We start from the raw sequence: 57,671 nt of genomic DNA, 5'->3' as shown, positions 1-57,671 counted from the left end.
ATGGCGCTGCGCAGCTCGGGCAGCCGTCGCACGTCGCGGGTGCCGGTGGCGTGGTCGACGACGCCGACCATCATGAACAGCCCCGACTTGAACAGCGCGTGGGCGATGACGTGCAGGACGGCGGCGGCCAGGGCGTACTCGGTCCCGACGCCGATCGCGGCGACGATGAGCCCCAGCTGGCTCACGGTGGAGTAGGCCATGAGCTTCTTCAGGTCGGTCTTCTGCAGCGCGAACCAGCCGCCGAGGGCGCAGGTGAGCAGGCCGACCGTGATGAGCGTGACGTTCCACACGGGCACGTCGTGGAAGGCCGGCGAGAAGCGCATCAGCAGGAAGATGCCGGCCTTGACCACGGCGGCGGCGTGCAGGTAGGCGCTGACCGGGGTGGCCGCTGCCATGGCGTCGGGCAGCCACACGTGGAAGGGGAACTGCGCCGACTTGGTGAAGGCCGAGAGCAGGACGAGCAGCGCCACCCCCGTGGTCAGCGCCGGCTGCTCGTCCCAGACGGGGTGGGCCAGCGCCTCCTGCAGCCCGGTGGTGCCGGTCGCGGCGACCATGACCACGACCGCGGCCAGCAGCGTCAGGCCGCCGAGGAAAGTCACGAGCAGGGTCCGCATCGAGGCGGCCTCGCCGGCGTGCCCGGAGCGGGCGATGAGCAGGAAGCTGGCCAGGGAGGTCAGCTCCCAGCACAGGAAGAGCAGGATCAGGTCGTCGGCGAGGACCAGGCCGACCATGGCCAGGGTGAAGAAGGCCATGAAGAGGTAGAAGCTGAGGTTGCGGCCCGGGGACAGGTAGGCCGTGGAGTAGGCCAGCACCACGGCGCCGATGACCAGCGCGATCATCGTGAAGACCAGGCCGAGGCCGTCGGCGCGCAGCGACACCTCCAGCCCGAGCTCGGGCACCCACGGCACGCTCCAGGTCACGACCTCGCCGTCGAGAACACGCGTGGCGGCCGGCCAGAAGGCGGCGACCCCGGCGAGGTAGACCGCGGCCAGGGGCCAGCCGGCGTGGCGTCCGAGCGCCCGGGTGAGGGGGAAGCTGGCGACGACGGCCAGGAGACAGACTCCCAGCGTCCACACCAGCGTCACGGGCTGGTCCTGTCGTCGCGGACCTGTGCGGTCGGCCAGGACGGTCGACGGCGGGACATGGGCCGAGTTTAGACGTTCGGACCCCCGTCGGCCCGAGGGGGGATCCGGCGGACGGTCGAGGGGCGCCGGACCCGCAGGTCCGACGCCCCTCGCGTCACGGTGCGTGCCCGGTCAGGAGGCGACGATGAGCCCGTTGGTGGCCGATCGCGCGGTCTCCAGGCGCCGGCTGACGTCGGCCCAGTTGACGACGTTCCACCAGGCGCTGACGTAGTCGGCCTTGACGTTCTTGTACTGCAGGTAGAAGGCGTGCTCCCACATGTCGAGCATCAGCAGCGGGGTCTGGCCGATCGGCACGTTGCCCTGCTGGTCCCACAGCTGGAAGACCAGCGGCTGCTGGGCGATGGAGTCCCAGGACAGCACGGCCCAGCCGGAGCCCTGGATGGTGGTGCCGGCCGCCTCGAACTGGCCCTTGAAGCCGTCGAAGGAGCCGAAGTGCTCGTCGATCATGGCGGCGACCTCACCGTCGGGGCGCCCGCCGCCCTCCGGCGACATGTTCTGCCAGAAGACCGAGTGGTTGGTGTGCCCGCCCAGGTTGAAGGCGAGGTTCTTCTCGAGCATCGGCACGGTGGCGAAGTCGCCGGACTGGCGCGCGGCGGCCAGCTTCTCCAGGGCCTGGTTGGCGCCGTCGACGTAGGCCTTGTGGTGCTTGCTGTGGTGCAGCTCCATGATCTGGCCGCTGATGTGCGGCTCGAGGGCGCCGTAGTCGTAGGACAGGTCCGGAAGGGTGTAGGTGCTCACTGCAATTCTCTCCTCATGATGTGGCGGATTGCGGGCTCCTTGCACTATAGACGCGGGTGTATGGCCTCGCCCGGCGGCCCGGGGGCCTCTCCGCTGCGGTCGCGCAGGTCAGGGGCGCCCTCTAGCCTGAGCGACGTGCGCGCGCGGGACCGGGACGGCGAGGAGTGATCGGGGTCGACCCGTGGGCGCCGGGCGAGGTCCCGCTGCCCGTGTCCCTGACCGGGCTGCTCGCGGACGCGGCCGACGCCGCGGGGGACGCCACCCGCGCCCTGGGCCTGGCCGGGCGGGCGATGTCCGCGCTGCCGCTGCCGGGGGAGGGACGCACCGACGAGCTGTGGCGTGCGCTCGCCGAGATGGGTGCGGCCGACCTGACCGTCGCCCGGGCCCTGGAGCCGCACCTCGACGCCGGAGCGGTGCTGGCCCAGGCGCGGGCCGCCGGTCATCCCGTGCCGGCGCACGAGGGGACGTGGGGCGTCTTCGCGGCCGAGGGGCCCGGGACCCGGCTGGGGCTGGCCGACGGGCGGCTCACCGGCACGAAGCCGTGGTGCTCCCTGGCCGGCGAGCTCGACCGGGCCCTGGTCACCGCCTGGGTGTCCGACGACGAGCGCGCCCTGGTGGCGGTCGACCTGCGGCACCCGGGCGTCACCGAGCTGCCCGGGGAGTGGGTCCCCCGCGGGCTGAGCACGGTGCGCTCCACGGGTCTGCGGTTCGCCGACGTGCCGGCCGTGCCCGTGGGCCCGTCCGGGTGGTACCTGTCCCGTCCCGGCTTCGCCTGGGGCGGCATGGGCGTCGCCGCCGTGTGGCTCGGCGGCGCCGTCGGCCTGGCGCGACGGCTGCGGCGGTCGGCACGCGAGCGGGAGCCGGACCAGGTCGGCCAGGCGCTGCTCGGGGAGGTCGACGCCCGCCTCGTCGCGGCCGCCGCGGTGCTCACGGAGGCGGCCCGGGCCGTCGACGCCGGCCGTGCCGCGGGCCCGGACGCCTGGCCCCGCGCCGTACGGGTCCGGCACGTGGTGCACGACGCCTGCGAGGCGGTGCTGTCGGCGGTCGCCCACGGCCTGGGCCCCGGACCGCTCGTCACCGAGGAGGGCCACGCCGCCCGCGTCGCCGACCTCCAGGTCTACCTGCGCCAGCACCGCGGCGTGCGGGACGCCGCCGTCGTGGGTGCTGCGGTGGCCGGCGGGATGGCGACACCGTGGTGAGCGCGCCCCTGGACGGCGTTCTTCACGTCGTGGTCGTGGCGGCCCACCCCGACGACGAGACGCTCGGGGTCGGTGGCCTGCTCGCCGACCTCGGCCCCGACGTCACCGTCGACGTGGTGGTGGCCACCGACGGCGAGGCCTCCCACCCCCGCTCGCCCACCCACACCCCCGAGCAGCTGGCGGCCCGGCGCCGCGCCGAGGTGGACGACGCGGTCCGGCTCCTCGCGCCGCACGCCCTGCTGCACCTGCTGGGCCTGCCCGACGGGGGGCTGGCGGAACCCGAGGTGCGGGCCCGGCTCGTGGCCTCGCTGGTGCGGCTCGTCGGGCCGGACGGCACCCGCACCGCGCTGCTGTCCACCTACCGGCACGACGGCCATCCGGACCACGAGGAGGCCGCCCGGGCGGCGGCCTCGGCGGCCTGGCGCACCGACGCCCGGCTCCTGCAGTACCCCGTCTGGTGGTGGCCGTGGCGCCCCGGCGAGCCGCTGCCCGAGGAGCGCGTGCACCGCATACCCCTCTCCGGGGCCGCCCGGGCCCGCAAGGCGAGGGCGCTGGCCGGGCACGTCTCCCAGGTGGAGCCGCTGTCCGACCAACCCGGGGACGAGGTGCTGCTGCCGCAGGACGTCCTGGCCCACTTCCGCGGCCCCCACGAGGTCGTCGTGGAGGTCGCGCCCGGTGAGGAGAGCCCGTTCGACGGGCTGCACCGGGACGACGCGGACCCCTGGGACGTGCGCGGCGCGTGGTACGAGCGCCGCAAGCGTGCCCTGACGCTCGCGGCCCTGCCGCACGAGAGGTATGGGGTCGCCCTCGAGGTCGGGTGCTCGGTGGGGGCGCTGGCCGCGGACCTGGCGGCGCGCTGCGACCGCCTCGTCGCCGTCGACGAGGCCGCCGAGGCCCTGCGCCGGGCGCGGGAGGCGGCCGGTGTCCCTGGTCGCGGCCCGGGGGGCGGCGGGCGCGGCCAGGTCGAGCTGACCCGGGCGCGGCTGCCCGAGGAGTGGCACGTCGTGCCCGAGGACGTCGAGCTGGTCGTCGTCTCCGAGGTCGGCTACTTCCTCTCCCCTAACCGCCTGCGCACCCTGGCCCGCAGGGTGCGAGGGACCCTCGAGGGCAGGTCGCGCGCGACGGTGCTCGCCTGCCACTGGCGGCACGAGATCGTCGGCTGGCCGCTGCGGGGCGACGACGTGCACGCCCTGCTCGAGGAGGAGCTCGGGCTGCCCCGGCGCAGCTGCCTGGTCGAGGACGACGTCGTGCTGACGGTGTGGTCCCGGTGAGGCCCCGGGACGAGGCCGTGCAGCGGCCGCCGCTGCGCGGGACCCTCGTGGTCGTGCCTGCCCGCGACGAGGAGGACGAGATCGGGGGCGCCCTCCGGGCCCTCGCAACCGCCGTGCGGGAGGCGTCGCCGGCGCTGCCGGTGGTGGTCGCCGTCGTGCTGCACCGGTGCGGGGACCGGACGGGTGAGCGGGCCGCGGAGGTCGCCGTAGCCACCCAGGACGGGCGGCTGCGGTGGTGCCTCGTGGAGAGCGAGGCAGGGAGCCTCGGCGAGGCGCGTGCCGAGGGGGTGGCGGCGGCCCGGGAGGCGTGGGCGCAGCACCACGGGGACGGTGCCCCCGTCGACGCGGCGGGCCTGTGGCTGGCCAGCACGGACGCCGACTCCCGGGTGCCGGCCGACTGGCTGTCGGTGCAGCACGAGCTCGCGGCCCACGGGCTGGACCTCGTGCTGGGCACGGTGGTGCCGGCGGAGGACCGTTCCCACCCCGCCGCGGACCGGCTCTGGCACCTGCAGCACCACCTCGCCGAGGGGCACACCGCGGTCCACGCCGCCAACCTGGGGGTCCGGCTCTCCGCCTACGACGAGGCCGGCGGCTTCGCAGCGCTCGACCGCAGCGAGGACGCCGAGCTCGTGCACCGGGTGCGGGTCGTCCTGGGGGTGCCCTGGGCGAGCACCGACCGGACCCGGGTGGTCACCTCGTCGCGCCGGGAGGGCCGGGCGCGGGGTGGGTTCGCCCGGTTCCTGCGCGCGCTGGACGACGCCATGGAGACCTGGGGCGACCCCGACACCCTCGAGCGCCTGCTGCGCGGGCACCTGCTGCGGATCGCCCACGAGCGGGGACCCGGCAGGACGCTGTGCCCCTCGGAGGCCGCCGCCGCGGTCGACCCCGCACGACGGCGGGCGCTGACCCCGGTCGCCCGCGCCGTCGCGTGCATGCTGGCCGACGAGGGGCTGGTGGCGGTCACCCGGCGCGGCGTGGTGGTGGACGGGCGCACCACCCCCGGTCCGGTCCGGGTGCGGCTGGTCGGGGCGCCCGGCGCCGTCACGGTCCCGGACCGGGCCACGGATCCCGCGCCGTCCACCGCCGCGGGGCGCCTCTGACGAGCGCTGCGGCGCGCAGCGCCCTAGCATCCGAGGGACAGGGCCCCCGCCCGCGCAGGGGCTGGACATGGGGCTCGCGCGGAGACGGAGGTCAGCAGTGCACGTCGTGATCGTGGCGCACACCCGCCACCCGGTGCGGCAGCCGTTCGCCGGTGGGCTGGAGTCGGTCAGCTGGCACCTGACCCGTGGGCTGGCCGAGCGGGGACACCGGGTCAGCGTGTTCGCCGCGCGCGGCAGCGACCGCATCCCCGGCGTGGAGCACCTCTGGCCCGACGAGCTGCCGCTGTCCGACGCGGCGCGCGCGGACGTCTCCATGCCGGACGAGGGATGGCTGCGTCGCCACCACGCCTACCTGTCCCTCATGCTGCAGCTGGCGCGGCGGGACGACATCGACCTCGTCCACACCCACGCGCTGCACCACCTGCCGACCGCCATGGCGCCGACGCTGCCCGTGCCCACCCTGCTGAGCCTGCACACCCCGCCCACGCCCTGGCTGGAGTCGGCGATCCGCATCGCCCTGGCCGGTGACCGTGCCCCGTCGCTGCACGCCACGGCCGTGAGCGCGCACACCGCCCGGGCGTGGGAGCACGTGGTCCGGGCCCAGGTCGTGCGCAACGGGGTCGACACCGAGGTATGGCGCGCCGGTGACGGTGGCGGCCCGCTCGTCTGGTCGGGCCGGATCGTGCCCGAGAAGGCGCCCCACGTGGCGGTGCGGATCGCCCGCGAGGCCGGGCTGCCGCTCGTGCTGGCCGGGCCCGTCGCCGACGAGGACTACGCCCGCAGCGTCCTGTGGCCCCTGTGCGACGACGACGCCGTCACCTACGCCGGCCACCTGTCGGACACCGCGCTGGCGGCGCTGGTCGGTGCCGCCTCGGCGGCGCTGGTCACCCCGGCCTGGGACGAACCCTTCGGGCTGGTCGCCGCGGAGGCGCTCGCCTGCGGCACACCGGTGCTCGGCCTGCGCCGCGGCGGGCTGCCCGAGGTCGTGGGGCCGGAGGTGGGTCGGCTGGTCAGCCCCGAGGGCGGCGAGGACGAGGTCGTCGCGCGGGGCGCGGCCGCCCTGCCGGAGGTGCTCGGGCTCTCGCGCGCCGCCTGCCGTGCCGTGGCCGAGAGCGAGCACTCCATGGACCGGATGGTCGACGGCTACCTGGCGGTCTACGGCTCGATCGTCCCCGAGCGGTCGAGCTCCCTCGCGCCCCTCCCTGCTCCGGGCGCTGCGCGGCCCGACCCGCTCTCGAGCCTGCGACGGCCCGTCGGGCCGGCCCGTCCCGGCACGCCGGCCGCGAGCCCGGCCCGCGCCCACGGCCGCGCCGCCGCCCCGGCCGTGGACCTGGGGACGGGCACCCCGTGATCGGCTACTACCTCCACCACCAGGGCGAGGGACACCGACGTCGCGGCCTGGCCGTGGCGCGCGAGCTGCGCCACCACGTCACGGGACTGGGGTCGGGGCCCGTGCCCGAGGCCTGGCCCGGGGACTGGGTGCGGCTGGAGCGCGACGACGACCCCGGCGTGACCGACCCGGGTGCGGCCGACACGACGGCCCACGGGACCCTGCACTGGGTGCCGCGGCACCACCCGGGCCTGCTCGCCCGCCACCGGCAGCTGGTCGACTGGCTCGCCCGGACCCGCCCCGCGCTCCTGGTCGTCGACGTGTCGGTCGAGGTCTGCCTCGTGGCGCGGCTGTGCGGGGTGCCCGTGGTGGTCGCGGCGATGCCGGGCGACCGGCTGGACCGCCCTCACCGCACCGCCTACGACCTCGCCGAGGCGCTGCTGGCGCCGTGGCCCCCCGGCGCGCACCCGGACGCCGGCTGGCCGCAGGAGTGGCGCGAGAAGGTCTGGGAGGTCGGCGGCATCAGCGCGCTGCCGGTGGGGTCACCGGCGCCGGACCGGGCGCCGCACCTCGACCAGGGTGACGTCGACGACAGGGGCTCCGGACGCCGGGTGCTCCTCCTGTGGGGCCGTGGCGGAGCGGACCTCGACCCCGGTGCCGTCCGCGAGGCGCAGGCGGCGACGCCCGGATGGCGGTGGACCGTCCGCGGCGGGGGAGCACCGGCCAGCCCGGACCTGCTCGCCGAGCTGGCGGAGGCTGACGTCGTCGTCTGCCACGCGGGGCAGAACGCCGTCGCCGACGTCGCGCTGACCCGTCGTCCGGCGGTGGTGCTCGGTCAGCCGCGGCCGCACCAGGAGCAGGAGGCCACGGTCCGCGCGCTGGAGCGGCTGTCCCTGGCCGCCACCGCCACCGGCTGGCCTGCGGCCGAGCTCTGGCCCGGGCTGCTCGGACGCGCGCTGGAGCTCGGCGGGCAGGGCTGGTCGGCCTGGGGCGGTGACGGGGCCGCGCGCGCCGCGGCCCTCCTCGACGACCTGGCCGACCGTCTCTGCCCTGCGCCCGGCCCGGACGCCACGCCCGGCGCCGACGAGGAGGAGGCGCCCCTGGCCGTCCTCACCCTGGCGCACGGACGGCACGACCACCTGCGCGGGCAGGTCGCCGGTCTGGCCGTCGGCGAGCAGCAGCCCGACCTCCACGTCGTCGTCGCCATGGACGACCCGCAGGTGCGCGCCGTCGCCGAGCAGGCCTGGGCGGCCGCGGGCCACGGGCAGGAGCCCGCGACCCGGCTGGTCGTGGTCGACCTGCCGGCGGACCCCCTCGGCCTGCCCCTCGCCCGGGCCCGCAACCTCGCCGCCGCGACGGCGCGGGAGCAGGGGGCACGCCAGCTCGTCTTCCTCGACGTCGACTGCATCCCCGGGCCCGGCACCGTGGCGTCCTACGCCCGCGAGCTGGCCTCGCCGCAGACCCGGTCGGCCGGGCACCCCGCCGTGCTGTGCGGTGACGTCGCCTACCTCCCGCCCCTGCCCGAGGGGAAGGAGAGCTGGGCCGGCCCCGCCGACCTCGCGCGCCTGGCGCAGGTGGGCCGGCACCGGCCGGACCGGGTCTTCCTGCCCGACGGCCGACGGATGGAGGAGCCGGACCTGCGCCAGTTCTGGTCGCTCAGCTTCGCGCTGTCCACCGACGACTTCGAGGCCGCCGGCGGGTTCTGCGAGGACTACGTCGGCTACGGGGGCGAGGACACCGACTTCGCCCAGGTGGTCGGGTCGCGGGGCGGGAGCCTGACCTGGGTCGGCGGCGCCACGGCATACCACCAGCACCACGAGAGCTCGATGCCGCCGGTCGGCCACCTGGAGGCGGTCGTGCGCAACGCCGGGGTGTTCGCCGACCGGTGGGGCTGGTGGCCGATGGAGGGCTGGCTCACCGCCTTCCGGGAGCGGGGTCTGGCGGCTCCGGACCCGTCGGGCCGGTGGAGGGTGCTGTCATGACGACCGGGCCGGTGAGGGTGCGGATGATCCCCGCCTCGCACGCCTACGTCGCCAGCCTGCTTCCCGTGCACGGGCCGGCCCGGGTGGTGCACCTGCCCGACCCGCCGGTGCCGGGGGCGCCGCCGGGGCAGTGGTGGCCGCACCCGGCCCTCGAACCGGGCTGGGTCCGGGCGCACGCCACGGACCAGGACGTCGTGCACGCGCACTTCGGGATGGAGGGGCGCACGACCGCCGAGCTCGAGGCCTGGCTGGACGCCCTGGGGGAGTTCGGGCTGCCGCTGGTCCACACCGTCCACGACCTGGTCAACCCGCACCTTTTCGACCAGACCCGCCAGCGCGAGCACCTCTCGCTGCTGGTCCGGCGCTGCGACGGGCTGCTCACCCTCACCCAGGGCGCCGCCGCCGAGGTGGAGCGCACCTACGGGCGTCGTCCGCTCGTCGTGCCGCACCCGCACGTGGTGCCGCCGGACCTTGTCGGCCGGCCGCGTCGCGAGCGGGACGGCCCGTTGCGGGTCGGGCTGCACCTGAAGAGCCTGAGGCCCAATCTCGCGCCGATGCGGGTCCTGCCCGCCCTGCTCGACGCCGTGGCTGAGGCCGCGACCGCCGTCCCGGGTGGTGTGCGCCTGGAGGTGCGCGGTCACCCCGAGGTGCTCGAGCCCTTCGCGTCGCGCCACGACCCGGCGCTCGCCGACCTCGTGCACCGGCTGCGGGTCGAGCCCCGCCCGGGTGTGGACGTCGTGGTCGCCCCCCGCCTCGACGACGACGCGCTGTGGGCCTACCTCGCCGCCCTCGACGTCTCGGTCCTGCCCTACGCCTGGGGGACCCACTCCGGCTGGGTCGAGGCCTGCCGCGACCTCGGCACGTGGGTGCTCGCCCCCGACGTGGGCCACCTGACCGAGCAGGGCGGCGTGCTGACCTGGGGCCCGCCGGACCGGCCGGCCCGTGCCGACCGCCTCGTCGAGCTGCTCGCCGAGGGGGCCGCAACCCCGGCACCGCACGTCGGACGGTCCGAGCGCGAGCGGGAGCGCGACTCCGTCGCGGCCACCCACGCCGAGGTGTATGCCGCCGTCGTCGCCGGCGAGCGCGTGGACGCCGGCCGGGACGGACGGGTCGCATGAGCGGGCACCCGCACACCCACCCGCACGCCGAGCCGGGAGCCGACGCGGCGGAGGGGCGGCGTCGGCACTACGGCGCGTTCTACGGGCTCGAGGACCTCCCGGGAGGTGACCGCCTCCGCCTGGCGGTCCACGGCAACTGCCAGGCCGAGGCGCTGCGCGTGGCCGTCGGCACGGCCGGGGCGGTGGACAGCGTCCGGATGCCGCCGGCGCACGAGCTGACCGCCGACGACGTCCCCCACCTCGAGCGGGTGCTGCGGTGGGTCGACGTGCTCGTCGTCCAGGCCGTGCGCGACGACTACCGCGGGCTGCCCGTCGGCACCGCCCAGGTCGCGGCCGGGATGCGGCCGCAGGCACGCCTGGTGCGGGTGCCCAACTACTTCTCCACCGTCCTCTACCCCGAGCAGGTGCTCGTGCGGCACGACGACCCAGGCGTGGCGGACCCGCCGGTCGTGCCCTACCACGACGTGCGCAGGCTCGGCCGGGCCGCGGGCTGGAGCGGGCCGGAGGAGGCCCCCGCGGCCGCGGTCCGGGACGCCGCCCGGGCGTCCCTGGCAGAGCTGCGCCGGCGCGAGCAGGAGCAGCGCTCGCTGGTCGTCAGCGACGTCGTCCTGGAGGCCGGATCCCGGGGCGGGTGGACGGTCGACCACCCGGGCAACCCGGTCCTTCTGGCCCTGGCCCAGCGCGTGCTGGACGAGGCGGTCGGCCCGGGCACGGCCGTGCACGACCCCGGCCGCGTGCTGCTGGGGTCGGTGCGCTCGCCGCTGCGGGGGTCGGTGCTCGAGGCGCTGGGCCTGGGTGGTGACCCGCGCCCGGGGTGGGTCGTCGACGGGCGCGAGCTGACCGACGAGGAGGTCGGGGCCGCCCACCAGGAGTTCTACGCCACCCACCCCCGTGTGGTCGAGGTCGGCGTGGCCAAGAAGGCGCAGGTCCTGCGCGGCCTGGGATGGACCCCGTGACCCTGCTGCACGTCGTGCCGGGACCGGAGGCCCACGGCGTGGTCCGGCACGGCCTGCTCGTGCACCCGCACCTGGGCGGGGCCGACCTGCTGCGCCCAGGTCGCCTGGACGACCTGGGCGGCGACGCCCTGGCCGCACGCACCGTGGTCGTCCAGGCCACCGACCGGGTCCTGGCCGCCGACCCCGTGACCGCGGTCGAGGTGTGGCACCGGGTCACCGGCCCGGCAGCCCGGGTCACGGTGGTGCTCCACGACCTGCCGCAGGCCTCGGACGGCCGCTGGCGGGCCGCCCGCACGCGTCTCTACGCCACCCTCGCCGCGCACTCCGACGACGTCGTCGTGGCCAGCGAGCACGAGCGGCTGCTGCTCGCGGCGGCGCTCCGGCACGAGCGGCCCGAGGCGGCCGACGCCGTCCTGGCCCGCGTGCACGTCATACCCCTGCCGGTGCAGCGCTCGGCCGCGGCCGAGCCCCGCCCGCACGTCCAGGACCGTGCGCCCGCCAGCGTCGTCACGCTCGGCTACGTCTACCCGGGCAAGGGGCTGGAGGAGGTCGTCGACGCCGCGGCGCGCGCGGCCCGCGACCCGCGCCTGGAGGGCCGGGCCGTGGAGGTGCGCAACCTCGGCCGCGCGTCCGACGGGCACGAGGACCTTCCCGCCCGGCTCGCCGACCGGGCCAGGGCGGCCGGGGTCCGGTGGTCCACCAGCGGGTGGGTCGACGACGACGACCTGCCGGCCGCCCTCGCCGCGGCCACCGTCCCGGTGGCGGCCCACCGCCACCTGTCGGCCTCCGGCTCGATCTCCACGTGGCTCGCCGCGGGGCGGCGCCCGGTGGTGCTGCGCTCGCGCTACACCGAGGAGCTGGCCGCCCGGATGCCGGACGCGGTCACGCTGGTGCTCCCCGACGGCCTGGCCGAGGCTCTCGTCTCGGCCCTGCAGGACCCGTCCGGCACCTGGCTCGGGCCGCAGGTGCGCCTCGGGCCGGACGCCGCCGGGGCCGGGGCCCGCCTGGCCGAGGTCGCGCACGGGCCGGCCGTGTCCGTGGTGGTGCCCTACTACCGCAACCAGGAGCTGCTCGACCTGCTGCTGCGCCGCGTCGCCGCCCAGGCCGGGGTCGCGGGCGGGCTGGAGGTGGTCGTCGCCGACGACGGCTCGCCCCGCCCGCCGGAGACGGGGTCCGCCGGGCAGGTGCCCGTGCGGGTGGTGCGCCAGGAGGACCGCGGCTTCCGGGCCGGCGCCGCCCGCAACCTGGGCGCCCGGGCCGCCCGGGGCCGGGTCCTCGCCTTCCTCGACGGCGACACCGTCCCCGACGACGACTACCTCGCGACGCTGCAGCAGGCCTGCCTGGGCGGCACGGTCCTCGCGGTCGGGCGGCGCCGGCACGCCGACCTGCGGGGTCTGCTGCGCGGTGCCGGGCGGGAGGGCGCCGTGCCCTGGCCCCCGGCCGAGCCGCTGCCCGAGCCCGGGTGGCTCACGCAGGGGTATGCCGCGACGCAGGACCTCGAGGCGGCCGACGACACCTCCTTCCGCTTCGTGATCTCCGCCGTGATGGGGGTCGGCCGTCCGCTGTGGGAGGCCGTGGGCGGCTTCGACGAGGAGCTGGTCGGATACGGCGGGGAGGACTGGGACCTCGCCTGGCGGGCCTGGCTGGCGGGAGCGCGCCTGCGGCACCTGCCGGCCGCGGTCGCCTGGCACGACGGTGCCGACCTGGGTGGCCGGCAGGAGGCGTCGGCCGAGCTGGCCCGGGTCAAGAACGCCGAGACGGCCCGGCTGGCCCCACGGCTGCCGCACCCGCTCGTGCGGGGGCGGGGGTGGGTCCACGACCAGCCGGACGTGGTCGTGGTGCTGCACCCCGACGGCTGGTCGGCGGGGCAGCTGGTGGTGGTGACCGAGTCGCTGCTGCGGCAGGGTGACGTCGGCATCTGGATGCCCGCCGCGTCGCTGGAGGAGCTCGGCGCGGAGGTGGCCGGCTCGGGACGGCTGCACGCCGGCCTCCCGGCGGCCCGGGTGCGCCGTCGGGCCCGGGCGCTCGTCGAGGTCGACCGGCCGGTCGCCGTGCTCCGGCTTCCCTGGCAGCCCTGGCCGTCCGACCTGTCCGACGCCGACGTGACAGGTGACCTCGTCGACGAGGCCGGCAGCGGGGTCCGGGTCACGCTGACCCGGACGGCCGCGACCGCCCGCCTCGCCGGGCATCTGCCGGTCCCCGGCTGGCTGCCGCAGGCGTGCGTCGAGCCGGTCCCGGTGGACGTCGTCGTCGAGCGGTGGCGACAGGGCCACCCGTGACGCTCGCGACCGGGGCGTCCGACCTGCACACTGGCTGCATGTCCGGTGCGCTCGTGCTCGGGCCGCTGGTGCGGCACGTCGACGACACGTCGGCGGCCGTGTGGGTGCAGACCGAGCGTGCCGCCGAGGTGGCGGTGCGCCTGGACGGCGGGCAGGGCGAGGACCGGGTATGGCGTGCGCGGACCTTCGCGGTGCACGGCCACCACTACGCCCTCGTGGAGGTGGACGGGCTCGGTCCGGGGGAGCGCGCGGCATACCAGGTGCTCGTCGACGACAAGGTGTGCTGGCCGGAGCCCGACAGCCCCTTCCCGCCGAGCATGCTGACCACCACCTCGCCGGAGGGACCCGTCCGGCTCGCGTTCGGGTCGTGCCGCACGAGCGTCCCGCACGACGCGGTGCACCACCTCAGCCACGGCGTGGACGCGCTGCGGACCTATGCGCTGGCGCTCGCCGACGAGGCCCCCGGACCGCTGGGTCACCGCCCCGACCTGCTCCTGCTCCTGGGCGACCAGGTCTACGCCGACTCGACCAGCGCGGCCATGCGCGACTTCATCGCCTCGCGCCGCGACCTGGACGAGGAACCCGGGCCCGAGCTTGCTGACTACGACGAGTACGCCCACCTCTACCGTCTCGCGTGGAGCGAGCCGCCCCTGCGCTGGCTGCTGTCGTGGCTGCCCTCGCTGATGATCTTCGACGACCACGACGTGCGCGACGACTGGAACACCTCGGTGCGGTGGCGCCAGGAGATGGAGGCCACGAGCTGGTGGCACGGGCGCATCGTCGCCGCGCTCGGCTCCTACTGGGTCTACCAGCACCTGGGCAACCTCTCCCCGGCGGCCCGGGCGCAGGACCCGCTCTGGCGCGAGCTCCTGCGGCGGCAGGAGACCGCGGGCCCCGACGAGGTCGACCTGACCGACGAGGTCGACGCCTTCGCCGCGCGCACCGACCAGGAGCCGTTGAGCTACCGGTGGAGCTACACCCACCCGCTGGGCGGCAGCCACCTGGTGGTGGTCGACTCGCGGGCGGCCCGGCGGCTGGACCCGGGCGACCGGGCCATGCTCGACCCCGGGGAGATGGACTGGCTGGACGAGCAGCTCAGCGGGGGCCACGACCACGTGGTGGTCGCCACCTCCTTGCCGTTCCTGCTCCCGCGCGGTCTGCACCACCTGGAGTCGTGGAACGAGGCGCTGGTGGACGGCCGGTGGGGACACCGGTTCGTCGGGCTGGGCGAGCGGCTGCGCCAGGAGCTGGACCTGGAGCACTGGGGCGCCTTCAGCGACTCCTTCGACCGGGTCGCGCGGATGGTCGACGAGGTGGCCGACGGCCACCGTGGTCCCGCCCCGTCCTCGGTGGTCTTCCTCTCCGGCGACGTGCACCACTCCTACGTCACGGAGGTCGAGCGGGTCAGCGGCTCCCGGATCCTGCAGCTGGTGTGCTCCCCGATCCGCAACCCGTTGCCGCGGGCGCTGCGGGCCCTCGTGGCCGGGCTCTCGCACGCCGCCCGGCCGCTCGGCAACGCGTTGGCGCGGTCGGCGCGGGTGCCCGACCCCGGGTGGCGCTGGCACGGTGTCGCCGGCCCCTGGTTCGACAACAACGTGGCGCTGCTCGAGATCGACGCCGGTGAGCTGCGCGCGGTGTGGCTGGGCAGCCGGGTGCTGGGGGCCGAGCACGACCGCCCCGAGACCACCGTGGTCGCCGACCTCGAGCTGGACGTGCCACCGGCCGGCTCCGAGCACCGGCCCACGGTGGCGCACGTCCATCCCGGCGTGGTGGGCGGTGTGCGGGGCCGGGCGCGACGCCTCCGGGAGCGGCTCGCGAGCCGCCACTGACCGGCCCTCGCCGACCGCGACGGGCAGGACGGGGCCCGCGGCGGGTTCCATTTATACAACAAATGTTGTAAAAATAGGACATGACCACGAACCTGGCCGGGCGCAGCTCTCGCCCGCACGTGTTCCACCGTCGGCACAACACCCGTCCCCGGGCCCCGATGCCACCCCCGCACCGCGTCGGCGCGACACCCCGGGTCGAGCGGACGGGCGACCTCGCCGACCGGCAGCCGGACCTGCTGCTGGCGGACCTGACCTCGCCCTGGGCCTACCTGGCCCACCTGCGTGCGGGTGACGGGGAGGAAGGGGCCGGAGCGCCGGTCTGGTGGGCGGTCAACGACACGCCTCGGGTCCCGCTCGCGGGCTCCTGGGCCCCGGGGCCGGCCCGCGAGCTGCGGCGGCGGGAGCTGGAGGCCGTCCGGGACGCCGCCCTCGCGGACGAGCAGCTCCCGGACGACGTGCCGGTCGTCATCCCGCACCCACGCCCGGTGGCCGCCGCCTACGCCGAGGGCGTGGAGCTGGGGCGGGGGCCGGCGGTGCGGGAGCTGCTCCTGCGGGCCTACTGGGAGGAGGGCAGGGACATCGGCGACCCGGAGGTTCTCCGCCGGCTGCTGCCGGCCGTCCTGGTCGACGACCGCGCGCCGTGCAGCGGGGACCCCCGTCGGGAGTGGGGCTATGTCGTCTCCCCCGCCCGGGAGCCGCTCTCGGACGGCGCCTACCACCTGCTGCGGCGGTGGCAGCGCCGCTGGACCGACCTCGGGCGGCCAGGACCGTTGACCCTGCTGGGCCGGGCGGGGGAGCAGGTCGGTGCCGCGGCGCTGGAGGCGCTGTCCCGGAAGGACCTGAGCGGGACGGTCGCCCGCCCGCGCCCCGGGGGCGGTTCCTAGACCCCTGCGCCGACGAGCAGCAGGACCCCGGCGAAGACCAGCCCCGAGGCGATGAGGGTGACCGTCGTGTAGCCGAGGATGTCGCGCATCTTCAGGCTGGCGATCGCCAGCACCGGCAGCGCCCAGAAGGGCTGGATCATGTTGGTCCACTGGTCGCCGTAGGCGATCGCCATGATGGCCACGGACGGGTCGACCCCGAGACGCTCCGCGGCGTCGAGCATCACGGGGCTCTGCACCGCGAACTGCCCGCCGCCGGAGGGCACGAAGAAGTTCACGACGCCGGCCGACAGGAACGCGAGCACGCCGAACGTGGCCGGGGTGGCGACGCCGACCACCCAGTCGGAGAAGATGGTGATCAGGCCGGTCGTGGCCATGATCCCCATGATCCCGGCGTAGAGCGGGAACTGCAGGAGGATCTCGCCGACGTTGGAGGCGGCGTTCTTGATGAGGGCGATCAGCTCGAAGGTGTTGCGCACGAGCAGGAGGATCAGCGCCAGGAAGGTCCAGTTGACGATGTCGAGGGTGAGCGTCCCGCCGTTCGTGAAGTGCAGCACGAGGTAAGCGGCGAGGGCGAGGCCGACGAGCAGGGTCACCACCCGGCTCGCGTCGACCCGGTCCGCCGGCGTGACGACCTCGTCGTCCAGGTCGACGTTGTCGGAGTCGCGGGCGTCGAACCCCAGCTCGATGACCTGCTCGCCGTCCCGGGGTGCCACCAGGGCCAGAGCGACCCCGACGACGACGATGGTCGCGACCGCGGCAGCGATGTTCCACCAGGTGAAGATCGTCTCGCCGACCGGGATGGTCCGCCCGAGCTGCTCGGCGATGAAGGACCCTTCGGTGGCCGCGGTGAGGGGGCCCGACGCGGAGTAGCCCATGTGCCAGATCACGTAGCCGGAGTAGCCGGCGGCCACCAGCATCGGGAAGTGCAGCCGCAGGCCACGCTCCCGGCCCTGGGCCGCCACCTCCTTGGCGAGCAGGACACCGACGACCAGGCCCAGCCCCCAGGTGATGAGGGAGGCGAGGGAGGCGACGACGAAGACGAAGAGGTAGGCCTGCAGCACCGTCCTCGGCACCCCGCCCAGCCGGGCGAGCACGCTGCGCACCGGACCGGTGTTGGCCAATGTGTGGCCGAGCAGGAGGATCAGGGCCATCTGCGTCATGAAGGCCAGGAGCCCGGACAGGCCGTCGCCCCAGCCGGTGATGACGTCGACCGGACCGGCGTCCGTGAGGAGCAGGGCTGCCACCGCCACCACGAAGGTCAGCACCACGGCGAAGACGAACGCGCTGGGGATGAACCGCTCCACGAGGGAGTTCACCGGGCGCATCACCCGGGCGAGGGGCGCGGACTTCGTCCCCTGGGTCTGTGGCGCAGCTGATGACATGGGTGTGCTCCTGGTATCGCGACGAAGGGACCTGTCGCGGGCCCGGGGTCTGACGGGTCCGCGGTGACGTGAACATACAGCAGGCCCCGGCGGGTTCCGGCCGGGCCAGGCCAGCGTCCTATCCTGCGCCCATGACCCCCACCGCACCCGCCGAGCCGCGTGCTGGCTTCCGGGCCGACCTCGAGGGGCTGCGCGCGGTCGCGGCGCTGCTGGTCGCGGTCTACCACATCTGGTTGGGGCGGGTCTCCGGCGGCGTCGACGTCTTCTTCGTCATCGCCGGCTTCCTCGTGACCGGGAGTCTGCTGCGGCAGGTCCACCGCACCGGCAGGGTGTCCCCCGGGCGGTTCTTCGGCCGGTTGCTGGTCCGGCTCCTGCCCAACGCCCTGACCGTCCTGCTGTCGGTGCTGGTGGCGGCGACGGTGCTGCTGCCGGTGACCAGACGCGCGGACACGCTGCGGGAGGTGGTGGGCTCTGCGCTGTACGTCGAGAACTGGCTGCTCATCTCCGACTCCGTGGACTACCTGGCCAGGGACCGCGGCGACTCCCTCCTCCAGCACTTCTGGGCGCTGTCGATCCAGGGGCAGTTCTACGTCCTCTGGCTGGTCATCGCGGTGCTCGCCGTCGCCGTCGGGGCCCGTCGCGCGGTGCGGCGCCGGCTCGCCCTCCTCGTCCTGCTGGTCACGCTGGCCTCGTTCGCCGCCTCCGTGGTGCTGACCCACCTGAACCAGCCGGTGGCCTACTTCCACACTGCGGCCCGTGCCTGGGAGTTCGGGGTGGGTGGTCTCGTGGCGCTCGGGCTGGCCCGGATCCCGACCCTGACCAGGGGCGTGCACACCCTCCTGGGCTGGGTGGGGCTGGGCCTGGTCGTCACCACGGGTCTGCTGCTGCCGGTGGCCTCCGCCTTCCCGGGAGTCGCGGCCCTGGTGCCCGTCGCGGGAGCCACGCTGATCCTGCTGTCCGGCCAGGGAGGCCGGGGCAGCGCGACGAGGCTGCTCGCCAGCAGGCCGCTGGTCTCGCTGGGCGGTGTCGCCTACGCGATCTACCTGTGGCACTGGCCGCTGCTGGTCCTCTCCCTGCACCTGCGGGGCGTCGACCGGGCCGGGGCCTGGGACGGTGCCCTGGTCCTGGGCACGTCGGTGCTGCTGGCCTACGCATCGACCCACCTCGTCGAACGACCTGTCCGGCAGGTCCGGTGGAGCCAGCGGCCCTCGTGGGTCGCCCCGCTGGCCGGCGCCGGCGCGATCCTGCTCACCGTCGGCGCGGCCAGCACCGTGAACGCCGTCACGGCACCGGCGACGCTGAGCGCGTCGGGCGAGGGGGGACCGCTGGCGCACTGGTCGCAGGCGCAGAGCAGGCCCGACTTCGACGCCCCCGCCGGCGAGTCGCCCGCTCCCGGGTATGCGGCGGCCGTGCGCGACCTCTCGCAGGCTCATCTGGACAAGTGCCAGCAGCACCACGGCTCGGCCGAGGTGATCCGGTGCACCTACGGCGACCCGGACGCCGACCGGACGATGGTCCTCGTCGGCGGCAGCCAGGCCACCCACTGGCAGCCGGCGCTGGACCAGATCGCCGACCGGACCGGGTGGCGGCTGGAGGTCATGGTCAAGGGGGAGTGCCGCCAGGGCATGCACCTCGTCGATCCCGAGCACGACTACCTCAAGGACGACCGCAAGGCCGAGCGGTGCCGGGAGTGGAACGCCTCGGTGCTCGAGCTGCTCACCACCGAGCGACCGGAGCTGGTCGTGGGGAGCACGACGGTCGTCACCCAGGAGGGGGAGACCCTGCCCGTCTACTACGACGCCTTCTGGCGCGAGCTGGCCGAGCACGACCTCGAGATGCTGGGCATCCGGGGCACGCCCAGGGCGACGGTGAACCGGTTGGACTGCATCGTCGAGCACGGTCCCGAGGCGCCAGAGTGCGACGTGCGACGCGCGGCCACCCTGGCCGAGGTCAACCCCGCTGCCGTGCTCGACGAGGAGCTTCCCGGCCTGACCGTCGCCGACCTCAGCGACTGGCTGTGCACCCCCACCAGCTGCCCACCGGTCATCGAGGACACGATCGTCTACCACGACGGGGGGCACCTGACCGCCACCTTCGCCCGCGCCCTGGCCACCCCGCTCTACCGGGAGGTGACCGAGGTGTTCAGCCGGTAGGCGCCCCGGGTCAGGACCCGGACCGCGCCTCGTGCTGGCGGTCCAGCCGGGCCAGTCCCTCCAGCGCGCGCTCCACGACCTCGGAGTCACCCGAGCGCAGCTGCGCGACGAGGCGGACGACGGCGCCGGTGCTCACGCCCTCGGCACGTGCCCGGTCGAGGTTCTGCCGGCTCGTCAGGTCCATCGCCAGCACGGCGTCGGCCTGCGCGCGGACGGCCCCGGTGCGGCTGGCATCCCCGGTCGTCGACGAGCGGGACTTCGCAGAGCTCATCGTCCCGGCGATGCTCCCGGGCCAGAAGACCTCCGCATAGGCGACGTTGCCGGCGTGGTTGGGGTGGTAGGACTCGGTGATCGGGGTGCTGAGCCCGTTCACCCACTCGACCGCGTCGCAGACGGCATGCCCGGTGAACGCGGGACGCGGATCGGCATACCTGAACCCGGCAGCCCGGGTCCGGTGCTCGATGGTGCCGGCGAGCTCGTCGGTCGCGGCGTTGAGCCGGCTCATCTCCGAGCCGGAGAAGAAGGTCGCGAGGTTGCAGTCCCGGCCGTTGAACAGGCGGGGGTAGGAGCCGACCACCACGTCGGCGTGGGGAGCGCGCACACCCACCTCGGCGAGGAGCGTGTCGTAGCGGTCCGGCATCGTGGTCCGCAGCAGCTCCAGCGAACGGTTGATCCGGCCGTCGCAGTCGGACAGCCAGCCGGGCAGCGCGCACTGCGTGATGACGCCTGCGAAGTCCAGGTCGTTGCCGCCGATCGTCATGGTCACGTAGTCCGTGGCGTCGTCCAGCGCCCCGAGCTGGTGGGTGCGCACGTCGGCCGTCGTGGCCCCGCTGCACGCCTGGTAGTCCAGCACCAGCCCCTGGCTGCCGGCGATGAGCGCGGGGTAGCCGTAGGGAGAGCGGTAGCAGTCGCCCGTGGAGGCACGGGTGCCCGTCCCCGAGGAGAAGGAGTCGCCGAGCGCGACGTAGGAGGTGCCTGCGGAGTCGCGTGTCCACGTGGACTCGCCCCTGTCCGCCGGGGTCCCCGCCGCCGGGGCGGCCAGGTGCGGAAGTGCCAGCGCGGCGGCGAGGGTGCTGAGGAGGCGGGGCCGGGTGGTGACGCGTCGTCGGGTCATGCCGACCCATCCTGGGTGGCGGCCGGCGCGAGGCCAAGGGTCAGGCGACCTTCTTGACCAACTCCATACCTGGCGGTCGGATGCGCCAGGCGGGTCCGTCAGGCCCGTCGGGTCTCCTCCCGCAGCCGGGGCTCGACGCGCCGCTCCGGGCGGAACCCTGCCTTGTCGGCGTAGAACGCCCGGATGCGGTCCATGTCGGCCGTGACGTCACCGGTCAGCTCGATGGTCGGACCCAGACCCGTCGTCATCGTGGTGCGGTCGACGTAGCCGAGCGTCACCGGCATCCCGGCCTCGCGGGCGATGCGGTAGAAGCCGGACTTCCAGCGGGCGTGCCCCCCGCGGGTGCCGTCGGGAGTGACCACGAGACCGAAGACCTCGCCCGTCCGGACGCGCTTGACCACCTCGTCGACGACGCGGCCCGCGTCGGACCGGTCGACGGGAATGCCGCCCAGGGCACGCATCAGCGGGCCGCGCCAGCCCGCGAAGAGTCCGTCCTTGCCCAGCCATCGGACGTCCATGTCCAGGCGCCAGGTGATCCCCAGCATGAGGACGAAGTCCCAGTTGGAGGTATGCGGCGCACCGACGAGCACGGTGGGCCGGTCCGGTGCGGGAGCGGTGGACAGCGTCCAGGGGCTGACCCTCCAGAAGGCGCGAGCCACAAGACGTCGGAGCATGGGCCAAGGGTAATGGCAGGCCTGATGCATCCCAGCACGCCCGACGACGTGCCGGCGGCAGCATCGCGACGCCGAGTGGCCCACCTCGGCACGCGATGTCTCGACCCAAGGCGTCCGAGGTGGGCCAGTGGGCAAAGGCCGCGGGCGGCAGGCACGAACGAGACGTGAGAAGGGCCGTCGATCCCGCGTCTCCGCAGGTCAACGGCCCTTCTGCCATGGTCGGGGTGACAGGATTTGAACCTGCGACCTCTTCGTCCCGAACGAAGCGCGCTACCAAGCTGCGCCACACCCCGTGGCTCGTCCCCGGCGGACCGGGACAGCGTCGACAGAATAGCCCACGGCCCCTCGTGCCACCGAATCCGCCCGAGCTGCAGCCTCAGCCGGCGGGCACCAGCGTGAGCAGGGTCGCCTCCGGCCGGCAGCAGAACCGGAACGGGGTGTAGGGGTTGCCGCCCAGGCCGGCGGAGACGTGCAGCCAGGCGGCGTCGCCGGGCGCCCGGGACGAGGGTGCCGTGCCGGCGCCGGGCCACCACCGGGACAGGCCCGCCACCCGGGAGGTGTCGAGGTCGCAGTTGGTCACGAGGGCGCCGTGGAAGGGGACCTGCAGCTGGCCGCCGTGGGTATGGCCGGCGATGACGAGCCCGGCACCGTCCGACGTCATGGCGTCGAGCACGCGCTGGTAGGGCGCGTGCGTGACCCCGATCGTCAGGTCCGCGTCCGGTGACGCGCGACCCGCCACCGAGGGGTAGTCGTCGTACTCCAGGTGCGGGTCGTCCACGCCCACCAGCTCGAGCCGGACACCGCCCACCTCGAGCCGGGCGCGGGCGTTGGTCAGGTCGACCCACCCGCGGTCGGCGAGCCCGGCCACCAGGTCGTCGGTCGGCATCCGCACAGGGTCGTCACGGGCCGCAGGCCCGGGACCGTGCTGCCCCGGTTCGACGGAACCGGTCCGTACCCGTCTGTCGTGGCTGTCGTCGAGGTAGCGCAGGGGATTCTTCCACTCCGGCGCGTAGTAGTCGTTGCTGCCGAGCACGAACGCCCCGGGGACGTCGAGCAACCCGGCGAAGGCCTCCAGCAGGGCCGGCACGGCGTCGCGGTGCGCGATGTTGTCGCCGGTGTCGACGACAAGGTCCGGACGCAGGTCGGCCAGTCCGGCGACCCAGCTCCGCTTGAGCTGCTGCCGCGGCACGAGGTGCAGGTCGGAGACGTGCAGCACCCGCAGGGGCCGCGTGCCGGGCGGCAGGCACGGCACGTCGACCCGGCGCAGCGCGAAGAGCCGGGGCTCCACCCACGTGGCGTAGGCGGCGGCCCCCGCCGCCAGTGTCGCAGCGGTCCCGAGCGCACGCCATACCTGACCCGTCATGCCCCGATCCTCCCAGGTGGGAGCGCGACCGGTGCCCGGCAGCCGCGCGGGTGAGAGACTGACCGCCATGACGACGCCCCAGCACACCGACCTCAAGGCGACCCTCCAGGGCGACCTGACCGAGGCCATGCGCGCCCAGGACAAGGTGCGCGCCGGCACCCTGCGGATGGCGCTCACCGCCATCTCGACCGAGGAGGTGGCGGGCAAGGAGCACCGCACGCTCGGCGAGGACGAGGTGCTGCGGGTGCTGGTCAAGGAGGCCAAGAAGCGGCGCGAGGCGGCCGAGGCCTACACCGGTGCGGGGCGGCCCGAGCTCGCGGCCCGGGAGGAGGCCGAGCTGGCGGTGCTGGAGCAGTACCTCCCCGCGCAGCTCGACGACGCCGAGCTGGACCGCCTCGCCCACGAGACGGTGGCCGAGCTCGGCGTGAGCGGCATGGGCGGTATGGGGCAGGTCATGAAGGCGCTGCAGCCCAAGGTCGCCGGCCGCGCCGAGGGCGGTCGCGTGGCGGCCGCGGTGCGGTCCGCGCTGAGCGGCTGACCGACGCCGAGGGCCGTCGGGTCAGGCGTCGTCGCCGTCGCCCTGGCCCGGCGGGTCCGCCGGCGGACCGCCACCGTTGCCGGGACCGCCACCGTCCTCGGGCGGCGGCTCGGTGCCGGGGGGCTCCGGTGCTGGCTCGGGCTCGGGGGCGGGTGCGGGTGCCGGTGCCGGTGCGGGGGCGGGTGCCGGTGCGGGGGCCGGCTGGGCGGGAGGTGCCGACCGGGTGCCGGTCGTGCTGGGCGGCAGCGACCGCGTCGCCACGGCCCGCCCCGTCGAGATGTGCAGCACCACCTGGGTGGAGGTGCGGATGGAGCTGCCCACACCCGGCGTGGTGTAGAGGACGGTGCCCGGCGGCTGGCCGCTGGCGACGTCCTGCGTGGTGGCCGTCAGGCCGACGTCCTGCAGCCGGTCGCGGGCCTCCTGCTGGTTCAGCCCGATGATGGGCGGGATGGTCACCCGCCGGCCGTTGAGGATCTCGTCGGAGGGGTTCTCCCAGTCCTCGGCGGGCATGCCCTCGGAGGCGACGTCCATGATCCGCTTCCAGGTCGGCGCCGCGAGGGAGGAGCCGTAGAGCGGACCCTCGATGTAGGTGTCACCGATCGTCAAGTTCTCGCGGTCGGCCCCGAGGGAGGCCCCGGTCGGGACCCCGACGAAGACGGCCGTAGACAGCTGCTTGGTGAACCCGGCGAACCAGGTGTGGCTCGAGTTGTTGTTGGTGCCGGTCTTGCCGCCCGCCGGCCGACCGCCCTCGAGGATCGCGTCCCAGCCCGAGCCCTGCGGGCTCAGGACGCCCTTGAGCAGCTCGACCGTGCCGAGCGCCACCTCTTCGTCGATGACACGCTCGCACTCGGGCAGGTCCAGCGGGAGCTCCTCGCCGTTGGTGTCGACCACCTTGGTGACCGGCACCGGCGGGCAGTAGATGCCGCCCGAGGCGAAGGCCGCGTAGGAGGCGGCCACCGTCATCGGCGAGGCGTAGTCCGACCCGAGCACGATCGAGGGGGGGAAGGGGCTGAACTGCTCCCCGGTGCTGTCCCGCATCCCCATCCGCGTCATGGTCTCCACGATGTCGCAGGTGCCGACCTGGGAGGCGAGGGTGGCGAAGGCCGTGTTGATCGACAGCGCGGTCGCCTTGCGCAGGGAGATCTCGGGGTCGTGGTTCTGGTCGGCCGCGTTGCGGACCGTCCAGTAGTCCTCACCGATGGTGCAGCCCTCCTGGAAGTCCTCCTGCTCGAAGACGGCGACCGGGTGCACGCTGCCGTCCGGGGTCTGCGGGTCGTCGGGGTTGTTGATCCACACTCCGCTGGCGTCGGCCCGCTGCGGCTCGGGCATCTCCAGGGTCGTCTCGACCGGGACGCCCTTCTCGAGGGCCTCCACCACGGTGTAGGCCTTGGCGACCGAGCCCAGCTCCATACCTCCGGGGCCGCCGTAGGCGCTGTCGACGTTCCAGTTGATCGAGGTCGTCGTGACCTTGTCGCCGGACTCGTCGAAGGTGTACTCGCTCGACTGGTTGAAGGCCAGGACCTTGCCGGTGCCGGGCTCGATGATCGTCGCGGCGGAGCCGATGTTGTAGTCGTTCTCCGGGGTCGTCTCGCGCAGGATCTCGCGCACCTGGTTGGACAGCTCGCTGTCGAGGGTGGTCGTGACCGTCAGGCCGCCCGTGGTGAGGTTCTCCAGGCGCTCCTCCTGGGTGGCGCCCAGGGCGGGCTGGCGCAGCAGCCAGGCGGTGACGTAGTCGCAGAAGTAGGGGTTGCGCGAGTTGATGCAGGAACGCTGGCTGTCGGTCAGGTCCAGCTCGATCGGGCTGGCCGTGGCCTCCTCCCACTCCTGCTGGGTGATCATCCCCTGGTCGCGCATGTTGCGCAGCACGGTGTTGCGCCGGGCCGTGGAGGTCTCGATGTCGTAGACCGGGTTGGTGGTGGAGGGGGCCCGGACGATGCCGGCCAGCGTGGCCGCCTGGGGGATCGACAGGTCGGCGGCCTTGACGTTGAAGTAGTGGCGGGCGGCCGCCTCGACCCCGTAGACGTTGTCGCCGTAGAAGGCCAGGTTGAGGTAGCCGACGAGGATCTCGTCCTTGGTCAGGCGCTCCTCGAGGGTGACGGCGTACTTCAGCTCGCGCAGCTTGCGGATGTAGCCGTCCATGCCCGAGCGGGCGCGCAGCTGCTGCAGGGCCTCGGCGTCACGCTCCTTGACCGCCTCCTGCTCCAGGGCCATCTTGATGTACTGCTGGGTCAGGGTCGAGCCACCCTGGGTGGTGTCGCTCGTGGCGTTGGAGACCACCGCGCGCGCCAGCGCCTCGACGTCGAGGCCGCCGTGGTCGAAGAAGCGCTCGTCCTCGATGGCGATCTGGGCGTTCTTCATGTGCTCGGAGATCTCCGAGCTGTCCACGATGATGCGGTTCTGCTTGGCGGGCGTGGCCAGGATGGAGCCGTCGGCGGTGAGGATGCGTGACTGCTGCGCCAGGGGGTTCTGCTCGAGGTCGCCGGGCAGCCGGTCGAACATACCGACGCTCTCGCGCGCGGCGAGTCCGGCAGCACCGATCACGGGGGCGGCGAGGCCGGCGCCGATGACACCCATCAGCATGGCGACGGCGAGAAAGACCCCCAGCAGCGAGGTCACTCTGGCGACGGTCAGAGCAGAACGCATACCACCACGGTACGGGACGATTCTGAGGATCCCCCGTCAACGGGCGTCGAGCAGCCAGCCTATCTGCGAGGTCAGCGCGGCGAAGGCCGGGGCATCGGGGTCGATCAGCGGGAAGTGGCCGACGCCGTCGAGCAGCACCAGACGGTCGCGACCGGGGGTGCCGGCGGACCGCCACCACGACCGGGCGACGGCGGGCGGCACCTTCTCGTCTGCCGTCCCGTGCACCACGACGAGCGGGTATGGCGTGCGCCCGAGGCGGGCGGGATCGGCGGCGTCGTAGCGTCCCGACACCTCCGCCGGGCTGCCGCCCAGCAGGTCGACCGCGGCCCCGTCGTCGAGGCCAAGGTCGGCCACCATGGCCAGGTCGAGGCAGCCGCCCAGGCTCACGGCCCCGACGACGTCCGGTCGGCCCCGGGCGGGTGCCGCCGCGGGCTGGTGCAGCACCCAGGCCGCCAGGTGACCGCCCGCGGAGTGACCTACGAGGACGACGGGCGCCGGTCGGTCGGTCGCGGCGTGGTCACGCACGGCCGCCAGCGCGGCGGCGACGTCGTCGAAGGTGCCCGGCCACCCGCCGCCCGCCATCCCGGTGCGGGCGTACTCGACGAGCGCGACCGCATACCCCCGGGCCCGGAGGGCGGTGGCGAGCGGGCGCAGGTGCGTGCGGTCCCACTCGGCGCGCCAGAAGCCCCCGTGCACCAGCACCACCCACGCCGGCGCGGCGGGGCCGGCGGGCAGGTAGAGGTCGATGACCTGGTGCTCGGCGTCGCCGAGACGCAGCACCTGGTCCGGCGGAGGGGCCGGGCGGTCGAGGACCCCCCGGTCGGTGCTCGTCGGCTCGTCGTCGCCCGGGCTCACGGGGCAGTCCTACCACGGACCCGTGCCGCCGGGTCACCGCCGCGGTGTGCCGGTAGGGTCGGACGTCATGAGCACCGCGAAGTGGGAGTACGCCACCGTCCCCCTCATCATCCACGCGACGAAGCAGATCCTCGACCAGTGGGGCGAGGACGGCTGGGAGCTGGTCCAGGTCGTGCCCGGCCCGGACGGCACCAACCTGGTCGCCTACCTCAAGCGGCAGAAGGGCTGAGCGCGATGAGCACGAGCAGCAGCACGGTCGAGCAGCGGCTCGCCGACCTCGGCCACACCGTGCCCGAGGTCGCCGCCCCGGTCGCCGCCTACGTCCCTGCCGTCCGGCACGGCGACCTGGTCTTCACGTCCGGCCAGCTGCCCTTCGTCGACGGCGCGCTGCCGGCGACGGGCAAGGTCGGCGAGGGAGAGGGCCTGGTCGACCCTGAGGAGGCCAAGCGGCTGGCCGCCCTGTGCGCCCTCAACGCCGTCGCGGCCGTGAAGTCGGTCGTCGGCGACCTCGACAAGGTCGTGCGCGTGGTCAAGGTCGTCGGCTTCGTCAGCAGCGACCCCGCCTTCACCGGTCAGCCGGGCGTCATCAACGGTGCCTCGGAGCTGCTCGGCTCGGCCTTCGGCGACGCCGGGGTGCACGCGCGCTCCGCCGTCGGCGTGGCCACGCTGCCGATGGACACCCCGGTCGAGGTGGAGATCACCGTCGCCGTCGCCGACTGAGGCGTTCGCCGGGTGGACGAGCAGCTGACGGTGCCGGACCCCGTCCTGGGGGTGGTGCCCGGCCCGCACCGGGACTTCCGGATGCCCTCCGTGGTGGAGGAGCACACGCGCGCGTGGCTGCTGACGCCGCCCGCAGAGCGCACGGTCCCCGATCCCCGGCCGTCGTCGACGGTGATGCTGCTGCGCGACGGGAGCGGCGGGCCCGAGGTCTTCGTGCTGCGCCGGGCCTCCTCGATGGCGTTCGCGCCGGGCATGGTGGCCTTCCCCGGTGGCGGGGTCGACCCTCGCGACGCCGATCCCGACGTGCCGTGGGCCGGTCCCCGGCCCACGGAGTGGGCGCGCCGGCTGGGCGCCGACGAGGCCGTGGCGCGCGAGCTCGTCATCGCGGCCGCTCGTGAGGTGTTCGAGGAGTGCGGCGTCCTGCTGGCCGGACCGTCGGACCGGGAGGTCGTCGCCGACCTCGGCGACCCGTCCTGGGAGACGGAGCGGCAGCGGCTGCTCGACCGGCGGCAGAGTCTCGGCGAGCTGCTGACCCGGCGGGGCCTGGTGCTGCGCAGCGACCTGCTGTCGCTGCGCGCGCACTGGCGGACGCCGGTGTGCGAGCCGCGCCGCTACGACACCCGCTTCTTCGCTGCCCGCCTGCCGCAGGGTCAGCGGGCCCTGCACCTGACGACCGAGGCCGAGCGCGTCGACTGGGCCGTCCCGGACGAGCTGCTCGCGGCACAGACCGAGGGCACCGAGATCCTGCTGCCCCCCACCCAGGTGATGGTCGAGGAGCTGGCGCTGGTCGAGGACCTCGACGCCTGGCTGGCGGCGGCGCCGAGCGCCGTGCCGGCCGTGCAGCCGTGGCCGGTGGAGCACGACGGTGCTCTCTGGATGCGCTGCCCGCTGGGGCCGGAGGAGGGTTAGGTATGCGGCCGGCCGGTCCCGCGGACGCCTCCTGGGCGGGTGGCGGCTGGGGCGAGCGTGCCTTCTGCGTGCTCTGCCCCAACCCCTCGCCCATGACGCTGGAGGGCACGAACACGTGGGTGCTGGCCGAGCCCGGCAGCAGCGACGTCGTCGTGGTCGACCCCGGCCCCCTCGACGAGGGGCATCTGCGCGCCGTGCTCGACCACGTGGCCGGGCGGGGCGGCCGGGTCGCGCTGACGCTGCTCACGCACGGGCACTGGGACCACGCCGAGTCGGCCGGGCGCTGGGCCGAGCTGACCGGGGCTCCCGTGCGGGCCGTGGGGCGCGGGCACGACGACCTGGCGGCGGGGGAGAGGCTGCGCGTCGGTGGTCTGGAGGTCTTCGTCGTGCCCACCCCGGGGCACACCGGTGACTCCGTGTCCTTCCTGCTCCCCGCCGAGCAGGTCCTGCTCACCGGCGACACGGTGCTGGGGCGGGGCACCACGGTGGTGGCCTACCCCGACGGCGACCTCACCTCATACCTGGAGTCGCTGGCCCGGCTGCGCGACCTGACCGGGTCAGGCGCGGCGTCGAGCATCGCGCCCGGGCACGGCCCCGTGGTGCCCGACGCAGCCGGCACCGTCGAGCACTACCTGCGTCACCGGCACGAGCGCCTGGAGCAGGTGCGAGCGGCGGTCGCAGCCCTCGAGGCCGAGGGCGCCGGGGTGTCGCCCGCGGACGGGGACCTGGCTGACCGGGTGGTGCGGGCGGTCTACGCCGACGTGCCCCGGGAGGTGTGGCCGGCCGCGCGCCTCAGCGTCCTGGCCCAGCTGGACTACCTGGGCAGGCTGTCCGGCTGAGCTCAGCGGGCGCGTCGCCGCAGGCGCTCCACGTCCTGCAGCGTGACGGACTTGGCGCCCAGCGTCACCCAGCCGCGGTGCGCGAAGTCGGCGAGCGCCTTGTTGACCGTCTCGCGGCTCGCGCCGACCAGCTGGGCCAGCTCCTCCTGGGTGAGCTCGTGGGCGACGAGCAGACCGTTGTCGGTGCGCCGGCCGAAGCGGTCGGACAGGTCGAGCAGGGCCTTGGCCACGCGGCCCGGGACGTCGGTGAAGACCAGGTCGGAGATGCCCTCGTTGGTCCGGCGGAGCCGGTGGGCCAGGCCGGCCAGCATCTGCATCGCGACCTCGGGATGGTCCGACAGGAAGATCCGGAGCGCGTCGTTGCCGAGCGAGACGAGCTCGGTGTTGGAGACGACGTAGGCGGTCGACAGGCGCGGGCCCGGGTCGAAGAGGCTGAGCTCGCCGAACATCTCACCCGGTCCGAGCACCGAGAGCAGGCTCTCCCGGCCGTCGGCGGACCCCCGCGCCAGCTTGACCTTGCCGGTGACGATGACGTGGAGGGAGTCGCCCTTGTCCCCCTCCCGGAACACGGTCTCACCCCGTGACAACCGTCGTGGCGTCATCGAGTCGAAGAGCCGCCGGGCGGCCTCCTCGTCGAGCGCGGAGAACAGCGGCGCCTTCATCACGACATGACGGTCCACGCGCCCCATAGTGCCACTACCGTCACAACCGGGCGCGTCAGGGTGTGTCGCGCGTCACGTCTAGGCTGGGTCCGTGAGCAGCGACGACGTCAAGACCGGGGCCCCGACGCCCACGGGTGAGACCCCCCTGGCCCTGACCCGCCGGGCCCGCCGGATCTACCGGCTGCTGGCGCAGCGCTACCCCGACGCGCGCGCGGAGCTGGACTTCGCCGACGCCTACCAGCTGCTCGTCGCCACGGTCCTGTCCGCGCAGACGACCGACGTGCGCGTCAACGGTGTGACGCCGACCCTGTTCGCACGCTACCCCGACGCCAGGGCGCTGGCCGCGGCGGACCGCGCCGAGGTCGAGACCATCGTCCAGCCCACCGGGTTCTTCCGTGCCAAGACCGACAGCCTGCTCAGGCTGGCCTCGGCGCTCGTGGAGCGGTTCGACGGTCAGGTGCCCGGCCGGCTGCGTGACCTGGTGACCCTGCCCGGGGTCGGCCGCAAGACCGCCAACGTCGTGCTCGGCAACGCCTTCGGGGTCCCGGGGATCACCGTCGACACGCACTTCGGGCGCCTCGCGCGCCGCTTCGGCTGGACCAGCCAGGACGACCCGGTCAAGGTCGAGCACGAGGTCGGGGCGCTGTTCCCGCGCAAGGACTGGACCCAGCTGTCCAACGTGCTCATCTTCCACGGGCGGCGGACCTGTCACGCCCGCAACCCCGCCTGCGGTGCCTGCCCGGTCGCCTCTCTGTGCCCCGCCTACGGCACCGGGGAGACCGACCCCGACAAGGCGCAGAAGCTGCTGCGCAGCGGCCCCCGGGCATGACCGCGTACCCGCCCCCCGGGTGGCTGACCTCCTTCGCCGAGAGGATCCCGGCCATCGGCGGGGAACGCTTCAGCCGGTTCCTGCCCCCGCCCGAGGGCGGACGCCGTCACTCGGCCGTGCTCGTGCTCTTCGCCCCCGGGGGCGAAGAGCACGAGCACGGCGGGGAGGGTGGGGCGACCGTGGTCATCACCGAGCGCGCGCACAGCATGCGCTCCCACGCCGGGCAGCCCGCCTTCCCCGGCGGGGGCACCGAGGAGCACGACCCCCACCCGGCCGCGACGGCCCTGCGGGAGGCGCAGGAGGAGGTGGACCTGGACCCCGGCACGGTGGACGTGCTCGGCGACCTGCCCACCCTGCACATCCCGGTGAGCGGCTACGACGTCACTCCGGTGCTCGGGTGGTGGCGCGAACCTGACCCCGCGTCGCTGTGGGCCAGGGACCCGCGCGAGGTCGCCCGGGTCGTGCAGCCGTCGGTGTCGTGGCTCGTCGACCCGCGGCACCGCTTTCTGGTGCGCCACCCCAGCGGGTTCGTCGGCCCGGCCTGGGACGTCGACGGGCTCCTGGTGTGGGGCTTCACGGCCGGGCTGCTCGACCGCATCCTCGACCTGGCCGGGGTCGCTCCCGACTGGGACCGCTCGCGGGTGCGAGACCTGCCGGCCTGACCCGCAGCGGGGCCGTCCGGGCGGCCGGGGTCCTCAGCAGCCGGTCTCGGTCAGCGACGCGTCGATGCGGCGTCCGCCTCGAGCTCGCGGCGCGTGACCGCGGACGGGGGAGGCGTCGGCGACTTCAGCTGGGCGGGGGCCTGCTTGAGCGTCTCCACCGTCTGCTGGGCGTTGTCGATGGTGCGCTGCGGCTTGCCCTTGACCTGGGTGACCTGCTTCTTGCCGATCATCGCCAGGATGCCGGCGACGAGGAACAGCACGGCGGCCACGATGAGCAGGCCTGCCCACCAGTCCAGCCAGATCGCGATGACGCCGGCCAGGCCCAGCAGGAGCAGGCCGAAGCCGTAGGCCGCCAGGACGCCGGCGCCGGCGAACATGCCAGCGCCCTTGCCCGCGTGCTGCAGGTCGGTCTTGATCTCCGCCTTCGCGAGCTCGACCTCGCCGCGCACGATCTGCGAGAGGTCCGTCGACACGTCGCTGACGAGCTGTCCGATGGAGCGCTCGCCGGTCGTGCCCTGAAGGGGCTGCTTGCCGGGGTCAACGGGGGTTGCCATGGCTCGGATGCTAGCGCGAGGGTCCGGTGCGTGCAGGTCCGAGCGATGCGAGGGGGTGCCGGCGTCGGTCTCACCGCGGCCGGTCCGCCGGGCGACTGCCCGTAACGGTGTCCGCCCAGCACCCCCTGTTTAGTGCCGGGCGGACACCATGTCGACTCTCCGGTCCCGTGACAGCCGGTGGGGCCGCTCCCGGAGGGGGGCCACCTCGTCGATACGGCACATTCTGCCATCGGGGTCGGACCCGTTCTAGCCAGTTTTGGTCAAGGTTTGTTAAAGACCCTCGGGTACGGGTGTCGCGTCCGATCTGGGACAGTGTGCCGGTGAGCTCCCCCGCCGTCGACGCCCTGCACGACCTCGCCCGGCTGCCCGGGGTCGACGACGGGGTCACGGCCGCCCGTGAGGCCTGCACCCAGCTGCGCTGGCACCAGGCCCTGCGCCGCCGCATACCCGAGGCTGCCGCCGAGTCCCGTGTCCGCGGGGCCGCGGCCAGCGCGTTGCTGGAAGGGGCCGAGCCGGCCGGGTCACGGGGGAGCGTGGACCTGGTGCGCGACCTCGTCCGCGGGGCGGTCGGGTGGGACGAGCGTGAGAACGACCCGGTGTGGCACGTGCTCGCCGGCGTCGTGCGCGCCACGGCCGCGACCGAGCACCTGGGACCTGACCGGCTCCGCTCTCCGGGGCAGGTGCTCGCCGGGCTGCACGCCGCCGCGGCCGGGGACCTGCTGCCGATGACCCAGGTGGGACGCCCGCGCGTGGCGGGGGAGACGTGCGCCGAGTGGGCCGAGCTGGGCCCGGCCCCCGAGCCCGGGGAGGCGCACGAGCGGCTCGCGCTGGTCCACGAGCTGCTGTCCGCCGTGCCTGCCGGCCGGGTGCCGGCGCTGCTCGTGGCGGCGGTCGTGCATGCCGAGATCGTCACCGTGCGGCCGTTCGTCCTCGGTAACGGGGTCGTGGCGCGGGCCGTGGAGAGAGTGGTGCTGCGCGCCGGTGGCCTCGACCCGACGGGGGTGGCGGTGCCCGAGGTGGGGCACGCCGACCGGGCCGGCGCCGACTACCGCGGGGCCGTGTCGGCCTACGCCACCGGCTCGGCCGACGGGGTGCGCCTGTGGCTCCTGCACTGCGCCGAGGCGGTCGAGCGGGCGGCGTCCGAGGGCACGCGGATCGCGGACGCCGTGCTCGCCGGACGGTTGCCCCGATAGTCCGCTGACCTGCGGCTTTCTGGCCGCCTCCGTCGGGGGAGCACGTCGCCGTGCCACGGCTTGCACCGTGTCTTCTGGGCGTGACATACTGCTGAGACAGCGCTCCTCGTCAGAGTTGTAGCGCGGGTGTTCGGGATCATCCCCCCCTGATCTCGGACACCGACGGCCCCGGCATCCCCCCCGCCGGGGCCGTCCCCTATTCACCTGCTCCCTGCGCCATCGTCGGTCTGTCCACATGGTCCGGGGCCGCAGGTCAGCCGTCCACAGCGCGCGGCAGCTCCCTTGGCCCCTCCAGCGCCGCCGACCAGGGTGGAGGCATGGATCAGCGCACCAGCGTCGTCGGCCTGACCGGCGCCTCCGGAGGACTGGGCACCAGCACCCTCGCCGCCGCTGTCGCCGGGCTCGGCCAGATGCTGGGGCACCCGGCCCTCCTGGTCGACCTGGTGCCCAACGGCGCGGGGCTCGACCAGCTGACCGGGTGCGCCCACGAGCCCGGTCGTCGCTGGCCGGTGCACGAGGAGGACATCGCCTCGCTGACGTCGCACCACCTCCCGGTATGGGGTGGGGTCACCGTCCTCAGCCAGCGCGGGCCCACACGACCCCCTCCTGCCCTGGGGCCCGCCGCGGTCGGGGCCGTGTCGCGGCTGGCGGCGGACCACGCGCTGGCCGTCCTCGACCTCCCCCGGGCCGACCACCCCCACGCCGCGGCCTGGTTCGGCCTGTGCGACACGGTCGTCCTGGTCGCCGGGACCGCGCCGCCGCAGATCGCTGCTGCGCTGGTCGCGCAGGCGCTGGCGCCTTGCGCGTCGCGGCTCGTGCTGCGCCCTGCGGAGGAGGCCGGGCTGGACCCCGACGACGTGGCCGCGCTGCTGGGCCTTCCTCTCGTGCACCTGCTGGGGCACGACCGGTCCGTGGCCCGCTCCGTCCTCGAGCAGGAGTGGCCGGGCCTCGTGCCCGGCCCGGTCCGGGACGTGGCGGCGGCGGTCCTCTCCGTCGCTCTGCGTGGGACGGACCGGGCAGGGGAGGCAGCGTGACCGTGGCGCAGGACCGTGCCGCCGTGGCCGGCGCCCTCGGGCCGCTCACGGTCCATCTCGAGGACGACCGGGTCACCGACATCCTCGTCAACGGAGGCGCAGGGGTCTGGGTCGACCGCGGCAACGGTGTGGAGGCCGTCGAGAGCGCGCTGAGCGACGAGCGCACCGTGCGCCGTCTCGCGGTCCGTCTGGCCGGCCTGGCGGGGCAACGCCTCGACGACGCGAGCCCGTGGGTCGACGGCCTGCTCCCCGGCGGCATCCGCCTGCACGCCGTCCTGCCGCCGCTGGTCAGCGGCGGCGCCCACGTCAGCCTGCGGGTGCCGCGTCGGGCCGGTCCCTCGCTGGACGACCTGTCGGCCTGGGGTGCCCTGGACGGGCCGGCCAGGCAGGTGCTGGAGGCGGTCGTCGCTGCTCGGGTCTCCTTCGTCGTCTCGGGCGGGACGGGGTCGGGCAAGACCACCGTGCTCGCGGCGATGCTGGCTCGGGTGCCCGGCCACGAACGGGTCGCCGTGGTCGAGGACGTCCGCGAGCTCCACGTCGACCACCCGCACGTCGTCCACCTCCAGGGTCGGGGCAACAACGTCGAGGGCCGCGGCGAGGTCACGCTCACCACCCTGGTGCGGCAGAGCCTGCGCATGCGCCCCGACCGGGTGGTCGTCGGTGAGGTGCGCGGCGCGGAGGTGCGCGAGCTGCTGGCGGCCCTCAACACCGGTCACGAGGGCGGCTGCGGGACCCTGCACGCCAATGCGGCCGCCGACGTGGTCAGCAGGGTCGAGGCCCTGGGAGCTCTCGCCGGCATGTCGCCGGCTGCCGTGCACGCCCAGCTCGCCAGCGCGATCGAGGTGGTCCTGCACGTGGTCAGGAGGAGCGACGGTCGCCGGGTGCTGGGTGAGGTGGCCGTCCTGGAGCAGGTGTCCGGCGTGGTCCGGGCGGTGCCGGCGCTCCTGGGCGGACCGGAGCGGTGGTCCCGCGGACCTGCCTGGGGACAGCTCTCGCGACGGCTCGGACTGTCCGCGGACCAGGTGCCGGACGTACAGGGTCGCCCATGACGCTCGTCGTCGCCGTGCTCTCGGCATTCCTCGCCGCCGGTGCCGTCCTGACGTGGCCGGGCCGGTCCTCGCACGCGTCGCCCGACCAGGACGAGGCCCCCACCTGCGGTATCGCCGCACCGGTGGCCGGCACGGGGACGCACACCGGTGACGGTGACCGGTTCCCCCGTCGCCACCGGCCCGGCCGGGCTGCCTTCCTCGCCCGCGGCGCACGTCCTGGGCTGCCCGGCACGGCCCTGGACGTGTTCCTGCGGCGGCTGAGGAGGCCGGGTGCGCGAGCGGCCGGGAGGGCCCACGCGATGTCCGAGGAGGTGCAGCTGCTCGACGGGCTCGCGGCCGCTCTCGAGGCGGGGCTGCCCACGGAGCACGCCGTCCAGGTCGCCCTCGCCCCGGTGGGAGCGGGTCCGGCGGCCGGCCACTGGGCGGAGCTGGCACGAGAGGCTCGCGAGGGCCATCCCCTGGGGGCCGCCTGGCAGCGGCTGGCGCGCCGGACCTGCAGCCCCACGGCCGCCTCGGTCGCGCGGGCCTGGACCGTCGCCTCCACGACGGGCGCTCCGGTCGCGGCCGCGGTGCGCTCGAGCGCGCACGCGGCCCGCGAGCGACGACGGCTGGAGCGCGCCGTCGAGACCGCCACCGCGGGTGCACGTGCCACGGCCACCGTCCTCGGGCTGCTCCCGCTCGCCGGTGTCGGCCTGGCCGCGCTCGTCGGCGTGGGGCCGACGACGCTCTACTCCGACCCCCTGGCGATGGGGTCAGCTGGTCTCGGGGTCGTCCTGCTCCTCACGGGTCATCTCGTGGTCCGCCGGATGGTCTCCTCTGTGCTTCGGGGTCTCGGATGAACGCAGGGGCCCTTCCTGCCGCTCCGGTCCTGGTGGCCGCGCTCGCCGGCGCCGCGGTGCTGGTGTGGCCGCACCGTCGTGGTCCTGCGTGGACTCCCGTGGTGACGCCGTGGGGTCGGGGGGGCGGACGGTCGACCCTGGCCCCCCTGTCCCCCAACCGACCTTCACGGCCCGCCGCAGGCTCCGTCCGCGGTCTGGTCCCCGAGGCTCTCGAGCTGGTCGCCCTGGCGCTGCTCGGTGGCGGTTCGCTCGCTCGCGCGGTCACCAGCGTCGGCCTCGTGCTGCCCGGCCCGTGCGGACGTGAGCTCGTCGAGGTCGGTGCCCGGCTCCGCGACGGAGCGGCGGAGGGGGAGGTCTGGGACGGCGCGGGGGAGCACTGGGCGCCGGCCCGGCGCAGCCTTGCGCTCGCTGAGGCGTCGGGCGTGGCTCCCGGGCAGGCGCTGGTCCGGTCGGCCGAGGACCTGCGCAGGGACGCGGTGGCCGACGTCGAGGTGGCCGCCGCACGGCTCGGGGTCCGGCTGGTGCTTCCGCTGGGCCTGGCCTACCTGCCCGCTTTCGTCCTGACCACGGTGCTCCCGGTCGTGCTCGCACTGACGAGAGACCTGGCCTGGTGAGCAGCGCTCACCACCTCACGACGTGCGTCCCACCCGGGGGCGCACCCACCCACAAGGAGGGGAACCCATGAAGAAAAGCACCATCGCCCGTCACCTGGCCCAGCTGGGCCGGCGTCCCGACGCCGGGATGAGCACCGCCGAGTACGCCGTCGGGACCATCGCGGCCTGCGCGTTCGCGGCGCTGCTGCTGATGGTCATCAAGTCCGGCGCGGTCGAGGGCCTCGTCACCACGGTGATCACCACCGCCCTGTCGGTGTCGCTGTGACCCGGCGCGGGCGCCCTTGCGGCGACCGGGGGCTGGCGACGGCCGAGCTGGCCGTCGCTCTCCCGGCAGTCGTCCTGGTGCTCGCGCTCTGCCTCACGGCGATGGCCCTGGGCGTGGACCACGTCCGGGCCGAGGACGCGGCGCGTGCCGGAGCACGCGCCGCGTCCCGCGGCGAGCCCGTCGCGGTGGTCCGCGAGGTCGCGGCCACCCGGGCGCCCCGGGGGGCGAGCATCATCGTCGACGCCGGCGCCGAGGGGGTGGTGGTCCGCGTCGTCGCCCCGGCTCGTGTCCGCCTGCTGCCGCGCCTGCCGAGCGCCGAGGCGACAGCGGAGGCGCTGTGGGAGCCGGGGGTGCGCCCGTGAGGGCGGTGCCCGGCCCCGGGCGCAGCACCCGGACCGTGCCCGGCCCGGGCGCCGGGCCGACGGCGCCGGCCGTCGGGGAACGGGGTTCGGGGACCGTGCTGGCGGTCGGCCTCGTCGGCGTGCTCGCGACCCTGCTGGTGGCCGGGCTGCTCGTGGCTGCCGTCGCCACGACAGGCCACCGCGCACGGACCGCAGCCGACCTGGGCGCCCTCGCCGCGGCCGGGCGCGCCCTGGAGGGCGCGCCCCAGGAGGAGGCGTGCGTCGTCGCCGACGACGTGACGGACCGTCACGGCGCAGTCCTCGTCTCGTGCGTCGTCAGCGCGGTCAGCGGTCTCCCGCGCGCGGAGCTGACCGTGAGCGCGCGGGTCGACGGCACCCCCTGGGTGGTGCACGCCCGCGCCGCCGCAGGCGCGGTGTCTTCCCGCGGGCGTCGGTTACCGGTCGGGCTCGAGGCGGTGACGCTCCGGCGGGGTCGGTCCGGTGCCGGGCCGCGTCGTCGACGACCCCTGCCGTGGCGTGGTCGTGCCCGGGGCCCCAGCGCCGGGTCGGCCCGTCGACGTCGGCCGCTGGTCGAGCTGGCCGGCGTCCGTGGCGCGGGTCGCACGCCGGTCGGCGTCCTTGGCCTGCTTCCGGAGCTCGCGCACCTCACGCGCCTTGCGGGCCTTGCCGCGGGCTCCGGCGGCCACCATCCACAGACCGATCGCGGCGACGGCGAGCGTCAGCACGCCCGCCAGGAAGAGCCACAGGGGTGCGACCTCGACGTTGAGCACGCCGTAGCTGACCTCGACGGGGGTCATGCCGGCCGTCGCGAGGAGCACGTAGGTGATGACGGCGGCGGCGAGCAGGATGAGCAGGAAGCCGATGATCAACATGTCGGGCCTTTCGGGACGATCTCGTCGCAGCTCGGCGGCGCGGGTGCACCGGTGCGCGTCGAGGCTAGCCGACCCGCCACGTCGGCGCTCCCCGCAGCGGACGCTGCACCGGCCCGGCCCGGCCCGGGCGCACGGCCATGCCCTGACCGCTGCGCCGCCCCGAGGTCCGCCGGGGCAGCGCTCAGCCGGCAGCAGGGACCGAGACCGAGCGTTCGGACAGCACGTGCGACAGCGTCGCGACGGCACCCGCTCGGTGCAGCGGCTCGTTGCCGCTGCCGCACTTGGGCGACTGCACGCAGCTCGGGCAACCGGCGGCGCAGGCGCAGGCCTCGACGAGGTCACGGGTGGCCGCCAGCCACGTCGCCGCCTCCCGGAACCCCCGCCGGGCGAAGCCGGCTCCACCCGGGTGCCCGTCGAAGACCATCACGGTCGGCAGCCCGGTGTCAGGGTGCAGCGCGGTCGAGACGCCGCCGACGTCCCAGCGGTCGCAGGTCGCCAGCAGCGGCAGCATGCCGATGGCCGCGTGCTCGGCCGCGTGCAGGGCGCCGGGGACGTCGTCCTCGCTCAGCCCGGCGAGGGCCAGCTCCTCCTCGGGGAGGGTCCACCAGACAGCCTGGGTCACCAGGGTGCGTTCCGGCAGGTCGAGGGGATGCGTGCCGACCACGGTGCCGTCGGGCAGGACCCGCTGGAAGGAGGTGACCCGCGAGGTGACCTCGACCCGACCGGTGCACAGCCGCGCGGCGCCCCACGCCTGCTCATCCTCGACGGCCCGGATCGTGAACGTGCTCTCGCTGCGGGCGCGCGTCGACCAGCCGGGGTCGCCCGGCACCACCATGGCGACCGAGCTCTCCAGGTCGAGGTCGGTGACGACGTGCGCCTGACCCTGGTGCACGTAGACGGCGCCGGCGTGGACCGTGGTCAGCGCCCGCTCCTCGTCGACGGTGCCCAGGACCCGGCCGCTGCGGGCGTCGACGATCTGCACGGCCTGGCCGGCGTCGCGCAGCTGGACGTGGTCGGAGGGCCGGTCCGGGCGGGCCCAGTACCAGCCCGTGGGCCGACGGCGCAGGACGCCGCCGGCGACGAGCTGCTCGGCGAGGACCGCGACGCCTGCACCGAACCACCTCTCGTCGTCGCGGGTCAGAGGGAGCTCCGCGGCGGCAGCCGCCAGGTGGGGCGCGAGCACGTAGGGGTTCTCCGGGTCCAGGACGCACGACTCCACCGGCGCGTCGAAGATCAGCTCCGGATGTGCCAGCAGGTAGCTGTCGAGCGGGTCGTCGGCGGCGACGAGGACCGCAAGCGACGGAGCGCCGCGCCGGCCGGCCCTGCCGGCCTGCTGCCAGAACGAGGCCCGGGTCCCGGGCCAGCCCGCCATCACGACCGCGTCGAGCCCCGCGATGTCGATCCCCAGCTCCAGCGCGGTCGTCGCGGCCAGCCCCAGGACGTCCCTGCCCCGCAGGGCCGACTCCAGTGCCCGACGTTCCTCGGGCAGGTAGCCGCCGCGGTAGGCCGCGACCTGGCCCGGCGCGCCGGCACCTCGGGCGTCCAGCTCCTCACGGGCCCGCCCGGCCACCACCTCCACGCCCTGCCGGGACCGGGCGAAGGCGACGGTCTGCACCCCCGTCTCGACCAGGTCGGCCAGCACCGTCGCGGTCTCGGCGACGGTGCCACGGCGCGAGCCGTCCTCCAGCTCCGGCGGTTGCCACAGCGCCACGACGGTCTCCCGGCGCGGCGAGGCGTCCTGGGTCACCGCGACGACGTCCTGCCCGACGAGGGTGCTCGCCAGGACCTCGGGCTCGGCCACGGTTGCGGACGCCAGGACGACGGTGGGATGGGCGCCGTACCTGGCGGCGACCCGCAGCAGGCGGCGCAGGACGGCGGAGACGTGCGCGCCGAAGACGCCGCGGTAGACGTGGCACTCGTCGACGACGACGTAGCGCAGGGAGCGCAGGAAGCCGCGCCAGCGCTCGTGCCCCGGCAGCAGCGTGTGGTGGAGCAGGTCGGGGTTGGTCAGCACGTAGTGCGCGTGGTCGCGGATCCACCTGCGCTCCTCGGCCGGGGTGTCGCCGTCCAGCGCGGCCACCCGCACCCCGGGGATCGCGAGGGTGTGCAGCCGCGCTCCCTGGTCGGCACCGAGCGCCTTGGTGGGGGCCAGGTAGAGGGCGGTGGCCCCTCGCCCGCTGGCGGCCGCGGTCCCCTCGCAGAGGGCGGTCAGGACCGGCAGGAGGAAGCCCAGCGACTTCCCGGAGGCAGTGCCTGTCGCGACGACGACGTGCCGTCCGCCGCGGGCCAGCTCGGCCACCCGGGCCTGGTGCTCCCACAGCGTGCCGATCCCCTCGCCGTGCAGGGCCGCGGTCACCTCCGGCGCCACCCACGCGGGCCAGGGCACCGTGCGGCCCTCGCGGGCGGGCACGGTGCGCACGTGGACCAGCCGCTCGGCCCGCGGCCCCCGGGAGAGGTGGGCGAGCGCCGTGAGCGGGTCGAAGAGAGGATGCTCGGCCATGACGCGACCACGGTACGCCGCGCCGCTGACAGGGCCGCCGGGCCGGGGACGACACACCCAGGCCGGGCCCGCCCACGGGCTCGACGCGGCGCGTCATACCATGACGGCGGCCGACCCCCGTGACCCTGTCACTACAGTGTGGCCACAACCGAGCGGGCCACCAACCCCCGCGCCGTCGCCCGCAGAGCCGCGGGCCAGCTCAGGAGGCTGTACATGACACCAGTCCGTTCCGTGAGCGAGGTGACGCTGTCCGGCACCGACACCTCGATCGTGATCGTGGTGCTCTGCATCGCGGTGGTCGCCCTCGTCTTCGGCTTCATGTTCCGTCGCGAGGTCCTGGCGACCTCGCCGGGGACCGAGTCGATGCGCGAGATCGGCGGCGCCGTGCAGGAGGGTGCCTCCGCCTACCTGGGCCGTCAGTTCCGGACCCTGGGGATCTTCGCGGTCGTCGCGTTCTTCCTCCTCCTCGTGCTCCCGGCCGACGACCTGGCCGTGCGCATCGGCCGCTCGGTCGCCTTCCTCTTCGGCGCCGGGTTCTCGGCGACCATCGGCTACCTGGGCATGAACCTGGCCACCGCCGCGAACATGCGCGTGGCCGAGGCGGCCCGTAACGGCAACCGGGACGAGGGCATGCGCATCGCCTTCCGCACCGGCGGCACGGTGGGCATGGCGACGGTCGGCCTGGGCCTGCTGGGCGCCGCGGTGGTCGTCCTGGTCTACCGCGGCGACGCGCCCGTGGTCCTCGAGGGCTTCGGCTTCGGCGCCGCCCTGCTGGCGATGTTCATGCGGGTCGGCGGAGGCATCTTCACCAAGGCCGCGGACGTCGGCGCCGACCTGGTCGGCAAGGTCGAGGCGGGCATCCCCGAGGACGACCCGCGCAACGCCGCCACCATCGCCGACAACGTCGGTGACAACGTGGGTGACTGCGCCGGCATGGCCGCCGACCTCTTCGAGTCCTACGCCGTGACCCTCGTGGCAGCGCTGATCCTGGGCACCGCCGCGCTCGGCAACGACGGGGGTTTGACCTTCCCGCTGATCATCCCCGCTATCGGCGTGATCACCGCGATCATCGGCGTCTACCTGACGAAGGCCCAGCCCGGCGTCAACGCCCTGCGCTCCATCAACCGCAGCTTCTACCTCTCCGCGGCCGGCGCAGCCCTGGCCTCGGTCGCCGCGGCCTTCGTGTTCCTGCCCAGCAGCAGCGCCGACCTCGACGGCGTCTCCTCCCGGGACCTCTTCGGCGGCGGTGCCGCCGCTGCCGACGTCAACCCGGCCCTGGGAGCGGCCGTGGCCGTGGTGATCGGCATCGTGCTGGCCGCGTTCATCCTCTGGCTCACGGGGTACTTCACCGGCACGGAGTCCAAGCCCACCAACGACGTGGCGCGCACCTCGCTCACCGGGCCGGCGACTGTCGTGCTGTCGGGCATCGGGGTCGGGCTGGAGTCGGCCGTCTACACGGCGGTCACGATCGCCATCGCCATCTTCGCGCTGTTCACCCTCGGCGGTGGCTCGCTGATCATGTCCCTCTTCTTCGTCGCGCTCGCCGGCTGCGGGCTGCTCACCACCGTCGGTGTGATCGTGGCGATGGACACCTTCGGCCCGGTGTCCGACAACGCCCAGGGCATCGCCGAGATGTCCGGGGACGTCGACGGTGAGGGCGCGCAGATCCTCACCGAGCTCGACGCCGTCGGCAACACCACCAAGGCGATCACCAAGGGCATCGCGATCACCACCGCGGTGCTCGCCGCGACCGCGTTGTTCGGCTCCTACCTCGACGCCATCATCAAGGCGGTCAGCGACGCCGAGACCGCGGAGGCCGAGGCGATCTGGGACCAGTTCCTCGTCTTCGACCCGCGCGCCATGGTCGGCATGCTCATCGGTGGCGCCGTGGTGTTCCTCTTCTCCGGCCTGGCGATCAACGCGGTGACCCGCGCCGCCGGCGCGATCGTCTTCGAGGTGCGTCGCCAGTTCCGCGAGAAGCCCGGGATCATGGACTACAGCGAGAAGCCGGAGTATGCCCGCGTGGTCGACATCTGCACCCGCGACTCGCTGCGAGAGCTCGCCACCCCGGGCCTGCTGGCCGTCTTCGCCCCGATCGCGGTCGGCTTCGGCCTGGGCGTCGGTGCGCTGGCCGGCTACCTCGCCGGCGCGATCGTCACCGGCGTGCTGATGGCCGTCTTCCTGGCCAACTCCGGCGGCGCGTGGGACAACGCCAAGAAGATCGTGGAGGACGGTCACTACGGCGGCAAGGGCACGGACGCGCACGCCGCCACCGTCATCGGTGACACCGTGGGCGACCCGTTCAAGGACACCGCCGGCCCGGCCATCAACCCGCTCATCAAGGTGATGAACCTGGTCGCGCTGCTCATCGCCCCGGCGATCATCGGTCTGACCTACGGCAGCGGCGCCAACGACTGGCTGCGCTGGGCGATCGCGCTGGTGGCCGTCGTCGTCATCGTCGGCGCGGTCGTCGTCTCGAAGCGTCGCGACATCGCCATCGGCGAGGCGCCCGAGCGCGCCGGGGTCATCTCCGGGTCCTGACACGAGACAGCCCCTGACCGGGGCGGCACTCTGACCGGGGTGCCGCCCCGGTCCGTGTCCGGGGTGCGACGGCCGGCGCCGGGACGACCCTGACCGTGCGACAGTGACCTGCGTGCAGAGCGCCACCGCCCCCACGCCCCCGCCGGTCCTCGACGACGAGGCCGCCGGCCTGCTGCGTGCCGACCTCCTCGACGCCGGCTACACCGTCGACCACCTGGCCGAGCTCCTCGGTGACCGCGCCTCGGCCGCGCTGCACCGTGGACAGGTCCTGCCCGCCGACCTCGCCACGGCAGGGAGTGCGGACCCCGCGGCGGTCCTGGCCCGCCTGTTCGTCCTCGCCCGGCCGGTCGACGCGGCCGCCGTCGACACCGCCCTCCCGCGCACGGGCGCGGCCGGCCTGCTGCACAGTGGACTGGCGGACCGGGCCCTGCCCGACGGAGCGCTGCGCGCGACCTGCGACCTGCGCCCCTACGGTGACGAACGGCATACCTGGTGGCTCGCCTCCGACCTGGGCGAGGCGGCGACCGACGGGCCGTTGCCGACCGACCACGTCCTCGGCGTCGGCGGGGCGTCGACCACCCTCAGCTCGTGGACACCGCGCCCCCAGGTCGACCGGGCGCTCGACCTGGGGACCGGCGGCGGGGTCCAGGCCCTCCACCTGTCGACGCACGCCGGGCACGTCGTCGCCACCGACCTGTCGACCCGAGCACTCGCCTACGCCCGCCTCACCGCGGCCCTCAACGACCTCACGCTCGACGTGCGGCAGGGCAGCCTGCTCGAGCCGGTGGCGGGGCAGACCTTCGACCTCGTCGTGTCCAACCCGCCTTTCGTCATCACGCCGCGGCTCGCGGGGGTCCCGCTGTACGAGTACCGCGACGGAGGTGCGGCGGGGGACGCCCTCGTCGGCGGGCTCGTCGACAGCCTGGCCGCCCACCTGCGCCCCGGAGGGATCGCCCAGCTCCTGGCCAACTGGGAGCTGCGCGAGGGCGAGGACTGGCACGAGCACGTCGAGGCCTGGCTGGAGGGCACCGGCCTGGACGCCTGGGTCGTCCAGCGCGAGGTGCAGGACGTCGCGGAGTATGCCGAGACCTGGGTGCGCGACGGCGGGCACCGCTCCGGGTCCGTGGCCTTCGAGCGGCTCTACGGGGCGTGGCTGGCGGACTTCGCGAGCCGGGGGGTGGAGAGCGTGGGCTTCGGTGTCGTCACGCTGCACCGGCCGACGACGCCTCGTGCACCGTGGCGGGACCTCGTGGACGTCCGGACGCCGGTCTCCTCACCGATGGGGCCGACCGTGCTCGCCGGGCTGAGGGCACGGACGTGGCTGGCCGAGCACGGGGACGACGACGTGCTCGACGTCGCCTGGCAGGTCGCCGACGACGTCACCGAGGAACGGGTCGGCCGGCCCGGTGCCCCCGACCCTGCGGTGATCCAGGTGCGGCAGGGCGGTGGGCTGGGCAGGGTGCTGCAGCTGGACACCCTCGCCGCGGGGGTCGTGGGTGCGTGCGACGGTGACCTGACCGCCCGTCAGCTGTGCGCCGGTCTCGCGGTGCTGACGGACACACCGCCCGCCGCGGTGGAGACCGCGGTCGTGCCGGTCCTGCGCGAGCTCGTCAAAGACGGGCTGCTGCGCTGAGGGCGCGCTCCGGAGTCGTCGGTGAGGCCGGGGACGGGACGGCGCCGTCGGTGGTCAGCCGTAGTTGTACGTCGTGCGGGCCAGGCTGAAGCTGCGGCCGAGCTCGCTGCTGGTGCAGGAGACACCGGACTCGGCGGAGGTGCACGAGGTCGGACCGACGGTCAGCGTCGAGCCGTAGGGCAGCACCGCCAGGGTCGCCCCGTCGAGGTCGAGGGTCTCCCCTCCGACCTGCTCGGCCCACCAGCCGCCGGTGCCGACCCGCGCCGCACCGGTGAGCGGCTCGGCCACGCAGGTCCACGCGCCGCGCCCGGCCGCCAGCCGCATGACGTCGGCCTCCTCGGCCGTGCACCCGGCGAGGTTGGCCTCGGACAGGTGGTCGGCCAGGGGCGTGAAGTTCTTGTCGGCGATCTGGCACACCGCGCCCCCAGCGGTCACCGAGCAGGCGATGTTGCCCGAGGGCAGCACGAAGCCGGCCTGGTCGGCGTCGACCGTCACCGAGGTGCCGCCGCCGCTCGCGGACCGCTCGCCCAGCGCCGCCGGGATGTCGGCCGGTGCCGTGGGAGCCGCCACCGGCTCGCCGCCGGTCTGGGGGGCGCCGTCGGCCCCGCCGGTCCCGACCGCGGTGTCACCGCCGGTAGGGGACCCGTCGGGCGTGCCGCCGTCCTCGTCGCCGCTGCACCCGGCGAGGGCCAGGGCACCGGCCAGCGTGAGCGCAGCCAGCCGGGACACCCTGCTCCGGCGCCGCGACGGCATACCTGCTCCTGCCAGCGTCGTCATAGGGATGCAGCGTAGTCGGTGCAGGGCCATGGGCTACGGTGACGGCCGAGGACCCGTGTCGGAGCCGTGACGAATCCACGGCACACGGAGCCCCGAGAAGGAGCAACGCCCGTGGCAGCAGGACGCAAGCTGGTGATCGTCGAGTCCCCAGGCAAGGTGAAGAGCATCGGGGAGTACCTCGGCCCCGACTACACGGTGAACGCCAGCATCGGCCACATCCGCGACCTGCCCAACCCCTCCGAGCTGCCCGCCGACCTCAAGAAGGGCCCCTACGGCAGGTTCGCGATCAACGTCGACGAGGACTTCGAGCCCTACTACGTCGTCGACGCCGACAAGAAGAAGAAGGTCGCCGAGCTGCGGCGCCAGCTCAAGGACGCCGACGAGCTCTACCTGGCCACCGATGAGGACCGCGAGGGCGAGGCGATCGCCTGGCACCTGCTCGAGGTCCTCAAGCCCAAGGTCCCTGTCCGCCGCATGGTCTTCCACGAGATCACCAAGGAGGCCATCCGGCGCGCCGTCAACGAGACGCGCGAGATGGACATGCACCTGGTCGACGCCCAGGAGACGCGTCGCGTCCTCGACCGCCTCTACGGCTACGAGGTCTCGCCGGTGCTGTGGCGCAAGGTCAAGCAGGGGCTCTCGGCGGGACGCGTGCAGTCCGTCGCCACCCGCATGGTGGTCGAGCGGGAGCGGGAGCGTATGGCGTTCCGCTCCGCCTCCTACTGGGACGTCGAGGGCGACTTCGCCCCCGCGGGCGGCGGGCCGTCCGCGAGCAACGCCTTCACCGCCCGGCTCACCTCCGTCGACGGCCGCAAGGTCGCCACCGGACGCGACTTCGCCGACGACGGCACCCTGCGCACGGCCAGGGCCGTGCACCTGGACGCCGCCGGCGCCCAGTCGGTCGCCGAGGGCACCCGGGAGGCTGACGTCGCCGTCAGCGAGGTCGCCGAGAAGCCCTACACGCGCCGGCCGTCCGCGCCGTTCACCACGTCGACGCTGCAGCAGGAGGCCTCGCGCAAGCTGCGGATGAACAGCCAGACGACCATGCGCACCGCCCAGCGGCTCTACGAGGGCGGCTACATCACCTACATGCGGACGGACTCGACGACGCTGTCGAGCTCGGCCGTCAGCGCCGCGCGCTCGCAGGCCCGCGACATGTACGGCGCCGACTACGTGCCGGAGACCCCGCGCGTCTACGGCAAGAAGGCCAAGAACGCCCAGGAGGCGCACGAGGCCATCCGCCCGGCAGGAGACCGCTTCCGGACGCCGGCGCAGGTCGCCGGTGAGCTGCGCGGCCAGGAGTACGCCCTCTACGAGCTGATCTGGAAGCGCACGGTCGCCTCTCAGATGGCCGACGCCAAGGGTTCCACCGCCACCGTGCGCCTGCGGGCCGCGCTGCCGGAGGGGACCCGCGGCGGTGACGGCACGGCATACCGGTCTGCGGAGTTCTCCGCGTCGGGCACCGTGATCACCTTCCGCGGGTTCCTCGCGGCCTACGAGGAGGGCCGGGACGAGGCCCGCTACGGCGGCGACGACGAGGCCGTCGGCACGCGGCTGCCCAAGCTGTCCGAGGGCGTTGCCCTGGAGACGCTGCGGGCCGAGGCGGAGGGCCACCAGACGGTCCCGCCCGCCCGTTACACCGAGGCGACGCTGGTCAAGGCGCTGGAGGAGAAGGGCATCGGTCGCCCGTCCACCTACGCCGCGACGGTCGGCACCATCCAGGACCGGGGGTACGTCCGCACCCGCGGGTCGGCGCTGATCCCCACCTGGTTGGCGTTCGCGGTGACCCAGCTGCTGGAGCGACACTTCCCCACGCTCGTGGACTACGACTTCACAGCCTCGATGGAGGAGGACCTCGACCGGATCTCCCGCGGGGACGAGCAGCGGGTGGCGTGGCTGCGCCGGTTCTACTTCGGCGCCGAGGGCAGCAGCGGGGCAGGCCTGCGCGACCTGGTCCAGGACCTCGGTGACATCGACGCCCGTGGGGTGTCCACGGTGGAGATCGGGGACGGCGTGGTCGTGCGCGTCGGTCGCTACGGTCCCTACGTCGAGCTCGTCGGCGAGGACGCGACGGCCGAGGGCGCGCAGCCGCGGCGGGCCACGGTCTCCGACGACATCGCCCCCGACGAGATGTCGGTGGAGAAGGCGCACGAGCTGCTCGCGGCCGCGGCCGACGATGGGCGCGTCCTGGGCACCGACCCGCAGACGGGGCACGAGATCGTCGCGCGTGCAGGTCGCTACGGCCCCTACGTGACCGAGGTGCTGCCGGAGGCCGACGAGCCGCCCAAGCGCGGAGCGAAGAAGGCCAAGCCGCGCACCGGGTCGCTGTTCCAGGACATGGACCTGGCCTCCATCGACCTGGAGACCGCGCTGCGGCTGCTGTCGCTGCCCCGCGTCGTCGGCGCCGACCCGGAGTCGGGCGAGGAGATCACCGCCCAGAACGGCCGCTACGGGCCCTACCTGAAGAAGGGCACGGACTCGCGGTCGCTGGAGACCGAGGCGCAGATCTTCGACATCACCCTCGAGCAGGCGCTGGCGATCTACGCCCAGCCCAAGCAGCGCGGTCGGGCCGCGGCGAAGCCGCCCCTGGCCGAGTTCGCCGAGGACCCGGTCTCCGGCAAGAAGGTCGTGGTCAAGGAGGGCCGGTTCGGGCCCTACGTCACCGACGGGGAGACCAACGCGACGCTGCGCAAGGGCGACGAGCCCGAGTCGCTGACGCAGGAGCGCGCCTTCGAGCTGCTGGAGGAGAAGCGGGCCAAGGGCCCGACCACTCGCAAGCGGGCCGCGAAGAAGACGACCACCAAGAAGACCGCTGCCAAGAAGACGGCCGCGAAGAAGACGACGACCGCCCGGAAGACGTCGACCAAGAAGGCCTGAGCCGCGGCCGGCGCCGCTCGCCGGTCTGCCCGCCGACCGGTCAGGCGCACTCGCGACGCCCAGGAGCAGAGTTCACATGATGCATCGTGCGAGCAGTGCACCTGGGCGTCGCGAGTGGCTGCGGTCCGGGTGCCCGTCCTGAGGACCTGACCGCCTGCTCGGGGCCAGGAGTCGTACCGCTCCAGGGCGCGGGCCCCTTCGGCCGTGTCACGGCGCCTGTGGATAACTCCGGCGCCCCCGCGCGGAGGGCTGCCACCCTCCTGTCATGGAGCCAGGACCAGGACGCGAGGCGCTCACCCTCGACAGCTTTCCCGAGCAGCTGCCGAGGTGGCGCGAACGGACGCGCGGGGCCTGGGCCGCGCAGCTGCGGCACCTGCTTCGGCTCGCCGCCTCGGCCCACCCTCAGGACGCCTACGGGCGCAGCGACCTGCTCGTCATGGCGGCGGGACGGGCCGACGACCTGGGGCACCGGGGGCTGGCCGGTGGCCTCCTGGCCCTGGCGTGCGCCTTCGAGGAGGACCGTGTGCTGTCGGCGCGTGCGCACCTGCTGCGGCGCACGCTCGACCTGGACGGGCAGGAGGAGGCGCGGCAGCTCAGCGAGGCCTGGCGCCGCGACCGCTCCTGCAGCGTGCGGGACCACGGCCGGATCGCCCAGATCTGGGCGGACCGCGACGACCACGTCTACGCCTGGGGATGGTGCCAGCGGGGGCTGCTCCTCGCCGAGGAGCTCGGCGTCGGCGGCGTGACGCTGCGCGGCCTGCTGCACCTGCGCGCCGACATCCTCGCGTGCCTGGACCGGGAGCCGCCGGAGCCGCTCGACCCCGGCTGCCTGTGCCTGTCCTGTGCCCCGGGGTCGTGGGTTGCTGCCTGAGACCCGGGAGGCGGCGCTCAGGTGGTCGGCGGCAGCCGGCCGGTGTCAGGCGGTCAGCGCCCTGGCCAGGTCGGCGATGATGTCCTCCGGCGTCTCAAGGCCGACCGAGAGCCGCAGCACGCCCTCGCCCGGCTTGGCCTCGCCGGACACCGGCCGGTGGGTGACGGCGGCCGGGTGCTGGAGCAGGGTGTCGACCCCGCCCAGGGAGACGGCGTGCACGATCATCCGCACGTTCTCCGCGACCCGGCAGGCGCGCTCGAAGGTGCCCAGGTCGATCGACAGCACCGCGCCCGGCCCGGTCATCTGGGTCCCGACCAGCCCGGAGGGGTCGGTGCCGTCGAGGCCGGGGTAGTGCACCCGCTCGACGTCGGCGTGCGCCGCCAGCCAGTGGGCGACCACCTGCGCGGTGTCCTGCTGTGCCCGCACCCGGACCGGCAGCGTCTGCAGGCCGCGGTGCGCCAGGTAGCCCGACAGCGGGTGCATGATCGCGCCGGTGATGGCCCGGACCGGACGGATGCGCCGGGCGTGTTCCTCGCTGCAGGCGACGACGCCGCCGAGCACGTCGCCGTGCCCGGCCAGGAACTTGGTCACGGAGTGCAGCACCATGCTCGCGCCGTGCTCGAGCGGGCGCTGCAGCACCGGCGTCGCGAAGGTGTTGTCCACCAGCACGGGCACCTCACCGGCCCGGTCGCACAGGGCGCGCAGGTCGACGAGGTCCAGGGTCGGGTTGGCCGGGGTCTCCACCACGACCAGTCCGGTGTCCTCCTCGACCGCCTCGCCGACCCCCTCCGCTGTGGTCCAGGTGACGCGCGTGCCGAGCAGACCGCTGGCCAGCAGGTGGTCGCTGCCACCGTAGAGCGGCCGGACCGCGACCACGTGCGGCCGGCCGGCTGACACGCTGGCCAGCAGGGTCGCGGTCAGGGCCGCCATCCCAGAGCCGAAGGCCACGGCGGCCTCCGCGCCCTCCAGGCCCGCGAGCGCCTCCTCGAACCGTGCCACCCCGGGGCTCCAGAGGCGCTGGTAGACCGGCGTCTGCCCGTCGCCGCAGGCGTCCCCGCCGGCCATGTCCTCGTAGGCCTGCCCGCCCTCGTCCACGGTCGGCAGCGGGTAGGTGGTGGACAGGTCGATGGGCGGGACGTGCACGCCCATCGCGGTGAGGTCACCACGCCCGGCGTGGACGGCGCGGCTGTCGAAGCCCAGGTTTTCGGCGGTCATGCCCATATGGTGCAGATACTGCGTCGCTAGATCAAGTTCTCCGAAGTATTGATCTGGTCACAGCGCACGAGCCGGATGATCGTGCGGTCTGCTACCGCGACGGCGCCTCGCTGCACGGCATACTCTCCTGTCGTGCCGAAGAATCCTCAGCCTCCCGCCAAGCCCCTCGACGCGACCGACCTGGCGCTGGTGCGCCTCCTCGAGCAGGACGGCCGCATGTCCAACGCCATGCTCGCCCGCGAGGTGGGGATCGCCGAGTCGACGTGCCTGGTGCGCGTCCGCTCCCTGCGCGAGCGGGGGGTGGTGCGCGGGATCCACGCCGACATCGACCCGGTCGCGGTCGGACGGCCCGTCGAGGCGATGATCGCCGTCCGCTTCGGAGGTCACCGGCGCAGCCACTTCGAGCAGTTCACCCAGGAGGTCCCCGAGCTGCCGGGTGTGCTGGGGGCCTTCCACGTCTCCGGGGCCATCGACTACTTCGTGCATGTCGCCACCGAGTCCGCCGACGCGCTGCGCGACTTCGTCCTCGACCACCTCACCAACCGCCCGGGCGTGCTCCACGCCGAGACCTCCCTGATCTTCGAGTCGCTGCGCGGCCGGGGCACGATGACCCACCCCGACACGGCGGCGGAGACGGCCTCGGAGGATCCGGCTTGACCCTCACGCGGCGTGAGGCCCCAGAGTCGAGGACGTGAGCGCAGACCAGCTGATGACCGACGAGGTGCTGACCGTGGGCCAGGTGGCCGAGGCTCTCGGCGTGACGGTGCGCACCCTGCACCACTACGACGAGATCGGCCTGGTGGTGCCCTCGGAGCGCAGCCCGGCCGGCTACCGCCTCTACACCGAGGCGGACCTGCGGAGGCTGCAGCACGTCGTCGTCTACCGGCGGCTGGGGTTCCCCCTCGAGCAGATCGGGGACATCCTGTCCGACGGCACCGGCAGGGACACGGTGCTGACCCACCTGCGGCGGCAGCGGGAGGCGCTCACGGACCAGATGGCCGGGCTCGCCCGGCTCGTGACAGCGATCGACAAGGCTCTGGAGGCCGAGATGAACGACTACCGGATCACCCGCGAGGAGCAGCGTGAGCTCTTCGGCGACTCCTTCGACGAGAGCTACGCCCAGGAGGCCGAGCAGCGCTGGGGCGACACCGACGCCTGGACGCAGTCGCAGCAGCGGGCGAGGTCCTACAGCAAGGAGCAGTGGCAGCAGATCAAGGACGAGGGCGAGGAGATCAACGCCCGCTACGTGCAGCTGATGCACGAGGGCGTGCCGGCCGACTCCGAGCAGGCCATGGAGGTGGCGGAGGCGGCGCGGCAGCAGATCTGCACGTGGTTCTACGACTGCCCGCGCCAGATGCACGCCGGTATCGCCGAGATGTATGTCGCCGACCCGCGGTTCACCAAGACCTACGAGGACGTCGCGCCCGGGCTGGCGCGCTACGTCCGCGACGCGGTCGTGGCCAACGCGGCGCGGGGCTGAGCCCCGCTGCCCGACGTCGGTGTCCCGGCCGTTGTGGACGGTCAGGAGCGCTGTCGGGCGGGTCACGTAGGCTGCCCACGTGAGCGAGCAGACCCCGTCCGGGACCCAGGTATGCGGTCACGGACCGGGTCTGTTCGTCGCGTTCGAGGGCGGTGACGGGGCGGGCAAGTCCACCCAGTCGGGGCTGCTGGCGCAGTGGCTGACCGAGCACGGTGCGCAGGTCGTGCAGACCCGCGAGCCCGGGGGCACGACGCTGGGCCGGACCCTGCGCGAGCTCGTCCTGCACGGCCGGGACGGGTCGGTCAGCCCGCGGGCCGAGGCACTGATCTTCGCGGCCGACCGCGCCCATCACGTGGCCACCGTCGTGCGACCCGCGCTGAGCCGCGGAGCCGTGGTGCTGACCGACCGCTACCTCGACTCCTCCGTCGCCTACCAGGGAGCGGCCCGCCAGCTCGGTCACGACGAGGTGCGCCGCCTGTCGCTGTGGGCCGTCGAGGACCTCGTGCCCGACCTGACCGTGCTGCTCGACGTCCCGTCCGCCGAGGGGCGTGCCCGTCGGGGAGCCGTGCACGACCGGCTCGAGCGGGAGGCCGACGACTTCCACGACCGCGTGCGCCAGGGCTTCCTCGACCTGGCGGCCCTGGCCCCGGACCGCTACCTGGTCCTGGACGCGACGCTGCCCGCGGATGAGCTGGCCGCCGCCGTGCGCCGGCGCGTGAGCCCGCTCCTTCACCGCTCGGCCGGCCGGGCGGGGCAGGAGCCACGGTGAGCGTCTTCGACCAGCTCGTCGGCCAGGACCGTGCGGTGGCGACCCTGCGCCATACCGTCTCGACGCCGAGGGCGATGACCCACGCGTGGCTGGTCACCGGGCCTCCCGGGTCGGGCCGCAGCGTCGCGGCGCGGGCCTTCGCGGCCGCGCTCCAGTGCCAGGCCCCCGGTGACCCCGGCTGCGGGGAGTGCCAGGCCTGCCGCACCGCCACGGCGGGCACCCACCCCGACGTCACGATCGTCGCGACCAGCGAGACCTTCATCAAGGTCGCCGAGGCCCGTGACCTCGCGCTCCTGGCGCAGACCCGCCCCTCGGCGGGGCCCTGGCGCATCATCGTCGTCGAGGACGCCGACCGGCTCAACGAGCCGGCCGCCGATGCGCTGCTGAAGTCGCTGGAGGAGCCCCCGCCGCGCACGGTCTGGGTGCTGTGCGCGCCCTCCCAGGAGGACCTCATCGTCACCGTCCGGTCCCGGTGCCGGCACCTTCGCCTGGGCACCCCGCCCGTCGACGCGGTGGCCGACCTGCTCGTCGAGCGTGACGGTATCGACCCGGCCATGGCGCACTACGCGGCACGGGCGGCGCAGAGCCACATCGGCATCGCCCGCCGGCTGGCCACCGACGAGCACGCCCGGGCCCGGCGACGCGAGATCATCTCCATCCCGCTCACCCTGACCGGGCTGGGGGCCGCCCTGCGCGCGGCCCAGGACCTCGTGGACGAGGCGGGTGCGGGGGCCGAGGCCGTCTCGGCCGACCGGGCGGACCAGGAGCGTCGCCAGCTGCTGGCCCAGCTGGGGGCCGACCCCTCGGCCCGCACGCAGCCGCCGGCGGTGCGTGCCCACCTGCGCGACCTCGAGGCCCGCCAGAAACGGCAGGCGCGACGCCAGCAGCACGACAGCATCGACGCCGCGCTGACCGACCTGGCCTCGGTCTACCGCGACGCGCTCGTCGTGTCGACCAGGAGCCAGGTCGAGCTCGTCAACGCCACGGAGCCGGACCAGGTCCAGCAGCTCGCGCGTTCCTTCTCCGCCGAGGGTCTGCTGCGGGCGCTGGAGACGATCGGTCTGGCCCGGCAGCGGCTGATCGCCAACGGTGCACCGCTGCTCGTCCTCGAGGCGATGATGATCGGGCTGACGGTGCCGTCCGGTCCGGCAGGCTCGGGGTCCCGGCAGACGTCGGGCACAGGGCGCCGGGCTACTGTGGCGACCGGCTGAGCCGAGCGAGAGGACCGACGTGGCAGGACTGCATACCCCCGGGGGGTCGCGCGGGCGCGTGGCGACCGACCGTCCCGCTCCCGGGCGACGGGGGCCGGTCGTCCGGCTGGTCGCCGCCGTGAGCGCGCTGGCGCTGCTCAGCGGCTGCTCGCTGCTCGACGGCAGCACCGACGGCGCCGCCAGCTCCGGCGGCCCTGCCACGCCGTCGGCGGACGGGGCGGACCGCACGTCGACCCCCCTGGTCGAGGGTGCTCCTGACGGGCTGGAGCCCTTCTACGGCCAGCAGCTCGAGTGGGCCGAGTGCCAGACCGCCTTCGAGTGCGCCTCGCTGGAGGTGCCCGTCGACTACGCCGACCCCGCCGGGGGCAGCATCGAGCTCGCCCTCCTGCGCGCGCCGGCGACGGGCCAGGCCCGGGGGGCGCTCGTGGTCAACCCCGGCGGGCCGGGGGCCTCGGGCGTCGACTACGCCACGGCAGCGGGTGCCGTCGTCTCCCCGCCGGTGCGCGAGGTCTACGACATCGTCGGCTTCGACCCACGGGGGGTCGCGCGCTCGGCGCCGGTCACCTGCTACTCCGACGAGCAGATGGACCAGCTCCTGGGCGCCGACCCCTCGCCCGACGACCCCGCCGAGGAGGAGGCCGCCCGGGAGGGCCAGGAGGACTTCGCGCAGGCCTGCGCGGCCAACGCCGGCGACCTGCTCGGGCACGTGTCCACGGTCGAGGCCGCCAAGGACATGGACGTGCTGCGCGCGGCGCTCGGCCAGGAGCAGCTGGACTACCTCGGCGCCTCCTACGGCACCTTCCTCGGCACCACCTACGCCACCCTGTTCCCCGAGCGCGTCGGCCGGTTCGTCCTCGACGGCGCCATCGACCCCGACCTCACGGGGCTGGAGATGGGCCTGGGCCAGGCCGCCGGCTTCGAGCGGGCCACCCGGGCCTACGTCGAGGACTGCGTCGCCTCCGGTGACTGCCCGCTCGGGGACGACGTGGAGACGGCGATGGCCGCGATCCCGGTGTTCCTCGACGAGGTCGACGCCGACCCGCTGCCGGTCAGCGGCGACACCGTGACCGAGCTCACCGAGGGCTGGGCGATGTACGGCATCATCGTCGCGATGTACGCCCAGGACTTCTGGCCGATCCTGACCCAGGCGTTCCAGCGGGCCGAGCAGGGGGACGGGACCCTGCTGATGTTCCTGGCCAACACCTACGCCTCGCGCGGCAGCGACGGGGAGTACACCGGCAACGGCATGCAGGCCATCTACGCCGTCAACTGCCTGGACCGCCCCGCCGACGCGGAGGTCGACCTCGACACCGACGCCGTCCAGGAGCGGTTCGAGCAGGCCTCGCCGACGTGGGGTCGCTACCTGGCCGGGGACGGCGCCTGCGAGTACTGGCCCGCGGAGGCCACCGAGACGGTCGAGGACTACTCCGCGCAGGGCGCCGCGCCGATCCTGGTCATCGGCACCACGCGCGACCCCGCGACCCCGCACGAGTGGGCGGTGCAGCTCGCCGAGACCCTGGACTCAGGGGTGCTGATCTCCTTCGACGGGGACGGTCACACCGCCTACGGCCGGTCCAACGACTGCGTCGACGACGCGGTGGACGCCTACCTGCTCGAGGGCGCCGTGCCCGAGGGCGGCCTCACCTGCTGAGGGCACCTGCCGGGTGTGCCGCGGTCCCCGCCGACGGGGCGCCCGTGGCAAACCCGGCGGTTTGGGGCGACCCGCGACGGTCGGGTATCCTTCCTCGGGTTGTCCGTCACCGGCGACACGCCGCCTTAGCTCAGTCGGCCAGAGCGATTCACTCGTAATGAATAGGTCAAGGGTTCGATTCCCTTAGGCGGCTCCACCACGGCGCCCCCGGCCCTCGGCCGGGGGCGCCGTCGTGTCCCCACCGACCGGCAGCACCCCCGGGCCACGAGGCCCGGGGGTGCTGTCCGTCACGGCGTCCCGGCTTTCACGGGCGGGAGCCGCAGGTCACTCCTCGTCGGCGACGAACCTCATCGTGAAGCGGCTCTGGTCGGCGTCGTCGACCGTGGTGGACAGGCCGACCGCGGCCAGCGCCTCCAGGGAGGTGCGGGCGCGCTCGTCGGTCACCTGCGCCAGGTAGAGCTCCTCGAAGGGGTTGACGTTGACGTAGAGGACCGAGTCGGCCTCGTCGCTGTCGGCGACGGCCGCCCGGTAGGTGGCGTCCTGACCCAGCGTGCCCTCGGGGGCGGCCAGCGCGTCGACGTAGGGCTGGTGCAGGCCGATGGTGAGCACGCCGTCGTCGGTGCGCTGCGCCAGCATCGTCGGCGGGACGCCGGCGTCGCTGAGCATCGCGACCATGGCCTCGGCGTCGGTGGCGACACGGTAGCCGACCGGCAGCGGCGGCATCTCGGTGCTGGTCTCGCTCATGCCCTGGAAGGCGGAGACGATGTCGGGGCCGACCGAGAGCGCCAGGGAGTCGCCGAGGACGGTCTTGAGGTCGTCGGGCAGGCTGAAGCCCTGCTCCTCCGCGGCGGCCGTGGCCTCCTCCACCTGCTCGGGGAAGGTCGCGGCGTAGTAGTCCCACGCCGCCTGCACCCAGCCGGCACCGTTCTCCAGCGACAGCGCCACGGCGGTGTCGGCCGGCAGGTCGTCGACCAGGCGTGCGGTGTCGTCGCCGGTGGGCATGGCGAGGCCGTCGACGCCGCGGCTGACCCCGTGGACCTCCACGGAGTCGGCGGACAGGCGCACGGTCGCGGCCATGCGGCCGGCCATCAGGTCGGCCTCGTCGCCGAGGTCCTCACCCATCCCGTCGAGCATGCCCGCGGCCCCGAGGGCGGGGTTTGCGAGGGCTGCGGGGTCGAGGTCGCCGAGCCGGGCGGCGTCGGCCCACATCGAGGCGACCCCGGCGTCACCGAGCTCGTCCATGTCGTCGGTGTAGGCCTCGTGCCCGTCCAGCGTGCCCTGCTCCGTCGCGGCCCGCAGGTCGCTGACCATCTGCGCGCCGGTCAGCACGACGTAGTCGTCGTCGAGGTAGTAGTCGACCTGCTCCTCCGCCGGCGCGTCCTCGTGCTGGGCCTTGAGCCGCTCGAGGGTCTCCAGGGCCGCCTCGCCGTCCTTGACCTGCAGCGCGACCGCCACGATGGGCTCCTGGTCGGCTCCGCGCGGCACCACGGCGACGCCCAGCCGGTCGCCGAGCCAGGGCTCGATGTCGGTCGCGAAGTCCATGTCGGCGGGCACGTCGCCCTCGTCCTGGACCTGCTCCCAGACCCACTCGCGCCACTCGCCGTCGTCGAGCCGGGCCTTGGTCTCCTCGTCCAGTCCCTGGAAGAACCGCACCGCGGCGACCTTCTGGCCGACCGAGGGGTTGACGTCGACGCTGGCGTAGAACGCCGCCGACGCGGGCAGGACGGTGTCGGGCTGCTCCCCGCCGCCGGCCAGCAGCTGGGTCGCCGCGTACGCGCCGCCACCCACGAGCACGACGGCGCCGAGCGCCGCCCCCGCCATCACCAGGCCCCGGCCGCCGCGACCGGTCTCGGTCACGTCCCCGCCCGGGTGCTCCATCACCGTGCTCATCCGTCCCCACTTCCCGGGGGCGTCCTGCCGCCCCGTTGTCGTGCCCGTCGTCGGCGACGGTGCTGCGGCCAGACTAGTCCGTGTTCCTGGCAGGTCCCGGGCCGCCCACGGGCCTGTCCGTGGAGACTGACGGATGGGCGTGCCGGTCGGTTCCATCGACGTGGCGGGCCGCTGACCTGCCACGACGAGATGACGCCCCGGACCAGGAGGTCCGGGGCGTCACGGTCGGCGGGAAGGGGTGGGGCTCAGTGGCCCTGGTGCGGCATCGGCCAGCGGGCGGTGGTCAGCCCGGCGTCCTTG

At 74.5% G+C, this 57,671-nt stretch carries 50 protein-coding genes, 2 tRNA genes and 1 pseudogene (2 of these 53 cut by a window edge); 36 read left to right on the top strand and 17 right to left on the bottom strand.

Going from position 1 to position 57,671, the window contains the following annotated elements:
- Both K330_RS19565 and K330_RS0106230 read right to left on the bottom strand, forming a co-directional pair.
- Positions 1-1,085, bottom strand: partial view of a DUF4040 family protein gene (locus tag K330_RS19565; protein WP_022920978.1) — the 5' portion only. Its footprint begins 1,972 nt before the window's first position; the window shows 1,085 of its 3,057 coding nt (coding positions 1-1,085); its start codon is at positions 1,083-1,085; its stop codon lies beyond the left edge, outside the window.
- 171 nt (positions 1,086-1,256) lie between these two features.
- Entirely contained in the window at positions 1,257-1,883 is a 627-nt protein-coding gene (locus K330_RS0106230; protein WP_022920977.1) for a superoxide dismutase, read from the bottom strand.
- A 164-nt stretch (positions 1,884-2,047) separates the two neighbouring features.
- Here K330_RS0106230 and K330_RS23605 point away from each other — a divergent pair, with 164 nt between their 5' ends.
- The 10 genes from K330_RS23605 (at position 2,048) to K330_RS0106175 (ending at position 15,831) form a co-directional block, all read left to right on the top strand.
- Complete coding sequence (locus K330_RS23605) at positions 2,048-3,082, top strand: hypothetical protein (protein WP_051145495.1); 1,035 nt, start codon at positions 2,048-2,050, stop codon at positions 3,080-3,082.
- Complete coding sequence (locus K330_RS19555) at positions 3,079-4,353, top strand: PIG-L family deacetylase (protein WP_169448507.1); 1,275 nt, start codon at positions 3,079-3,081, stop codon at positions 4,351-4,353. Before K330_RS23605 ends, K330_RS19555 begins: the two co-directional genes overlap by 4 nt.
- Entirely contained in the window at positions 4,350-5,453 is a 1,104-nt protein-coding gene (locus K330_RS24190) for a DUF3253 domain-containing protein (protein WP_156875709.1), read from the top strand. The genes K330_RS19555 and K330_RS24190 overlap by 4 nt, the downstream gene beginning before the upstream one ends.
- Before the next feature lie 97 nt (positions 5,454-5,550).
- Positions 5,551-6,804 carry a glycosyltransferase gene (locus tag K330_RS19545; RefSeq protein ID WP_202804505.1) on the top strand — a complete coding sequence of 418 codons (1,254 nt, stop codon included), beginning with the start codon at positions 5,551-5,553 and terminating at the stop codon, positions 6,802-6,804.
- Entirely contained in the window at positions 6,801-8,765 is a 1,965-nt protein-coding gene (locus tag K330_RS24185; protein ID WP_229665727.1) for a galactosyltransferase-related protein, read from the top strand. Before K330_RS19545 ends, K330_RS24185 begins: the two co-directional genes overlap by 4 nt.
- A complete protein-coding gene (locus K330_RS19535) occupies positions 8,762-9,883 on the top strand; it encodes a glycosyltransferase (RefSeq protein ID WP_051145493.1) in 1,122 nt (373 codons plus the stop codon). The genes K330_RS24185 and K330_RS19535 overlap by 4 nt, the downstream gene beginning before the upstream one ends.
- Positions 9,880-10,839, top strand: coding sequence for a WcbI family polysaccharide biosynthesis putative acetyltransferase (locus K330_RS0106190; protein WP_029202382.1), 960 nt, complete (start codon positions 9,880-9,882; stop codon positions 10,837-10,839). Before K330_RS19535 ends, K330_RS0106190 begins: the two co-directional genes overlap by 4 nt.
- On the top strand, positions 10,836-13,118 hold the full coding sequence (locus K330_RS22495) for a glycosyltransferase (RefSeq protein ID WP_156875708.1): 2,283 nt from the start codon (positions 10,836-10,838) through the stop codon (positions 13,116-13,118). The genes K330_RS0106190 and K330_RS22495 overlap by 4 nt, the downstream gene beginning before the upstream one ends.
- Positions 13,119-13,156: 38 nt before the next feature.
- Entirely contained in the window at positions 13,157-14,947 is a 1,791-nt protein-coding gene (locus K330_RS19525; protein WP_084617296.1) for an alkaline phosphatase D family protein, read from the top strand.
- A gap of 80 nt (positions 14,948-15,027) precedes the next feature.
- A complete protein-coding gene (locus K330_RS0106175) occupies positions 15,028-15,831 on the top strand; it encodes a thioredoxin domain-containing protein (protein ID WP_022920973.1) in 804 nt (267 codons plus the stop codon).
- On the opposite strand, the gene K330_RS0106170 is transcribed toward K330_RS0106175, so the two are convergent.
- Positions 15,828-17,213, bottom strand: a complete 1,386-nt coding sequence (locus K330_RS0106170; protein WP_029202381.1) for a short-chain fatty acid transporter — start codon at positions 17,211-17,213, stop codon at positions 15,828-15,830. The two genes, K330_RS0106175 and K330_RS0106170, sit on opposite strands and share 4 nt — an antisense overlap.
- A gap of 131 nt (positions 17,214-17,344) precedes the next feature.
- Here K330_RS0106170 and K330_RS19520 point away from each other — a divergent pair, with 131 nt between their 5' ends.
- Positions 17,345-19,366: an acyltransferase family protein gene (locus tag K330_RS19520; RefSeq protein ID WP_022920971.1), complete on the top strand. Its 2,022-nt coding sequence runs from the start codon at positions 17,345-17,347 to the stop codon at positions 19,364-19,366.
- Between the two features lie 10 nt (positions 19,367-19,376).
- On the opposite strand, the gene K330_RS19515 is transcribed toward K330_RS19520, so the two are convergent.
- The 4 genes from K330_RS19515 to K330_RS0106145 form a co-directional block, all read right to left on the bottom strand.
- Entirely contained in the window at positions 19,377-20,480 is a 1,104-nt protein-coding gene (locus tag K330_RS19515; protein ID WP_084617225.1) for an SGNH/GDSL hydrolase family protein, read from the bottom strand.
- 98 nt (positions 20,481-20,578) lie between these two features.
- On the bottom strand, positions 20,579-21,154 hold the full coding sequence (locus tag K330_RS0106155) for a 1-acyl-sn-glycerol-3-phosphate acyltransferase (RefSeq protein WP_022920970.1): 576 nt from the start codon (positions 21,152-21,154) through the stop codon (positions 20,579-20,581).
- Between the two features lie 216 nt (positions 21,155-21,370).
- Positions 21,371-21,447 (bottom strand) — tRNA-Pro (locus tag K330_RS0106150).
- Positions 21,448-21,530: 83 nt separating this feature from the next.
- A complete protein-coding gene (locus tag K330_RS0106145; protein ID WP_022920969.1) occupies positions 21,531-22,517 on the bottom strand; it encodes a metallophosphoesterase in 987 nt (328 codons plus the stop codon).
- A gap of 67 nt (positions 22,518-22,584) precedes the next feature.
- On the opposite strand from K330_RS0106145, the gene K330_RS0106140 reads away from it, so the two are divergent.
- Positions 22,585-23,055 (top strand): GatB/YqeY domain-containing protein, encoded by a 471-nt coding sequence (locus K330_RS0106140; protein ID WP_022920968.1) that lies wholly within the window; start codon positions 22,585-22,587, stop codon positions 23,053-23,055.
- 21 nt (positions 23,056-23,076) lie between these two features.
- On the opposite strand, the gene K330_RS23600 is transcribed toward K330_RS0106140, so the two are convergent.
- Both K330_RS23600 and K330_RS0106130 read right to left on the bottom strand, forming a co-directional pair.
- On the bottom strand, positions 23,077-25,698 hold the full coding sequence (locus K330_RS23600; RefSeq protein ID WP_022920967.1) for a transglycosylase domain-containing protein: 2,622 nt from the start codon (positions 25,696-25,698) through the stop codon (positions 23,077-23,079).
- Positions 25,699-25,734: 36 nt separating this feature from the next.
- Positions 25,735-26,553, bottom strand: coding sequence for an alpha/beta hydrolase family protein (locus tag K330_RS0106130; RefSeq protein ID WP_022920966.1), 819 nt, complete (start codon positions 26,551-26,553; stop codon positions 25,735-25,737).
- A gap of 67 nt (positions 26,554-26,620) precedes the next feature.
- Here K330_RS0106130 and K330_RS23595 point away from each other — a divergent pair, with 67 nt between their 5' ends.
- Genes K330_RS23595 through K330_RS0106110 form a run of 4 tightly spaced genes read left to right on the top strand, consistent with a single transcriptional unit; the run spans position 26,621 to position 29,021 of the window.
- On the top strand, positions 26,621-26,782 hold the full coding sequence (locus K330_RS23595) for a Sp36 family protein (RefSeq protein WP_156875707.1): 162 nt from the start codon (positions 26,621-26,623) through the stop codon (positions 26,780-26,782).
- 5 nt (positions 26,783-26,787) lie between these two features.
- Entirely contained in the window at positions 26,788-27,273 is a 486-nt protein-coding gene (locus K330_RS0106120) for a RidA family protein (RefSeq protein WP_022920964.1), read from the top strand.
- A gap of 12 nt (positions 27,274-27,285) precedes the next feature.
- Positions 27,286-28,182 carry an NUDIX hydrolase gene (locus tag K330_RS19500; protein ID WP_022920963.1) on the top strand — a complete coding sequence of 299 codons (897 nt, stop codon included), beginning with the start codon at positions 27,286-27,288 and terminating at the stop codon, positions 28,180-28,182.
- 2 nt (positions 28,183-28,184) lie between these two features.
- Entirely contained in the window at positions 28,185-29,021 is an 837-nt protein-coding gene (locus K330_RS0106110; protein ID WP_022920962.1) for an MBL fold metallo-hydrolase, read from the top strand.
- A 2-nt stretch (positions 29,022-29,023) separates the two neighbouring features.
- Here K330_RS0106110 and K330_RS0106105 read toward each other — a convergent pair whose 3' ends face one another.
- Entirely contained in the window at positions 29,024-29,701 is a 678-nt protein-coding gene (locus K330_RS0106105; protein ID WP_029202378.1) for a Crp/Fnr family transcriptional regulator, read from the bottom strand.
- 73 nt (positions 29,702-29,774) lie between these two features.
- Between K330_RS0106105 and nth the strand changes: the two genes are divergently transcribed.
- Together nth and K330_RS0106095 are read left to right on the top strand one after the other, a co-directional pair.
- On the top strand, positions 29,775-30,512 hold the full coding sequence (nth, locus tag K330_RS0106100; protein ID WP_022920960.1) for an endonuclease III: 738 nt from the start codon (positions 29,775-29,777) through the stop codon (positions 30,510-30,512).
- On the top strand, positions 30,509-31,174 hold the full coding sequence (locus K330_RS0106095) for an NUDIX hydrolase (protein WP_022920959.1): 666 nt from the start codon (positions 30,509-30,511) through the stop codon (positions 31,172-31,174). Before nth ends, K330_RS0106095 begins: the two co-directional genes overlap by 4 nt.
- A gap of 50 nt (positions 31,175-31,224) precedes the next feature.
- Here the strand turns inward: K330_RS0106095 and K330_RS19495 are convergent, their stop codons facing one another.
- Positions 31,225-31,728: a phage holin family protein gene (locus K330_RS19495; protein WP_022920958.1), complete on the bottom strand. Its 504-nt coding sequence runs from the start codon at positions 31,726-31,728 to the stop codon at positions 31,225-31,227.
- Positions 31,729-32,048: 320 nt separating this feature from the next.
- Between K330_RS19495 and K330_RS0106085 the strand changes: the two genes are divergently transcribed.
- From K330_RS0106085 to K330_RS24665, 8 genes and pseudogenes are all read left to right on the top strand, one after another.
- The gene (locus K330_RS0106085) at positions 32,049-32,921 is read left to right on the top strand and encodes a Fic family protein (RefSeq protein WP_029202377.1); all 873 of its coding nucleotides are present in this window, start codon (positions 32,049-32,051) and stop codon (positions 32,919-32,921) included.
- Positions 32,922-33,238: 317 nt separating this feature from the next.
- Entirely contained in the window at positions 33,239-33,955 is a 717-nt protein-coding gene (locus K330_RS24010) for a CpaE-like family protein (protein ID WP_022920956.1), read from the top strand.
- The gene (locus tag K330_RS0106075) at positions 33,952-35,004 is read left to right on the top strand and encodes a TadA family conjugal transfer-associated ATPase (protein WP_022920955.1); all 1,053 of its coding nucleotides are present in this window, start codon (positions 33,952-33,954) and stop codon (positions 35,002-35,004) included. Before K330_RS24010 ends, K330_RS0106075 begins: the two co-directional genes overlap by 4 nt.
- Entirely contained in the window at positions 35,001-35,843 is an 843-nt protein-coding gene (locus K330_RS0106070; protein ID WP_022920954.1) for a type II secretion system F family protein, read from the top strand. The genes K330_RS0106075 and K330_RS0106070 overlap by 4 nt, the downstream gene beginning before the upstream one ends.
- Positions 35,840-36,457, top strand: coding sequence for a type II secretion system F family protein (locus K330_RS19485; RefSeq protein WP_156875705.1), 618 nt, complete (start codon positions 35,840-35,842; stop codon positions 36,455-36,457). The genes K330_RS0106070 and K330_RS19485 overlap by 4 nt, the downstream gene beginning before the upstream one ends.
- Before the next feature lie 67 nt (positions 36,458-36,524).
- Complete coding sequence (locus K330_RS0106060) at positions 36,525-36,722, top strand: DUF4244 domain-containing protein (protein ID WP_022920952.1); 198 nt, start codon at positions 36,525-36,527, stop codon at positions 36,720-36,722.
- Positions 36,719-37,084 (top strand): TadE family type IV pilus minor pilin, encoded by a 366-nt coding sequence (locus K330_RS0106055; protein ID WP_022920951.1) that lies wholly within the window; start codon positions 36,719-36,721, stop codon positions 37,082-37,084. The genes K330_RS0106060 and K330_RS0106055 overlap by 4 nt, the downstream gene beginning before the upstream one ends.
- Positions 37,060-37,482: pseudogene (locus K330_RS24665) on the top strand (Rv3654c family TadE-like protein); the annotation flags it as partial. The gene K330_RS0106055 and the pseudogene K330_RS24665, both read left to right, overlap by 25 nt.
- A gap of 36 nt (positions 37,483-37,518) precedes the next feature.
- Here the strand turns inward: K330_RS24665 and K330_RS0106050 are convergent.
- On the bottom strand, positions 37,519-37,956 hold the full coding sequence (locus tag K330_RS0106050) for a LapA family protein (RefSeq protein ID WP_022920950.1): 438 nt from the start codon (positions 37,954-37,956) through the stop codon (positions 37,519-37,521).
- A 181-nt stretch (positions 37,957-38,137) separates the two neighbouring features.
- Complete coding sequence (locus K330_RS0106045; protein WP_022920949.1) at positions 38,138-40,456, bottom strand: DEAD/DEAH box helicase; 2,319 nt, start codon at positions 40,454-40,456, stop codon at positions 38,138-38,140.
- Between the two features lie 213 nt (positions 40,457-40,669).
- Between K330_RS0106045 and K330_RS0106040 the strand changes: the two genes are divergently transcribed.
- Together K330_RS0106040 and K330_RS0106035 are read left to right on the top strand one after the other, a co-directional pair.
- A complete protein-coding gene (locus tag K330_RS0106040) occupies positions 40,670-42,997 on the top strand; it encodes a sodium-translocating pyrophosphatase (RefSeq protein ID WP_022920948.1) in 2,328 nt (775 codons plus the stop codon).
- 112 nt (positions 42,998-43,109) lie between these two features.
- Entirely contained in the window at positions 43,110-44,630 is a 1,521-nt protein-coding gene (locus tag K330_RS0106035; RefSeq protein ID WP_029202376.1) for a N5-glutamine methyltransferase family protein, read from the top strand.
- Positions 44,631-44,684: 54 nt separating this feature from the next.
- On the opposite strand, the gene K330_RS0106030 is transcribed toward K330_RS0106035, so the two are convergent.
- Positions 44,685-45,407 carry a hypothetical protein gene (locus K330_RS0106030; RefSeq protein ID WP_156875704.1) on the bottom strand — a complete coding sequence of 241 codons (723 nt, stop codon included), beginning with the start codon at positions 45,405-45,407 and terminating at the stop codon, positions 44,685-44,687.
- A gap of 111 nt (positions 45,408-45,518) precedes the next feature.
- On the opposite strand from K330_RS0106030, the gene topA reads away from it, so the two are divergent.
- Both topA and K330_RS0106020 read left to right on the top strand, forming a co-directional pair.
- Positions 45,519-48,284 (top strand): type I DNA topoisomerase, encoded by a 2,766-nt coding sequence (gene topA, locus K330_RS0106025; RefSeq protein WP_029202375.1) that lies wholly within the window; start codon positions 45,519-45,521, stop codon positions 48,282-48,284.
- A 265-nt stretch (positions 48,285-48,549) separates the two neighbouring features.
- Positions 48,550-49,155 carry a hypothetical protein gene (locus K330_RS0106020; RefSeq protein WP_022920944.1) on the top strand — a complete coding sequence of 202 codons (606 nt, stop codon included), beginning with the start codon at positions 48,550-48,552 and terminating at the stop codon, positions 49,153-49,155.
- A 45-nt stretch (positions 49,156-49,200) separates the two neighbouring features.
- Here K330_RS0106020 and K330_RS0106015 read toward each other — a convergent pair whose 3' ends face one another.
- Positions 49,201-50,370: a trans-sulfuration enzyme family protein gene (locus K330_RS0106015; protein WP_029202374.1), complete on the bottom strand. Its 1,170-nt coding sequence runs from the start codon at positions 50,368-50,370 to the stop codon at positions 49,201-49,203.
- Positions 50,371-50,502: 132 nt separating this feature from the next.
- On the opposite strand from K330_RS0106015, the gene K330_RS0106010 reads away from it, so the two are divergent.
- The 6 genes from K330_RS0106010 (at position 50,503) to K330_RS0105985 (ending at position 55,677) form a co-directional block, all read left to right on the top strand.
- A complete protein-coding gene (locus tag K330_RS0106010) occupies positions 50,503-51,027 on the top strand; it encodes an Lrp/AsnC family transcriptional regulator (protein WP_022920942.1) in 525 nt (174 codons plus the stop codon).
- 34 nt (positions 51,028-51,061) lie between these two features.
- Entirely contained in the window at positions 51,062-51,850 is a 789-nt protein-coding gene (locus K330_RS0106005) for a MerR family transcriptional regulator (protein WP_308423426.1), read from the top strand.
- Positions 51,851-51,929: 79 nt separating this feature from the next.
- On the top strand, positions 51,930-52,619 hold the full coding sequence (tmk, locus tag K330_RS19480) for a dTMP kinase (protein ID WP_022920940.1): 690 nt from the start codon (positions 51,930-51,932) through the stop codon (positions 52,617-52,619).
- Positions 52,616-53,830 carry a DNA polymerase III subunit delta' gene (locus K330_RS19475; protein ID WP_022920939.1) on the top strand — a complete coding sequence of 405 codons (1,215 nt, stop codon included), beginning with the start codon at positions 52,616-52,618 and terminating at the stop codon, positions 53,828-53,830. Before tmk ends, K330_RS19475 begins: the two co-directional genes overlap by 4 nt.
- A 58-nt stretch (positions 53,831-53,888) precedes the next feature.
- On the top strand, positions 53,889-55,481 hold the full coding sequence (locus tag K330_RS19470) for an alpha/beta hydrolase (protein WP_022920938.1): 1,593 nt from the start codon (positions 53,889-53,891) through the stop codon (positions 55,479-55,481).
- A gap of 119 nt (positions 55,482-55,600) precedes the next feature.
- Positions 55,601-55,677, top strand: a tRNA-Thr gene (locus tag K330_RS0105985).
- 128 nt (positions 55,678-55,805) lie between these two features.
- Here the strand turns inward: K330_RS0105985 and K330_RS0105980 are convergent.
- Positions 55,806-57,371: a DUF3352 domain-containing protein gene (locus tag K330_RS0105980; RefSeq protein ID WP_022920937.1), complete on the bottom strand. Its 1,566-nt coding sequence runs from the start codon at positions 57,369-57,371 to the stop codon at positions 55,806-55,808.
- Positions 57,372-57,616: 245 nt separating this feature from the next.
- Positions 57,617-57,671: the 3' portion of an inorganic diphosphatase gene (locus K330_RS0105975; RefSeq protein ID WP_022920936.1), read on the bottom strand. 470 nt of this gene lie beyond the right edge of the window; only the last 55 of its 525 coding nucleotides appear in the window; the start codon falls outside the window, past its right edge; the stop codon is at positions 57,617-57,619.

The organism is Ornithinimicrobium pekingense DSM 21552 (genome assembly GCF_000421185.1).
GTDB lineage: Bacteria > Actinomycetota > Actinomycetes > Actinomycetales > Dermatophilaceae > Ornithinicoccus > Ornithinicoccus pekingensis.
The sequence above is the reverse complement of the archived record's forward strand: the minus strand, read 5'-3'. Positions and strand labels throughout refer to the sequence as shown.

Coding starts and splice junctions, on each gene's coding strand:
- K330_RS0106120 (WP_022920964.1), top strand. CDS start 26,788: ATGAGCACGAGCAGCAGCACGGTCGAGCAGCGGCTCGCCGACCTCGGC.
- K330_RS23600 (WP_022920967.1), bottom strand. CDS start 25,698: ATGCGTTCTGCTCTGACCGTCGCCAGAGTGACCTCGCTGCTGGGGGTC.
- K330_RS19485 (WP_156875705.1), top strand. CDS start 35,840: ATGAACGCAGGGGCCCTTCCTGCCGCTCCGGTCCTGGTGGCCGCGCTC.
- K330_RS0106015 (WP_029202374.1), bottom strand. CDS start 50,370: ATGACCGCCGAAAACCTGGGCTTCGACAGCCGCGCCGTCCACGCCGGG.
- K330_RS0106045 (WP_022920949.1), bottom strand. CDS start 40,456: ATGGCCGAGCATCCTCTCTTCGACCCGCTCACGGCGCTCGCCCACCTC.
- K330_RS0106175 (WP_022920973.1), top strand. CDS start 15,028: ATGACCACGAACCTGGCCGGGCGCAGCTCTCGCCCGCACGTGTTCCAC.
- K330_RS0106050 (WP_022920950.1), bottom strand. CDS start 37,956: ATGTTGATCATCGGCTTCCTGCTCATCCTGCTCGCCGCCGCCGTCATC.
- K330_RS0106145 (WP_022920969.1), bottom strand. CDS start 22,517: ATGACGGGTCAGGTATGGCGTGCGCTCGGGACCGCTGCGACACTGGCG.
- K330_RS0106190 (WP_029202382.1), top strand. CDS start 9,880: ATGAGCGGGCACCCGCACACCCACCCGCACGCCGAGCCGGGAGCCGAC.
- K330_RS23595 (WP_156875707.1), top strand. CDS start 26,621: ATGAGCACCGCGAAGTGGGAGTACGCCACCGTCCCCCTCATCATCCAC.
- K330_RS19515 (WP_084617225.1), bottom strand. CDS start 20,480: ATGACCCGACGACGCGTCACCACCCGGCCCCGCCTCCTCAGCACCCTC.
- K330_RS19495 (WP_022920958.1), bottom strand. CDS start 31,728: ATGGCAACCCCCGTTGACCCCGGCAAGCAGCCCCTTCAGGGCACGACC.
- K330_RS0106095 (WP_022920959.1), top strand. CDS start 30,509: ATGACCGCGTACCCGCCCCCCGGGTGGCTGACCTCCTTCGCCGAGAGG.
- K330_RS19520 (WP_022920971.1), top strand. CDS start 17,345: ATGACCCCCACCGCACCCGCCGAGCCGCGTGCTGGCTTCCGGGCCGAC.
- K330_RS0106170 (WP_029202381.1), bottom strand. CDS start 17,213: ATGTCATCAGCTGCGCCACAGACCCAGGGGACGAAGTCCGCGCCCCTC.
- K330_RS0106030 (WP_156875704.1), bottom strand. CDS start 45,407: ATGACGACGCTGGCAGGAGCAGGTATGCCGTCGCGGCGCCGGAGCAGG.
- K330_RS0106155 (WP_022920970.1), bottom strand. CDS start 21,154: ATGCTCCGACGTCTTGTGGCTCGCGCCTTCTGGAGGGTCAGCCCCTGG.
- K330_RS0106140 (WP_022920968.1), top strand. CDS start 22,585: ATGACGACGCCCCAGCACACCGACCTCAAGGCGACCCTCCAGGGCGAC.
- K330_RS0106040 (WP_022920948.1), top strand. CDS start 40,670: ATGACACCAGTCCGTTCCGTGAGCGAGGTGACGCTGTCCGGCACCGAC.
- K330_RS0106110 (WP_022920962.1), top strand. CDS start 28,185: ATGCGGCCGGCCGGTCCCGCGGACGCCTCCTGGGCGGGTGGCGGCTGG.
- K330_RS0106070 (WP_022920954.1), top strand. CDS start 35,001: ATGACGCTCGTCGTCGCCGTGCTCTCGGCATTCCTCGCCGCCGGTGCC.
- K330_RS19535 (WP_051145493.1), top strand. CDS start 8,762: ATGACGACCGGGCCGGTGAGGGTGCGGATGATCCCCGCCTCGCACGCC.
- K330_RS0106020 (WP_022920944.1), top strand. CDS start 48,550: ATGGAGCCAGGACCAGGACGCGAGGCGCTCACCCTCGACAGCTTTCCC.
- K330_RS24010 (WP_022920956.1), top strand. CDS start 33,239: ATGGATCAGCGCACCAGCGTCGTCGGCCTGACCGGCGCCTCCGGAGGA.
- K330_RS0105980 (WP_022920937.1), bottom strand. CDS start 57,371: ATGAGCACGGTGATGGAGCACCCGGGCGGGGACGTGACCGAGACCGGT.
- K330_RS0106060 (WP_022920952.1), top strand. CDS start 36,525: ATGAAGAAAAGCACCATCGCCCGTCACCTGGCCCAGCTGGGCCGGCGT.
- K330_RS19525 (WP_084617296.1), top strand. CDS start 13,157: ATGTCCGGTGCGCTCGTGCTCGGGCCGCTGGTGCGGCACGTCGACGAC.